Below are 57,671 nucleotides of genomic sequence, written 5' to 3'. Positions count from 1 at the left end.
GAGAAGCTTTTCGTTGCGAAGGGCAAGATCATCACCTCCATGGGCTACGATCAGACCAACTGCTCCATGGGCGTGTTCTTCCAGGTGAAGGATTCCAAGGACTTCTTCAAGAAGCAGGCCGCCATCGGCAACCACATGCCGCTTATCTACGGTGACTTCGAAGAGCAGGTCATCGAGCTCGGCGAGCTGCTCGGTCTGGAAATCGTCCAGGCGTAAATCGAGCCGACGAGAAGGCGTATCACGCGCCGAACGCCAAGCCCGCGGCGCCGCAATCGACGCCGCGGGCTTGTTCTTTCCCGAGTTTGGGGCTCGGGTCGGTGAGGAAGGGGATGGGGAACGTGAAGGCTCCTGACGAGATTCAGCAGGAATTCATCGACGGTTTCGTCGCCGCTGGTGACACGTTCGAGCAGTTCGACTACCTTTTGCAGCTATCGGCGCAGCTCGAGGAACTACCCGAGGAGCGCAAAGTGAAAGAAGTGCTCGTCGAGGGGTGTCAGTCGCAGGTTTGGCTTTATCCCTCGTGGGAGGGCGCGTCGTCGGGCGAGGGCTTCGCTCTTGAAGGTGACAGCGACACGCTCATGGTGCGCGGTGTGATCTACCTGTTCCAGCAAATGTTCTCGGGGCAAGATGCACGGGCGATTATCGAGTGCCCCGTGCGTTTCGTGGAAGAGACCGAGCTCGTCTATATTTTCGACGCGAAGCGGCAGGCGGGCGTTTCCGCAATCGCGTCGACTATCAAGGATTTTGCGCGCAAGGCGCTTTCCAATAAGGAGGAACCTCATCATGGCTAGCACGATGACGCTGAAAGATCGCCTCGATATCGCGGCGAAGGATGCTGAAGCTGCGCAGGAGAAGATCACGTCGGGCACGCTTGGCCGCGAGGCGTTTCGCCAGGAGGTGCGCAACTATACGCTCGCCAAGTTCTTCCTGACCGAAGACGAGGTGCGGGCTTTGGGCACGGAGGACATCTTGAAACTCGCCGACGAGAGCGTCGAGAAACTCCTGCGCCAAAACGACAAGAGCGTGAAGCTTGCGGAAGGCTCGACCACGTGTACCAACCAAAGCTCGACCGACATCAAGAAGGTGCTTTTGTCCTTGACGCTCCAGCGCGCTCTGAACGTTCGCTTCACGCCCGAGCAGTCTGCCAACCTTGAGACAATTACGCAGCTCGCAGACGCGCTTTTCGATGCGAAGGACGACCCGTCCATGCGCAGGGACTCCTGATGAGCTAGAATGCTCGGCATGCGATGATATGCTGGGGCGAAAGGGGTGGCGAACATGGATGCGGAACGCGTACGTGAGGATTTCCCGATTTTGGGACAGCAGGTTCACGGCCATCCTCTCGTGTATTTGGACAACTCGGCGACGACGCAAGTTCCCGAGCAGGTGCTCTCCACTGTTGCCGAGCACTATCGGACGAGCAACGCGAACGTGCATCGTGGGATGCATTATCTGGCGCATGCCTCGACCGACGCGCTTGAGCATGCTCGGGAGACGGTTGCCCGCTTTGTCGGCGCGGCCGATTCGTCGTGCGTGGTGTTTACACGCGGCACGACCGATGGCTTGAACATGGTGGCCCGCGGCTTGGCGCACGTGCTCGGGCCCGACGATGCCGTCGTGGTGAGCCTTATGGAGCACCACTCCAATTATGTTCCCTGGCAGCAGGCGTGTTTTGCCAAAGGCGCCGACTTCCGCGTCGCTGGGCTCACTGCCGAGGGCGATTTCGATGAGGCCCATTACGCGGAGCTGCTCGCCGATGGCAAGGTGAAGATCGTCGCGATGACGGGGTGCTCGAACGTGCTCGGCACCGTGACCCCCGTGAAGAGGCTTGCCAAGATGGCCCATGATGCGGGCGCCTTGTTCGTGCTCGACGGCGCGCAGATCATGCGCCATGGAGTGGTCGATATCGCGGATCTCGGTGTCGACTTCCTGTCCTTTTCGGGCCACAAGATGATGGCTGGCACGGGCATCGGCGCGCTTTGCGGCACGCGCGACGCGCTCGAGATGCTTGCCCCCCGCGATTTCGGCGGCGAGATGGTAGGGAAGGTGACGCAAGCGCTGACCACCTGGGAAGAGCTTCCCCTGCGCCTGGAGGCGGGCACACCGAACTACGTCGGTGCGATCGCGCTCGGCGCGGCATGCGACTACCTGTGCGCTTTGGGTCGCGAGGAGATTGCAGCGTACGAGTCCGAGCTAGTCAACCATGCGGTCGGCGTGCTTGGGAAAATCGAGGGGCTCCACATCGCAGGCTCGCCGAAGGAGCGTGCGGGCCTTGTGTCGTTCACGATCGACGATGTGCATCCGCTCGACTTGTGCACGCTCGTCGATGCGCGCGGAGTCGCCTTGCGCAGCGGCCACAACTGCGCGCAGCCCGTGCTCGATTGGCTCGGGACAAGCAGCGTGGCACGGCTGTCTCCGGCGTTCTACAACACATCCGCCGAGATTGACTACGCTGCGCAGCAGATAGACCGTGCAGCGCAGATGCTCCGGGCGGCACGGCCTCGCAAGTAAGACTATTGCGCTCCATCGCTGAACGAGATCGTACCCGCCTCGCCATCAACGATGCGGCCGATCCTCCACGGCGCGCGCTTCGCCCGCCGCTCGAATTCCCGCTCGAACACCTCTGCCTGGTCTGGGGGGATGGCCGCCAAGATGCCGCCCGAGGTCTGTGGATCGCAGATAACCCCCATGCGGTTGTCGAACTCGTCGTCGTCGAGCGTGCCCTGCCGCACGTATTCCTCCGCGAGGTCCATGATGGAAAACGCCCGGTTGGGGCGACAGTACGCACACGAGAGCTCCCATACGCGCTCGAAGGTGGGGATGGCGCCGAAGTCCAGCTCGGCCGCCACGTTCGACGCTTCGAGCATCTCGTGAAGGTGTCCTGCCAGGCCGAACCCCGTCACGTCTGTTGCTGCATGGACGCTCGCTGCGACCATAGCCTCGCCACCCGCGATGTTGAGTTCCATCATCGACTCGACGGCAGGTCGAAACTCCTGCTGGGTGACGAGCTCGTTTTTCACGGCCGCGCTCATGATCCCTGTGCCGATTCGCTTGGTGAGGTAGAGGATGTCTCCTGCAACCGCGCCGCCGTTGCGCACGATTTTGCCCGGGTCGACGGTGCCGAACACGCACAGGCCGTATTTCGGTTCCTCATCATCGATCGTGTGGCCGCCTGCCACGAACGCCCCCGCCGCATGCGCGGTATCGGCGCCGCCGCGCAGAATCTCGCCTGCGACCTCGGCGCCGAGCTCGCTGTCGAGCGCGAGCAGGTTTAAGGCCACGTGGGGACGGGCCCCCATCGCGAACACGTCCGAAAGCGCGTTCGCCGCCGCAACGCGTCCGAACTCGTAGGGGTCGTCGACGACAGGCGTGAAGAAATCGACCGTGAGCACGGCAGCCGTCGTCTTGTTGATTTCCCATACTGCCGCATCGTCGCTCGTTTCGAACCCGAGGAGGAGCTTGTCCTTGTCGGGCAAATCGATTGCCGGCGAGAGGCAGTGCAGCGCATCTTCGAGGTCGCCCGGACCCCACTTTGCCGCTCAACCGCCCTTGCTGGTGAGCTTCGTCAGCGCAACTTTCTCCTTGTCGCTCATGGCAATCTCCTTTCGAGTCGAATTCAGTATAGCAGCGACATGGGGGACAGCCCTTCCCCTCGATGCCCCGTGCCTCCTCTTTCGGCGTTGTTGCGCAAGACCGCTCGCCTTTCCAGGGGTCATGCCTTTTCGCAGCAGGGGGTTTGTTGCGGGGGATTCGCGCGCATCATTCCTCGAGGTTTATGGAAGAGGGAAAATCAACCCATTTCTGCGCCAGATTCAACCTGTCCATAAAGTGGGCTATTCTTGAATAGGATAATGCAGGTCAATTCAACAATATCTTACAAAACCTTCACATTGCAAAAAAATACTTTCTAAGCTTCCTTTGAAAATGTTGGAGAGAAAGATGCGTTACCCAGTTCAAGTATAAGTTTACAAGTAAAAGGCCGTTCCCCCGACAAATAGCCCTTTTGCGGTCTCATTTGTTGAATTTGTGTCGACAAGTCTCGTACCATGAGCAATCGACGAAAGGGCAGCGTATGCCCTGACGCGGTATAGACGAGGGAAGACGAGAATTTGGAAGGAGAGACGAGATTATGAACCTGACACGCAGGGGCTTCATGAAAGCCACCGGCGCAGCGTTCGCGACGAGCATGGCGTTCCAGTTGACGCAGCAGTCGCCTGCTTTGGCTGTTGAGTCGAACAGCGACTGGAAGCTCGTGAACACTGAAGAGTACACCAACATCTGCTGCTATTGCGCAGGCGGATGCGGTTCGCTTCTTTCGGTGCGCGACGGCGAGCTGATCAATCTCGAGGGTGACCCCGACCATCCCATCAACCAAGGTGGCTTGTGCCCGAAGGGCGCAGCCATGTTCCAGCTCCGCAACATTGTGGATCCGGAAACGCGCGAGGTCATTAAGAACCCCGATCGCGTTACCAAGCCGATGGTGCGCCGCCCCGGTGCTTCCGAGTGGGAAGACATCACCTGGGAGGACGCCGTCAAGGAAATCGCGCGCAAGGTCAAGGACACGCGCGACGCCACGTTTGAGGAAACCGATAAGAACGGCCTCACCGTGAACCGCACCCCGGCAATTGCCAGCCTGGGCGGTAGCCAAGAAAACTCCGAGGAGGAATACCTGATCCTCAAGATGATGCGATCGCTCGGCGTGATCGCCATCGACAATCAGGCGCGTGTTTGACACAGCCCCACCGTTGCCGGTCTGGCAGCATCATTCGGTCGCGGCTCCATGACGAGCCACTGGTGCGACTTCCAAAATACCGACGTCATCCTCCACTGCGGTTCCAACTCCGTTGAGAACCACCCGGTCAGCTCGCTGTGGCTTGGCAAGGCCCACGACCGCGGAGCGAAGTGGATCGTCGTCGATCCCCGCTATACCCGTACTGCCGAGCAGGCGGATATCTACTGCCCCATCCGTTCGGGCACGGACATCGCCTTCTACGGCGGCATGTATCACTGGATCATCGAGAACCTGATCGATCCGAATCTCGAGAAGTACCTCGCCACTGGTGAGATGGGCGACTACAACTACGAGTACCTGCTCAACTACACCAACGCGTCTTACCTGCTCGACCCCGAGTTCGACTTCGATCCCGAAACTGGCCTTTACTCCGGTTGGGACGAGAAGACCAAGACGTACTCCAACCATTCTTGGCATTATCAGACCGAGAAGGAAGAGAACTGGGACACCTCCGCTTCGGGCGACTACGCCTGGGTTAAGAAGGACGGCGTTCCCGAGTTCACCACGCCGACGCTCACCCTCCCCAAGCGCGACATGACGCTTCAGGACCCGATGTGCGTCTATCAGCAGGTGAAGAAGCATTACGAGCGCTACACCCTCGACGCCGTATGCGACATCTGCGGCATGGACAAGGAAACGCTCGAGCTGGTGTACTCCACCTACGGTTCCACCGCAAAGCCCGGCCGTGCTGGCATGGTGCTCTACGCACTGGGCCAGACGCAGCACTCCTATGGCGCCCAGAACACGCGTGCCATGTGCGTTATGCAGCTGCTCCTCGGCAACATCGGCATCCCCGGCGGCGGCGTGAACGCTCTGCGCGGCGAACCCAACGTTCAGGGTGCAACCGACATGGGCATGATGGTGAACGAGCATCCCGCTTACCTGAAGTGGGCAAACACCACCGATCGTTCCAGCTTGCGCAAGTGGCTGGAATCCCAGACGTATTCCGCCGGCTACTACACCAACAAGCCGAAGTTCATCGTGTCCTCCCTCAAGGAGTGGTTCGGCGACGCCGCAACCGTCGAGAACGACTACGGCTACGACTGGTGGCCGAAGGTTCCCTCCGAGAAGGGCGACCAGGACTACACGCATATCTCCACGTTCGAGCTCATGAAGCAGGGCGTCATCAAGGGCTACTTCAACTGGGGTATGAACCCCTGCCACTCGGCCCCGAACGCCGGCAATGTACGCCGCTCGATGGCGAACCTCGATTGGCTCGTCGTGGCCGACCAGGTCGAAACCGAGTCGGCGGCCTTCTGGAAGGCTCCGGACATGAACCCGGCCGAGATCCAGACGACCGTGTACTTCCTCCCCTGCGCGCTCATCTACGAGAAGCCCGGTACCATCCTGAACTCCGGTCGTTGGCTGCAGTGGCGCTACCAGGCAGTCGAGCCGTGGGACCAGGCGAAGCCTGACCTCGAGATGTGCGACCTCCTGTGGACGGAGATCTGCCGTCTGTACAAGGAGGAAGGTGGCGCGAACCCCGCCCCGATCCTCAACACGAAGTGGGATTATTACGTCAACGGCAAGATCGATTTCCGTCCGGTTTCCTGGGCGCTCAACGGCTACCGTACGGCCAACTCCGACTTCAAGGCGGGCAAGGTCGACCTGCTTAAGGGCTACTCCGAGCTCGGCGCCGACGGCTCCACCTCCTGCGCGATGTGGATCTACTCGGGCTTCTACAACAACAACGACGCGCCGCTCGATCCGGCCCAGCAGCCGATCGGCCGCCGCGACAACAACGACAAGTCGGGTCTTGGTCTGAACTCCAACTGGGCGTTCAGCTGGCCTTCCAACCGTCGTATCTTGTACAACCGCAACTCCTGCGACACCAAGGGCAAGCCGTGGAACCCCGACAAGAAGCTCATGGAGTGGGATGGCAGCAAGTGGGATCTGGTCGACCAGGGCGACTTCGTGTCCGCTAAGAACGGCCAGCAGGTTCCGCCGAACAACAACACGTTCTTCATGCTGTGGGAGCAGAACGCGCGTCTGGAATCCTACGGTATGGAAGACGGCCCGATGCCCGAGCACTACGAGCCGTTCGAAAGCCCGTTCGACAACGCGCTCAACGGTTCGCAGAACAACCCGATGATCAAGTTCACGGAATACGAGTCCACCGCACACGGCGGAACCGACGAGTACCCGATCATCGCGACCACGTACTCCGTCACCGAACATTGGCAGACTGGCGGCCAGAGCCGCTCCTGCCCGGCACTGGTGGAGGCTATGCCGTCGCAGTTCTGCGAGATGTCCGAAGAGTTCGCCGCTGAGAAGGGCATCAAGCCTGGCGACAAGGTCCGCGTGTGGAACAAGCGTGGCTCCGTCGTGGTCGACGCCTACGTCACCAAGCGTCTGAAGCCGTTTACGATCCACGGCAAGACGCAGCATCAGGTGGGCCTCACGCACCACTTCGGCTGGACGCACCTGTACGGCACGGGCGACACCGTAAACGACCTGACCCCGAACGTCGGCGACCCGAACACCATGGTGCCCGAGTATAAGGCGTTCCTCGTCAACATCGAGAAAGCATAAGGAGGGGGTAAGACATGACTGAAATGGCTATTCTTTACGACACCTCCCTGTGCACGAACTGCAAGGGCTGTCAGGTTGCCTGCAAGGTGTGGAATAACCTGCCGTCCCCGATCGGCACCAACGAGAACAAGTTCTCCGGTTCGCTTCAGAACCCGGCAGACCTGAACGGAAACACGCGCCTGATCCAGACGTTCCAGGAGCGCGACGCGGTTCGCGGGCAGAAGCCCGTCGACTGGATCTTCAACCGTCGTTCCTGCCAGCATTGCACCGAGGCTCCTTGTGCCACGGTGTGCCCTGCTGGTGCCATCACGAAGGACGAGGACACCGGATTCGTCCACGTCGACGACTCCAAGTGCGTCGGCTGCCATTACTGCGAAGGCGTGTGCCCGTTCGACGTGCCGCGCTACCGCACCGAGGGTATCCGCGACTACGTTAACAAGTGCACCGGCTGCCCGGATCGCGTGGCTCAGGGCATGGATCCGGCTTGCGTTTCCACTTGCCAGCCCAATGCGCTTCGCTTCGGGCCGCGCGACGAGATGCTCGAGCTTGCCCAGGAGCGCCTTGAGATCTTGAAGGGCCGCGGCTATGAGGATGCCGAGATCTACGGTGTCAACGAGATGGGCGGTCTGCATGTGATCTCCGTGCTGAAGTACGGGCGCGAGGCCACGGGTCTTCCGGCCAATCCGTCCGCTCCGGCAACGGTGGGTATGACCCGCGTCATGAAGCCCATCACGGGCGTCGTTACCGGCCTCACGGTTGTGGGCCTCGCGGCAATGTTCGCTCTGGGCGTGGGCTACAAGCGCGACAAGCTCGTGTACAACCCCGAGACCGAGGACACCGTCAGCCTGATCACCGGCGACGTTGTCAAACATGGCGACGCTCAGGACGAGAAGTCCATCAAGGAGCACATTCTCGAGAATCATCCATTCGGCATCGGGAAGGGAGGCAGCGATGAGTAACGAAGCAGTGAACGTTTCTCCTGAGCAGCTTGCCGCTGACAAGCAGTTCCTCAAAGATCGCGAAGCCGCTGGAACCGAGCGCTACATCAAGCGCCACTCGCTGCAGGCTCGTTGGACGCATGGCATCGCAGTTACCGCCTGCCTCCTTTTGTGCTTGAGCGGATGCTTTGTGTTCATTCCGCCTCTGGCTCAGATGGTGGGCTCCGACGTCGTGTTCGTCTTCCGCATGGTGCATCGTGTGTGCGGCGTCATCTTCGTCGTGGTTCCGCTGTTCAGCGCTATTGCATCGCCCAAGGGCGTCGGTCATATCGTGAAGAACCTCTTCGCGAAGTGGACCTCCGACGACAAGAAGTGGATGATGCTGTTCTTCCCCTACCTGTTCATGGCAAAGTGGATCCACATGCCGGACCAGGACGAGGTGAAGTCCGGCCAGCGCTTCGCCGACGGCATGCTGTGGCTGTTCGGCCTGCTCATGGCTGTCACTGGTGTTTTCCTGCTCATCGGCGAGCTGGGTCTGAACCTCGGCACGACGGCTCATGGCGTCCTGCTGTTCCTGCATGACTTCGGCTTCCTGATGATCGCCGTGTTCGGCTTGGCTCACATCTTCCTGGGTGCGGGCATCTTCCAGCCCTATCGCGGCACCTACAAGCTCATGTTCGGCAACGGCATGGTTTCCGAGTCCGACGCGATCTACCACTGGGGCCACTGGGCTCGCAAGGAGATCACTGAGGGCAAGAACGTGGTTGAGAAACCGGTTACCAAGTAATTGATTTTGCCGGCCATTGTGGCTGGTGGAAAGCTTTATTCGGCGGACCCATCCGACAATCTCGGGTGGGTCCCCGTTCTCTGTGGGGATAGATGGCTCGCTATTTGTCCGCCTCGCGTCAAACGCTTGGATTGGGGCGAGGCAGGCAAATACGATCGACGAGAAAGGCGTGGACATGAACAACAAGGCTGCCAAGCTTGCGGCGGAGCATTATGGGAAAACGCTCGATGAGGTCGAAGTTTCGCGCATCGATTTCTTCATGAGCCTGTGGGCGGCGCTCGATGGCGCCGATGCGGCGGGGCAGACTGCTGCGGGCTATGAGGTGCCTCCTGCGGAGCGCGTGGCCGCGCTTTCCGAGGCGGAGATCCCCGTGTTCTCGAACGCCCCTGTGAAAATCGATGCAGAGGCGCTTGCTCGCGGGATGTCTGCGGTGATCGCCCGCGCTGCCGAGCTGGGTGGGTTTGACGCCGAGATGGCCGCTGCGCTTACGGGTGTCAACTGGGATGACGCCATTGCTGCAAGCGATGTCGCACTGGCGGGAAAGAAGCCGATGGAGTATCTGGCCGCGTTCGCCGAGCAGCTGGTGGACGGCGGTATGACCGAGCTTCAGGCGCAGATGGGCCAGCTGTTCGCGTCGCTCGCGCTTCGTTGGCAGCTCGAGGGTCCGGCCGAAGCGGTGGCCCGTGCCCGAAAGAAGGCGAAGGTGTTCTACGACCACCAGATGCACTGCCCTGCATGCGGCGGCGATGCGGCGCTCGCGCGCGTGGGCGAAGGTGGTTCGGGCGACGGCCGCAACAAGACCCTGTGGTGCGCGCAGTGCGGGACGAGCTGGGAATTCGATCGCATCCGCTGCCCTCGCTGCGGCACGCGCAACCAAGGGAACTTGCACTACTTCAACATCGAGGGCGATGAGGGCCATCGCATCGGCACGTGCGACGAGTGCGGCAGCTACATCCGCGCGCGCTTCGCAGGTGAAGGCGACAACGCGCCATATTCTCCTGAGGTCGAAGACGTCGTGATGGCCCGCCTCGACGCCGTGGCGATGGACCCCTCTTTTGCGGGCGGGTCGGCCAAGCGCACAGGAGAATAGGCGAGCAAGCAGGTGAATAGTCGAGCGAACCGCGGGTAATGTGAGCTTTCTTCTCGCTGACGTGGGGTCTCATTCAAGGGCGTCGACGTTGTCGGCGCCCTTGCTTTCCCCAATAACGGTCCGCTAAAGAAGCCGCGGCATCAAAATGAAGACACCAATACCCACCTCGATTCTGCCTTGCTTGTATTGAATCGTCGAAACCACGAAGGCGCGGCCTGGTTCGCCTATACTGATGCTCATCTCACAAACTAACAAGAAGGCGAGTTTTACATGATCGAAGTGCTTTGGCACGGTCGCGGCGGGCAGGGGGCCTTCACAGCGGCACGGCTTTTGGGCGCGGCGTCCTCGTTCGCTGATGGCTCCTATGCGCTGGCGTTCCCCTCGTTCGGCCCTGAACGCCGCGGCGCCCCTATGCGCGCGTTCACTAAGATGTCGCGCGAGCCGATTGGCGACCGCAGTGCAGTGAGCAGGGCGAACTACGTTATCTACCTCGACGATACGCTGCTTGGCGAAGGTTGGGAGGACGAGCTGCTTCCTGATGGGAAAGTCATCGTGAACTCGGTGCGCTCGTTCGGCGATCCACGCATCGTTGCCATCGATGCGAATGGCATCTCTCAAGAGATTCTTGGCCGGCCGATTCCCAACACGGCGCTTCTCGGTGCGCTGTGCTCGGTGTGCGACTACGTGAGCGCCGACAACGTGAAGCGAGCCATCGAGGGCTATATGCCCGCGAAGCTGCACGAGAAGAACAAGCGCGTAGTCGATGCGGCGCTTGAGGCGGTGGGGAAAACTCGCGCAGCGGGAGTGGCCGTAAATACCGACGAGTCCCTCAAATCCCAGGTCATCGGCTCTGTTTCACGTGAAACGACCAAGGATGCGCATTTCGATGCGCCCGCTTCCCGTGGCGAGACGGTCATACCTACGCTGCAAACCGACGCGCTCGATCCCGCCGACTTCGCCCATACTACCTGCTACGACGGTGGTTACCTCGTGGCGAAGAACGCAGGCTGGCGCAATATGCGTCCGGTGCTCGATGCCGGGAAATGCACGGGCTGTCTGCAGTGCTACCTGTACTGTCCCGATGGCTGCCTCTTCCGTCCTGCGCGGCAGACGGCCGATGCGGCGGGCACGGCAGCCGTGGCTATCGATTACGATTTCTGCAAGGGGTGCGGCGTGTGTGTCGAGATGTGCCGCTTCGGTGCGCTTGCCATGGTCCCCGAAAGCGAGGGTGATGAGCGATGAAGCGTTTCCTTTCAGGCGACGAAGCCTTCGCCGAAGGTGTTCGTCTCGCGAAACCGCAGGTGATTTCCGCTTACCCCATCACGCCGCAGACCGTCGTGGTCGAGCGTCTTTCCGAGATGGTGGAAGAGGGCTCGCTCAAGGCGGAATACGTGCATGTGGAATCCGAGCATTCTGCCCTTTCCTGTGCGATGGGCGCATCAGCCACGGGCGCGCGCACGTTTACGGCGACCTCGAGCCAGGGCCTTCTCTACATGGCGGAGGTCCTCACCTACGCTGCGGGTGGGCGTTTTCCCATCGTGATGATGAACGCGAACCGCGCAACGGCGCTCCCGTGGAACATCTACGGCGATCAGCGCGATTCGCTGGCGCTGCTCGACCATGGGTGGATCCAAGCGTATGCGGAAAGCAATCAAGAGGCGCTTGACCTGGCGCTTATGGCATATGCGGTGGCCGAAGACCCTGCGGTGCTCACTCCGTTTATGGTGAACCTCGACGGGTTTGCGCTCACGCATACCTACGAGACGGTCGATGTGCCCGCCGAGGAAGACGCCGATGCGTTCTTGCCGCCATATCAGGCGACGAACTGCTTCGACTTCGAGCATCCGAAGAACATCGGATATTCCGCCGGCCCCGACTACAACCGCTACTTCAAATACTACGAGCACAGAGACATGCTCGGCGCGTTCGAGGCGATCGCTCGCGTGGAAGCGCATTTTGCGGAATGCTTCGGTCGAGCGTATACGGGTCCTGTTGAAGCGGTGAGCTGCGACGATGCTGAAGCTATTCTTGTGACGCTGGGCTCGATTGCGGGGCTTGCGCGCGAGTCGGTCGCAAGGCTGCGCGAGCAGGGCAAGCGCGTAGGCCTTCTGCGCATCCGCTACATGCGTCCCTTCCCGGCGAAGCTTATCGCCGAAGCGCTTGCGGGTGCGGCGGCGGTCGGCGTGCTGGAGAAGGACATCTCCTTCGGGGCTGAGGGCACGGTGTTCACGAACGTGAATTCCGCGCTCCAGCAAGCGGGGTGCACGACGCCGACGTTCAACTTCATCGGCGGCCTCGGCGGTGACGACATCACGAGTGCCCAGATGGACGCCATGTTCGACGCGCTGCTCGATAGCGTGGGCGAGCGAGGGCACGATGTTGCTGCCGCCGGGCGGAGCTGCGACGATGCCTCTACTGGCCAGGGAGCTGGGCTTGGCCGCGTGAGCTTCCTCGGGATAGACTTTTCCGTTGCAAGCCAGCCTGCATGCGGCGACGATTGCAAAGAAGGTGCGCGATAATGGCGATGAATGCGAAGAACATGCCTGCTGACGAGCTGTTTTTCGGGCACAAGGCATGCGCTGGTTGCGGCGGGTCGCTTGCGGTCCGCGCGGCACTGAAGGTGCTCGGACCGAACGCGGTGGCGGCGCTACCCGCAGGCTGCATGAGCGCCGTCGGCTTCAACTTCCCTCAGCTGTGCTTTGCGAACAACGCGATGATCACGCCTTTTGCGGCCACGGCGGCCGTGCTCACGGGCATCGAGGCCGGTTTGCGGGCTCAGGGGAAGAAGCCCGACGATTGTACGGTCGTCGGCTTTGCGGGCGACGGCGGCACGGCAGATATCGGCATCCAGGCGCTTTCGGGCGCGATCGATCGCAACGACGACGTCCTCTATATCTGCTACGACAACGAGGCGTACATGAACACGGGCATCCAGAAAAGCTCGCTCACCCCCTTCGGTGCTAAGACCACAACGACGCCCGTAGGGAAGAACTCCCACGGATGCCTCACGCAGAAGAAGAACGTGTTCGAGATCGTCGCAGCTCACGGGCTTCCCTATGCCGCAACGGCGAGCGTCGGGTATATGAGCGACTTCCTGAAAAAGCTCGAGCGCGCGAAGGGTATCCACGGTACGCGGTTCATTCACGTGATCGCGCCGTGCCCGACGGGGTGGGGTGCTCCCGAGTCGAAGATGGTCGATCTCGCTCGCGATGTGGTCGATTGCGGGCTGTGGTATCTCGCCGAATATGAGGGCGAACAGGTGAGCGGCGTCCCTGGTGGGACGTTCACGCTCAACTGCAAGCCCCGTGAGTTCGCGAGCGTGCGCGATTACCTGAAGGGCCAAGGCCGCTTCCGTGCTCTTAGCGACGAGGAGATTTCCCTGGTCGAGCGCTCGCGCGACGCAAAGTGGGAAATGATCGAGCGCGATTGGGCTTAACGCTAGCCGTCCACCCCGAGTTGGGCTTCGTGGCGCTCGCCCTTGTCGATGATGTCGACCGACTCGATGCTTGAGACGTCGCCGCCTTCGACTCGGTACTCGGTGAGGCGCAGGTCCATGGTCTCGATATCGCTCGCCGGCTTTTTCAGCTGCACAACGAGGGTCGATCCTTCCTGGGTGATTGATTCGATTTCTTTTCCGGGAATCGACCCTCCTGAAAGCTGCACCTGAATCCAGCCGTCTTGCGGTTTCCAGCCGCTGCCCGGCATGGCCACGATGGCGCCGCCGGAAACCTGCATACACAATACGGGCAGGTCGTCGTCTTGCGTCCATGTCCATGTGGCTTTGGCGTCGTCCGAGGCGCTGCAGCCGAGTGCTGTTGCGGCAACGGCTGTGCATGCTGTCGTCACAAATGCCCTTCTTGTCATATGCTTTGCCATTGTCGCCTCCGTTCCGAGCGGCTTTCATTGGTTGCCATTGTCCCATATTTGGCACTGGGCCGTCGAGGTGGCGGGCTCTCGAGGCTCCGAGGAGGGTGGAAAGCGGGGCGCAACGAGGGCTTTGCCGGCACTCATGATGTCCTCGTCGAGGCGAGAAAGCCGTGTGCAGACTATGCGCGCGAAATTGCCGCGTCGTCGTTTAAATGACTCTCTTCTTGCAGTTCCCGTAGAAAGCGAATGGTCCCTGCGCGTTTGGGGCGCAAAAGCGCTACCATGTGGCGTTGATTTCGAGAAAGTCACGAAGGGGACCCATGTTATCCGAACGAGTGCTCACTAACCTGGTCAAAGGCATTGCCAAGCAACACCTTGACCTGCATCCGACCGACGAGAAGTTCTTCCCCGGCCCGAAGCCCGGCGAGAAGTACATGCTGTATATGCACGTGCCGTTTTGCCAGGTGCTTTGCCCATACTGCAGCTTCAATCGCTATCCGTTCCGCGAGTCCGTTGCGCGTCCGTATTTCGAGAACATGCGCAAGGAAATGATGATGCTCAAGGATTTGGGATACGACTTTGAAAGCCTCTACATCGGCGGCGGCACGCCGACCATCATGCTCGACGAGCTGTGCAAGACGATCGACCTTGCGCGCGATAACTTCAACATCAAGGAAGTGTCGTCGGAGACCAACCCCAACCACCTCGTGCAGCCATGGCTCAATGAGCTGAAGGGACGCGTTCAGCGTCTGTCCGTCGGCGTGCAGAGCTTCAACAACGACCTGCTCAAGCAGATGGACCGCTACCACAAGTACGGTTCGGGCGAGGAAATCTTCGAGCGCATCGGCGAGGCGGTTCCGTATTTTGACTCGCTCAACGTGGACATGATCTTCAACTTCCCCTCGCAAACCGAGGACATCCTCTTCGACGACCTTGAGAAGATCGTCGAATGCGGCGCGCGTCAGACCACGTTCTCGCCGCTCTACATCTCGTCTGCAACCACACGCAAGATGGTTGAGACGCTCGGGCGCATGGACTACAACCGCGAGTACCGCTACTACCAGATTCTCGACGGTGTGCTTGCCGGCGGCGATCACCCGTTCTTCGAGCGTGACACCATCTGGACGTTCACGCGCTTGAATGACCAGGGGAAGAAGGATGTTGAGCTGCCGTTCGAGGAGCTGCAGGTGTCATACAACGAGTACCCGGCAATCGGTTCGGGCTCGATCACGCACTTGAACGGCTGCCTGTATGTGAACTCGTTCAGCCTGCAGGAATACAACGATGCCATCCAGGCGGGCCATATGTCCATCATGGGCAAGTCGGTCATGGCGAAGCGCGACCTGGAGCGCTACTACTTCCTTCTGCATCTCTACCAGCTGCACCTCGACAAGCATGCGTTCGAGCGCGAGTTCGGCGAGCCGCTTGAGCTGGCGCTGCCGATCGAGCTCGCATTCATGCGCGCGAACAGGTCGTTCGCGATCGACAACGACGACGAGCTCATGCTGACGACGAAGGGCCGCTACCTGACCCTCGTCATGTACCGTCAGTTCCTTTCGGGCATGAACAACCTGCGCGATCAGGCACGCGCGGCGCTTTCCGGTCCCGAGCGCGAGCTACTCTTCGGGGATGGAGAGCCGGAAATTCAGATGGCGTGCTAGGGGGCTTTCCTTCCTAGCAGAACAACCTTATAGCTGGAAGCGAAGCGGGCGATCGGGATGGTCGCTCGCTTTTGGTTTCGGGCTTGATTCGATCTCTGTCGTCGATGCAGGGGCTTGGCCTTGCGGCGCTTGTGTCGTTTCAAGCCCAGCCCGTAGCAGGTGAGCCCGTTATTGCCTTCTAGCGGTTTTGCAGGTAGCGCATGAGGATGGTTGCCGCCTCCGCGCGCGTCGCGTTGTCGATCGGGTTGAGCCATGCTTTGTTGCTCGCGTCGATCTTGCCGGAGATGATTCCCTTGTCGACAGTCCAGCTCAGAGCCGTTTTCGCCCATGAGTCGACCGCATTGGCGTCGGGGAACTGCCCAAGCTTCACGCCGTCGCTCGTGGGATTCTTCCCGTCCATCCGCTTGGCGAAGTTCGCCAGCATAACGGCGATCTCCTCGCGCGTGATGGACGCGTCGGGGCAGAAGTCGTTGCTGTCGCCGTAACCCTTCACAATCTCGGTCGCGCGCGCCCATCGGATAGCGTCCCCGTAATAGCTGTCGTAGTCGACGTCGGCGAACGCGGTCGTGGACATGTCCGCCTGCGGGGAACCCTGAAGGCGCCACAGCATAGTGATGAGCTGCCCGCGCGAAAGCGTGTCGTTGGGTCCGAACGTGCCGTTATCGTAGCCTTTCATGATGCCGCGGCTCGACACGTACTCGACTGCCTGCAGATACCAGGCGCCGTCTTCCAGATCGCTGAACGCCTTGTTGGGCTCGGGCGTCGGTGTCGGATTGCTGGGATCGGGTTTGCTGTCGAGGTAGGCGAGGCAATCGGCGAGCTCGTTTCGGTAGCGATTTTGATAGCTGGGCACGTACTGGCTGTTCACATAAGGTAGCTCCGCCACGTGGTCGACGATGTAGTTGCACAGCGTGGTGACGAACTCGCGGTCGCTCATCGTGCCGGAGAGACCTGCGCCGTCGTAGTGCTTCCCGTAGAGCGTGCCGCCGACGAAGAACTGCATGCCGCCTGAGCCGAACAGGTTACAAATGCCACTGACCAGGCCTTTTATGCAATCGCTTCGGCTGTCCATATTGAAGTTGTGCGCGCTGTTGTTGCACAGGCGCAGCGCGTACTCGACGTATTCCTGGTAGAACCAGCCGTCCTGCAGGCGCGAGAATTCCTTGGGGTTCGCCTGGTACGCGGCGGACCACGAATCGTTCAGCCTCTTCCCCGTGTCGGTTAAGGCCTTCTTGCTCGAGTCGTAGAGCTTCATGTTCGAGATATCCACGCTTGCGTCCTTCAGCCACGCGAACATGGAATAGCGCGTCGGGCTGTAGTTGTAACAGGCGACGAGGAAATCCTGCAGGCCGTAGCGGTTGTCGAACTGGTAGCAGCCCATGGCGTGGTAGTTGTCGCCCGCGGAGAGGAGCATGTCGTAGCCCTCGCCGCTCGTGAGCCTGTTGCCGCTCTCGTATTTCGTGAAGTAGAGGAATTCGTCGGAGAACGCGTCGTGCGGTGCGACGGTCGCGTTGAGGTTGACGCTTTGCAGGGTGATGCCTTCCTCTTCTGCCTGGGCAAATGCCTGCTTGTCAATGGGGATGCGGGTGGGCGCGGGGGACGGGGCGTCCTCGCTTTCTTCCTGCGCGAAGGCCACAGCGGGCATACACCCGGCAACAAGTGCGAGCGCGCACGCGATGGAGATGATCTTCATCCGTAGGTCGGTCATGGGGTCCTCGTTTCGTTTTGGCTGCGTTTGTGGTTAGCGTGACGTGACCGTGTTTCCCCTGATTGTAACGTAGGCTCTCTCCGCGTGCGCTCTTATCGCCGTCATTTTTCGAAATCATGGGCAAAAATGCAAGCGATGTTGCCATATATTGCGGATCACCATATATGGTGAAGGGGGAATGTGAAGAAAAGACGACAGCTTTCCATGTGGGGGTTTCACCTGGAAAGCTGCTTTTGAGTATTCGATTACGCGGTCGGCAGGGTTGCTGTGAAGGTGGTGCCCTCTTCGTCGCTGCTCTTCGCGGTTATCGTGCCGCCATGCTCTTCTGCGACTTCCTTCGCGATGGAAAGTCCCAGGCCGAAGCCGCCTGCACCGCTTGTGCGTGCCTTGTCGGCACGGTAGAAGCGGTCGAACACGTGCTGTAGGTCCTCCGCTGGGATGAGCGACCCCGTGTTGTGCACGACGAGGCATGCGTTGCCATTCTGCGCATGCAGCTCGACGCGCGCTTTCCCGTTGTCGCCGGCGTACTTGCACGCGTTGTCGAGAAGCGTCGTGACCAGGCGGCGCAGGCGCTCGATCGATCCCTGCACGGCGATGCCCTCGCCTACGTTGCTTTCCAGCTCGATGGCGCGCTCGAATGCCACTGACTCGAACTGCAGAAGCTCGCCTTCCACCAGGTTCGACAGATCGATGCGCTCCTTCGGCTTCGATTTCACGATGTCGGTCTCCTCGGCGTCGAGGCGCGCCAGGAGAAGAAGGTCGGCCACGAGCCCCTGCATGCGCTCGCCTTCCGCCTGCGTGCTTTCGACCCACTGGATTTGGCTTGCGATGGTGCGCTCGGGGTGTGACATGAGAATCGACGTGTTCGCGAGGATGACGGTGAGCGGGGTCTTCAGCTCATGCGAGGCATCAGCTACGAACTGCCGCTGCTGCTCCCACGCGCGCTTCACCGGGCGCAGGGCCCAGCGCGAGAAGAACACGCTGATCACGAAGAAGATGGCGAGTGCGACCACGCCGACGCCCGCGAGGGTGAGCGCGAGGGTCTGCCATCCGTTTGCGGAGCTGACATCGGCAAACGCGACGCGCGCGATGCTGGTGTCGGAAGTGCGCTTCTCGTAGAACAATCCAAGGTCGGCAAGCTCTCCCGAACCATCGGGGGCATCCGCGAGCTGGGATATCGCTTTTTCGAGCACGTCGTCTGCAATCGATGCGGAAGCCGCCGACCCTGCGAGCTCGTAGCTGCCGCTCTTGAGGATGCGATACACGGCCACAGGGACATGCGGGCCGCTTCCCGCAGGTCCGCCGCCGATTTGCGGAGGGGTGCCATGCCGCGTGCCATCGTCTTTCCAGTCCCCGTCCGCCTGCTCGTCGGGGTCGCCCGCGTCTTGCCCCTGGCCTTGTCCGGGGTCGCCCGCGTCTTGTTCCCGTGCGCCTTCCTGCCCCTGGGTGTCGCCGTCGGTCAGTGCGCGACTCTTCGACTCCGTGAACGCGATGGCGTTGCTCATCGCTTCGTGCACGGAAGCCACGCTTTGCTGGTAGTTGATGACGCAGATGGCGGAGAAAATCACGGCGAGTACCACGGCCACGGTGGCCATGTTGAGCGCGATGAACTTGATGCGGAGCTTTTTCAGCATAGGAATCTTTTCGTGGAATGCGGCGCAGTCTTACGCGCTCGCGCGATTGTCGGTTGCGGCGCCTTCCGCGGCGAAGCGATACCCAGCGCCGCGCAGTGTCTCGATGCGCGATGCCGAGCCGAGAAACTTCAGCTTTTTGCGCAGGAACGATACGTAGGCTTCTACGTTATTCTCGTCGGCGGCTGCCTCCAGGCCCCACACTTTCTCGATCAGCGTGGCCTTCGACGCCGCAGCGCCCGCGTTCGCCATAAGGACGCGGGCGAGTGAGAACTCCTTGTAGCTGAGGTGAATCGACTGGTCGCCGCAGGTCAAGTCGTGGCTTTCCAGGTTCAACGAAACGTCCCCCGACGTGATCGTCTCGAAGAGCACCTCGCCTTGGCGGCGCGTGAGTGCGCGCAGGTGCGCCATGAGCTCGGCTGGTGAAAACGGCTTGGTCATGTAATCGTCGGCGCCCGAGTCGAGCCCGCAGATCTTGTCGGGCACGGCGTCGCGCGCGGTCAGGAGCAGCACGGGCGTGTTCACGCCGGCGCGCCGTAGGTTCGACACGACGGTGAACCCGTCCATCTTCGGCAGCATAACGTCGAGGATGACGACGTCGTAGATGCCGCTTTCCGCATAATCGAGTCCCGACTGCCCGTCGTGCACGGCGTCGGTTTTGTAGCCGCTTTCCTCGAGGATGCGGCAAAGTGCCTGGGCAAGGCGTACATCATCTTCGACTATGAGAATCTGCACAGCGCTCCTCTTTCACGTTCGGTGCTTTCTTGATTGGAATACTAGCACGGTTTTGCTAAGGAAACGCCTCGACGCGGGTCCTTGCGGGCGCTTCGCCGAGACGCGAACGGCCGCCACCGCCTCCGCGCTGGGGATCGTGGATGGGGCGGTTGCGGCCGTGAGGCTATTGTCGGGGACGACCCTGAAAACAACCTGAAAGAAACTGCCCGATTTTTAGATTTGAGCGTTTCTTTCAGGGTTCTTTCAGGGGTGCTCCGTAGCATTCGGGGTGTCGGCAGGCGGGGCCATCCTCTTCCCCTCCTCCCTTTCCTGTATCGATGATCGGCCCCGCGCCGCCGACGACACGACCGTCAAAGGGGCGGCCTTCCGTCCCTCTTCAAAAGGAGGTATTTTCTATGACGAGCTATCAAGAGGTTTTCGAGCGCAAGGAAGTCAAGTACCGCCTCGATGCAGCTCGGCGCCATGCGATGCTTACGGCACTCGAAGGGCGCATGGCCGTCGACGACTACGGGACGACGAGCATAGTCAGCCGCTATTTCGACACGCCCGACCGGGCGCTTATCGAGCGATCGCTGGACAAGCCCCTCTATAAGGAGAAGCTCCGTGTGCGCAGCTACGGCATTCCCGGCGAGGACGACCAGGTGTTCGTCGAGCTCAAGAAGAAGTACCAGGGCATCGTGTACAAGCGTCGTGTCGGCTGCTCGTACGCGGCGGCGCGGGTGTATATGGGTGGCATGCCTTATGAGCAGGCGTGTCGCGAGCTCCCGCTGCCCGACTCGATTCTCGCCGAGGCATCGCTTTCGCCGCGGAGTTTGCAGATTGCGCGTGAAATAGACGCCTTCAAGGAGCGCTATACTCCGCTGCGTGCGTCGATGGTGACGATTTGCGACCGCACGGCGTATGCGCCTCTCGCGATTGGCGGGGAAGGCGAGGCGGCGGATGTTCCCTCGACGCTGCGCATCACCTTCGACGAGAACGTGGCATATCGCGACCTGTTCGAGGAAGCGCTCATCGCGCGGGCTTCGCATAGGCGCCCGCCCGTCGGGTTCGGCATGCCGCGCCCGCTTCTGCCTGCTGACGAGGCGATTATGGAAGTGAAGTGCGCCGGTCCCTTCCCGCTGTGGCTCGTCGACGCGCTCGACGGTTGCGAGGCGTACCCCTCGTCGTTTTCCAAATACGGTGCGGCCTATCAGGCGAGCATGCGCAAGGCGTCGTAGGGAGCGAGGCGCCGCAGGGAAAGGCGACGGTTGAGGAAGGCGGTGTCGCCATTTTTCGACCTTCGCCCTGTTCTGCCTCGATAGTTCCTCCTGAAGAAAGGATTTTCCATGTCGGATCTTATGTTCTCGTCGGTGTTCGGAACCGCCGACTCGCTTGTCTCGTCGGTTTCGGCGTCGAGCTTTCTTTTGTGTTCCGTCGTGTCTATCGTCCTCGGCCTTGCGATTGCCGGGGTCTACATGTTCCGTCATCGGTACTCGAAGAACTTCGTGGTTACGCTGGCGCTTCTGCCGCTCATCGTGCAGATGGTGATTACCCTGGTCAACGGCAATCTTGGCGCGGGTATCGCCGTTATGGGCGTGTTCAACCTGGTGCGTTTTCGCTCCATTCCCGGCAGCGCGAAGGACATCGGCAGCGTATTTCTGGCGATGGCGGTGGGCCTTGCTACGGGCATGGGCTTTCTCGGCCTGGCGGTGCTGTTCACCGCAATCATCGCGGTCGTGAACGTGGTGTATGTGCTCTCGCCCCTCGGTCGTCCGCACGAAGCGGAGAAGACGCTCAAGATCGTCGTTCCTGAGGACCTGGAATTCGACGGCATCTTCGACGACGTGCTCAATCGTTTCGCCGCCGAGCACGAGCTCACCGAAGTGACCACGTCGAACATGGGGAGCCTCTACACGCTGGAGTACACGCTGCGCCTTCGCGAGCCCGGCATGGAGAAACGTCTGATCGACGAGGTGCGCTGCCTTAATGGGAACTTGAAGGTGACGCTTGGGAAATGCGAGCTCAAGCCGCAGGGGGTGTTGTAGAGATGGGAAAGCGTACGGTAGAGAAGGCGAGCTGCGAGAAGGGGCTCTTCGCCGACGCCCAGTCGCTCAAACAGTCCTCGCTTCGCTGCGGAACTCGCTTTGTGGGCGCCGCCGAAGAGCCCCGCCAGGTCGCGGGCTCCAGCCCCTCCGGCAACGCCCGGTCGCTCAAACAGTCCTCGCTTCGCTGCGGAACTCGCTTTGTGGGCGTCGCCGAAGGGGCCCGGTCGGGTCGCATGAGGCGTCTTGCCGCACTTTGTATCGCCGCTGTGCTCGTTTTCTCGCTTTCGGGGTTGGGCGGCTGCGCGGGCGAGCAGTCTTCTTCCGCGGCGTCAAGCGATGCTGCTGCAGCGGTTGGCTCGGAGTCTTCCGCCTTTGAAGACGTTGCCGCAGCTTTCGACGTTTCGGCTCTTGATCTGGACTATTCGAAGCGCGACTTGGATGCAAGCTACGATGAGGCGTCCGCCACGCGCATCGCGCTTTCGGGGTCGTCCGCAAGTGTTGACGGCTCGGGTGCCACAGTCGATGGTTCGACGGTGGTCATCTCATCAGAAGGAACCTACATTATTTCAGGTGAGCTTTCATCGGGGCAGATTGTGGTCGACGCGTCCGATGACGCGAAGGTTCAGCTGGTACTTGCGGGGGCGACTATCCACAACGAGAACGGTCCCGCAATCTATGCGAAGAACGTCGATAAATGCTTCGTGACCTTGGCCGATGGCACGCAAAACTCGCTTTCCGACGGCACCGACTACACGCTTGAAGATGACTCTGACGAGCCGTACGCGACGCTCTTTTGCCGCTGCGACCTCACCATCAACGGCACGGGGGTCCTCAACGTGACGGCGAATTATCGTCATGGCATCTGCTCGAAGGACGACTTGGTCGTCACAGGCGGCACCCTGAACGTGACGGCGGTGGAGGACTGCCTGCGCGGCCGCGATTGCGTGAAGATTGCTGACGGCTCGTTCAGCCTGGTGGCGGGAGGTGACGGCATCAAGTCGAACAAGGACACCGAGGCGACGCAGGGCTTCGTGAGCATTACGGGCGGCGCCTTCTCAATCAATGCGGGCGACGACGCGGTGCAGGCGAAAACTTGTATCGGCATCACGGGAGGAACGTTCAGCGTGGCCTCGGCCGACGATGCGTTCCATTCCGACTTGCAGATGGCGATTGCGGGCGGTGACTTCACGGTGAGCGCGGGCGGTATTGCTGTCGATGGAAAAACGCCAGGCGAAGGCGGGCCCGCAGCGGGTGGAAGTCCTGTGGATAGCGGTAGCTTCCCTGGTGGTAGCAAGGGTGGCGGCAATCGGGGTGGAGCCCCCGGTGCAGGTTCTTCCGACTGCCTCATTCAGGTCAACGGCGGAACGCTTGTGCTCGACTCGGCGGGCGATGCCATCGACAGCAACGGCAGCGTGGAGATTACGGGTGGCACGGTGCTCGTGAACGGCCCGTCGAGCGATGGCGATGGCGCGTTTGACTACGATAGCGAGGCGACCATTTCGGGCGGTACGGTGCTCGTGGTCGGCTCGTCGCGCATGGCGCAGAGTTTCTCGAGCGGCACGCAGCCGTTTCTCTACACCGCGAACGTGAGCGGCAGTGCGGGCGATACGGTCGCGATCGTGGACGCAAGCGGCAGCGTGATTGCGTCGATAACAGCCACCAAGCAATTCGGCATGGTGCTGGCAAGCAGCCTGAAGTTTACCGAAGGCGGGGAATATACCCTGGTGATAGGCGGAGTGCTGACGAACGCGGATACGCACGGCTATACCGATTCCGGGACCGTCTCGGGCGGTAGCTCGACTTCTGCAACCGCGAGCACCACGCCTTCATCGAGCGTAGGAGGCATGGGATCGGGGCCTGGCGCAGTCGGCGTCGCGAGGTAACCATTCCATAACACCTCCCTTCCCGAATTTCTGGCAGTTTGGGGCGCTCGCGGGGTCGGCCGATTTTGGCTTCGCAGCGCGCTACCCATGCTTTCCGTGGTATGCCGGACCCGGCATCTCGCCGCGAAGATACGCGGCGAGACGGTTTAGCCCTCTAGTTGTCGTAGTCGTCAGACATGAGCAACTTGAGGGCTTCTTTTATCTCGTCGTACGGCGCCGCCGCGAGAGTCTTATTCAGGGGCGATGCATGCCAAACGGACGGTATTCGCGCCTGTACTATGGTGGGGACATACGGCCGCTTCGGGCTGAGTATAGTGAACCCAGCAAAGGGCGCGGCGAAGAGGTGGCGAGTCATTTAAGCGCTCCCCGCGCGCGGCAATCTCAACGCGCGGGTCTCGGGGCCAACGCCTTCCGCAGGTGCCTCCCCGAGCGTGCGGGACAGCCCCGACTTCGCCGTTTTTCTAGGGAGGGTTTGCGATGCCGGAACCGAAGAAGCGCGCCGCGAAGCGTACTGATGCGCAGCGCGCGGCGGAAAACAAGTACAAGAAGGCGAAGCAGAAGAAAATCCAGTGCAATTTCTTTCCGCCCGATTACGATTTGTACGAATTCGCGAGGAATCGGGAGGAAAGTATGTCGTCATACCTGAAACGCCTCATTCGCGAGGACAGGGAAAGAAGTGAGAACGGTTCGCAATGAAGCTGGTGCTCGATTTCCTGATTTTCGTCTCGGAGCTCGTGATGCGAAAGGGATTCTCGTGAAGATCGTCAACCTTACCTGCCCAGGCTGCGGCGCTCGGCTTGAAGTCGACATGGATAGGAAAATGGCTTTCTGCAGCTATTGCGGTGCCGCTCTGCCAGTAGATGACGAGATTCAGAAAGTCCAGCTCGACGGAGCAGAGAAGGCCGGCTACGAATTCGAGAAGGGGCGCCAGAGGGCTCAAGCGGAAGCGGCGCAGGCATCTTTTCCGCCTCAGCAAGCCTGCTATCAACCAGCCTCCCAGCCAACTTTCCAGCCTCAAGTTTCTCCCCAACCCCAGCAGGCTCCTCAAGAGCCCCCGAAGAGGCGCAAAACGTGGCTGTGGGTTCTGGGGTGGATCTGCATTTTCCCCGTTCCGCTCACGATTATCATGCTGAACAAGGAAGACATGAGCAAAAAGGCTAGGTACGGCATCATTGCCGCAGGTTGGATTCTCTATCTGCTCATCGGGCTTGGTGGCGGTGGGTCGAAGTAAGCGTCGGGTGGTTGCCCTCTGCGCTCGAGCCTCTATTTCGTCGGGGCTCGACTTTCGCTTGGACGGACTGTTCGCGTACTCGAAAGCTGCAGGTTCCCGTGCATTCGATGACTGCTAGCTCCCTAATGATGTATCCCTTGGAGTTGCACTTCGTACTTGACGGCGGAACCTTCTCCGAAAAGCGCTCTCCCGCTCTAGTCTGTTGGAGTAGAATAGCCCGTGGACGAACGGCTATTCAATCGGCGTTTCCATTGGAGAGAGACGGGGTTTGACTCAGCACATCTTCACATACGACTGCACATTGCGCGACGGCGAGCAGTGCGAGGGCATCTCGCTTTCACTCGACGACAAGCTGCGCATCGTGGAGCGGCTCGACGCATTCGGTATCGATTTCATCGAAGGCGGCTTCCCCGCGTCAAACCCGAAGGACATTGAGTTCTTCCGCCGCGTGAAGGAGATGCCGCTTGACCATGCGCGCATCGCCGCGTTCGGGTCCACCTGCAAGAAGGGCACGCCGGCCGACCAAGATCAAGGGCTTGCCGACCTCGTCGAGTGTGGCGCTCCCGTGGTAACTATCGTAGGGAAAACGTGGGATGCCCAGGTCACGCGCGCATTGCAGACCACGCTCAAGGAAAACCTTCGCATGATCGCCGACTCGGTCGCGTATCTGAAGGCCCACGGGCTCACCGTCGTGTTCGACGCCGAGCACTTCTTCGATGGCTACAAGGCCAATCCCGACTACGCGCTCGCGTGCATTCGCGCGGCAAGTGAGGCCGGCGCCGACTCCATCGATCTTTGCGAGACGAACGGCGGCGCGCTTCCCTTCGAGGTGGAAGAGATAGTCGGCGTCGTTGCACGTGCGCTTCCCGACCAGCAGCTGGGCATTCACTGTCACGACGATTCCGGCTGTGCGGTGGCCAATGCGCTTTCCGCTGTCCGTGCGGGTGCGCTGCAGGTGCAGGGCACCGTCGGCGGCATCGGCGAGCGCGTGGGCAACACCGACCTGCTTACCGCCATTGCCGACATGGAGCTCAAGATGGGGCTCCACTGCGTCGGCCCCGACAACCTGCGCGACCTCACGCGGACCGCCCAGTTCGTAGCCGAAACATGCAACCTGTCCGTTCCCGCGCACCATCCCTATACGGGCGCTTCGGCGTTCGCGCACAAGGGCGGCCTGCACGCGAGCGCCATCGCGCGTTTTCCGGAAGCCTACGAGCACACGAATCCTCGAAACGTTGGCAACGCAACGCGAATGCTCGTGAGCGAACTTGCGGGTAAGGCGTCGCTTGCTGCGAAGGCAAAGAGCCTGGGAATCGACCTTTCGGGTGATGCGCGGACGCTCCAGGCAATCTTGGACGATGTGAAGACGCGCGAAGCGCACGGCTACTCCTACGAGGTGGCTGACGGATCGCTCGCGGTGCTGATCAGGCGGCACCTCGGCCTATATGAGCCCCATTTCAGGCTGGAGAGTTTCCGCGTCATCGTGGACGATCGGGAAGACACGGGCGCTCTCGCGAAGGACGCGGCGAGCGAGGCCACGGTCAAAATCCATGTGGGCAATCGCCGAATCGTCGCCACGGGTGAGGGCACGGGCCCCGTCGGCGCGCTCGACGCGGCGCTTCGCATGGCGATCACTGAGTACTTGCCCCAGGTGGCGAACATGGAACTCACCGACTACAAGGTGCGCATCTTGGATGAGGAAGGCGCTGGCACGAGCGCTACGACGCGCGTTATCATCACGACGAGCGATAAGCGCGGCAGCTGGGGTACGGTCGGTGTGAGCGAGAACATCATCGAGGCATCGTGGAACGCGCTTGTCGATTCCATCGAGTACGGCCTCATACGAGCAGAAGGGTAGTGAAATGAGCGAGCTGAGAACCCCCGAAGTCGAGAACCTGCTGTCCGTCTTCGCCAAGCTAAACGACAACGACACAGTATTTGCCCTGCTCGAGGACTTGTTCACGATTCGCGAGATTCGCGAAACCTCGCAGCGTTTGGCTGTGGCCCGTCTGCTCTCTTCGGGTAAGCCCTATTCTGCGATCGAAGAGGCTACGGGCGCCTCGGCGACGACCATCGCCCGCGTGTCGAAGTGCCTCTCCTACGGGTCGGGCGGTTACGCCGCCGCGCTCGAGGCGCTCGGTGACAAGAAAGAATAGCCCGCAAACCTCCTAGCGTTCGCCGCGCGCGGCGAAGACTTCCAGGATGAGCTGGGCACGTGTCCCGATGAGCGTCGTGTTTTCATCGAGGAAACGGCGTACATCGCCGAGGGACAGTTGGAAGGGCCTTATGAGCTCGCTTTCCTCGGGTTGCGCATCGCCCGCCTTTTCCACCTGGGCGAATACGATCTGAATCGCCTCGTCGGTCAGCCCTGTCGACGAGAATCCCGCCTGGGGCAAAAGTCGAACAGGCTCATCGACGTCGGTGCGCAGGCGGTATCCTGTCTCTTCGCGCAGCTCGCGGTCGACGCATTCCCGAATACCCTCGTTAGGTTCCTTCAATCCTGCGGGGAACGCGATGCACCAGGAGTTCAAGGGATAGCGGAACTCGCGAATCATGAGCAGCGTGCCTTCGCGCGTTTCGCCCACGATGCAAACGGCGTCAACGCGCGGCGCCTCGCCGCGGGCGTTCGCCAAAAGGCCCGTACGGTACGCTTCGAGCTTCTTGCGCGATGTGCTCTCGTACACGTAGTCGGTGCCGTCGGGCAGCTCGTAAGTGAGGATATACTTGTTGATCCATCCCTCGCTGACCTGCTCGATGTTCTTCAGTTGCGGAATGCCGCGGGTTGTTGCTGCGTCCATCTGCCCATCCTTTGCCTCGCTGTTGTTCGGCGCCATGATACACCAGGCACAAGGCGAGAAAAAGAAAGCCCGCAAGGGGAGGTTCCTTGCGGGCTTTCGCACTGGGCTTATCGGACGCGCCCGGCGCCGATTGGAGAAAAGAGAGGGAAAGGAAAATCGAGAGGGGAAAGGCTACGCGATGGCGATGGTCTTCTTCTCCTCAAGCTTCGGCTGCGGCTGCGGCTTGGGAACGTCGATTACGAGTGTGCCGTTCTCAAAGCGGGCCTTGATGTCCTCTTCCTTGACATCCTCGCCCACGTAGAACGTACGGCTGCACTTGCCCTCGAAGCGCTCCTTGCGTACCCAGGTGCCCTTCTTCTCGTCGCCTTCGGAAGTCTCGGTCTTGGTCTCGGCGTTTACGGTGAGGTAGCCGTCCTTAAGCTCCGCCTGAACATCTTCCTTCTTGAATCCGGGCAGGTCGATGGTCATTTCGAAGCCGTCATCATGCTCCTTGATGTCGGTGCGCATCAGCGTGGAAGAAGACTTCGGAGCCGGGGTGAACGGGGTGTTGAAGAACGCGTCGAACGGATCGGCCATCAGGTCATTGAAGAAATTCCTACGAGTCGGCATAAGCATGGTCATCATTGTCATCTCCTAATAACGGGGGGCGCTCTGTTTTGGGAATCGGCGGAAGCCTGCTGCCGCGGTTGTTCGCTCGCTTTTGAGGTGGGCGGCAACCTTGTCGTGCCCGCCTGCAGTGGGCTAAAGCCTTACGGCGCCTTGCCTTCGCTTCTTCTCGGCGTCCCTTCTTGGTTCGACTATCGTTATAAACTCCTCATTAGCACTCGTCAATGGAGAGTGCTAGTTCGTCACAAACCTGACACATTTGCTAGAAGGAAACTTTAGTGAAAGACGCTTAGATAATTGAAGTCTGCGAATTTCGATTGGCCCTACGTGGCGACGGGTATTTTCGGACGCTCATCAAACGAGTATGCTTTGGGGAGTAAGGGGCGAAAGGAAGCGTGGTGTGACATGGCCCGAATCGGCGTGATTTCCGATACGCATGGCGTTTTGCCTGTTGAGGCGTTTAATGCGCTCGCCGATTGCGAGCATATCATCCATGCGGGCGACATCTGCAGCCCCGAGATTATTTGCGATCTGCAGACGCTCGCACCTGTGACGGCAGTGCTCGGCAACAACGATTTCAACGAGTACGGCTCTTCGGTGCGCCGTTTCGCCCGGCCCGTCGTCGACGGTGTGCGCTTTCTTGTTGCGCATTATCCGCGGGATGTGCGCATCGTGTTCGCGGGCTCGGGCGCGCTCGCGCCGGGCGACCCGCTGCCGAACGTGTGCATTCACGGGCATACCCATATTCCCGAAATCGTGGTAGGGAAGGAAGCGCGCCCGGCTGACCTGCTGCTTTGCCCCGGTTCGCCCACCAACCCCCGCGGGGGATTCCCACAATGCGTGGCGAAGATCGACGTGTGGGAGGGCCGCATTCTGCGCGCCTGGGTAGAGCGGACCACGCGCGGCCCGCATTGCGGCGAGGTCGTGCTGCGCCACGACTTCGCGTAAGGTCGGCCGAATTCTCGTTCGCGGGGCTTTGCTGCGAACGCGCGTGGGCGCGGTCCACCGGGGTCCACGAACGGGACAGGGGTCGGGTGATTTGTCTCAGTCGTGGAACGGGGGGCGGTAGGGTAAAAATCGACTCGTGGGACTAGGGGCGCGAGTCGCAGAGACTGGGCGATCGACCCTACCTGTGTTATGCAAAGCCCTGGCTGAAAACATTGCGAAATACCGAATGAAAAAGTTGCAAAAGCGCGGTTGAAATCATTGCAAAAAGCCGAATGGAGCTATCGCCGAAAGAGAAACGGGCTGCTCGACCTGAACCGAGCAGCCCGTTTTATTCCGCGGCCTACTGGTGGGCTGGCTTTCCCTGCAGGCGTGTTCGCTTCGCCGGCAAGTTTGTCAGTCACCCCTCACTTCGCGGACGTGGGGCACCTGGCGGCAAGACCATCGCTTCACGCCCGCGGCTTGCCTGGCCCCTCTCTTCGCGGGCGCTAGCTGTCGGCGGCTTTCTCGCCTTTACGCGTTTTTCAAAAACGCCAGGTAACCCTTGTAGGCCTCGTAGATGTCGGCCTTGCTCGTCACTTCCCAGGGCGCGTGCATGGAAAGCACGGCCACGCCCGAGTCGATGACGTCCATGCCGTACTTTGCGGGCAGATACGCAATCGTCCCGCCGCCGCCTGCATCGACTTTGCCCAGCTCAGCGGTTTGGAACGATACGCCCGCGTCATCCATCACGCGACGCACGCGCGCCACGTATTCCGCACTCGCATCGTTGCTGCCGCTCTTCCCGCGTGCGCCCGTGTACTTGTTGAACACGAGCCCGCGCCCGAGAAACGCGGCGTTTTTCGGCTCGAAGACGCTCGCGTAGGCGGGGTCGAAGCCGGCCGACACGTCAGAGGAGAGCATGCTCGACGCGGAAAGCGCCCGTCGCAGCGGGAGCATACCGCCCTCGCCGGCAAGCTCCATGATCTCGGCGATGGTGTTCTCGAAGAAGTTCGATGCCATGCCGGTCGCGCCGACGCTTCCGATTTCCTCCTTGTCGACGAGCACGGTGACGGCCGTCTTCGCCAAATCCGCCGGCACCTCGAGCTGCGCGATGAGCGAGGTGTAGGCGCATACGCGGTCGTCTTGTCCGTAGCCGATGACCATGCTGCGGTCGAAGCCCAGCTCGCGGGCGCGCCCTGCCGGCACCATCTCGATTTCCGCGGAAAGGAAGTCCGCCTCCTCGATGCCGTACTTGTCGGCCAGAAGCTTCAGCGCGAACGCTTTCACCGGTTCCTTCGCGGCGTCCTTGTTCTTCGCGCCCTCGCCGCCGGTGGCTTCGCGCTCAGCATCCTCGCCGTCGATGGACAGCGGGCGGTTGCCGATGAGGATATCTAAGTCCTCGCCCTCGACGATCTTGTTGCCCTTCTTGTCCATCTGCTGGCTTGCGAGGTGAATAAGCAGGTCTGACACGCAGAAAACGGGGTCGCCCTCATCGTCGCCCACGTTTATGTCCACAACCGTGCCGTCCTTCTTGGCGATGACGCCGTGCATGGCGAGCGGGAGCGTAACCCATTGGTAGTTCTTGATACCGCCGTAGTAGTGCGTGTCGAGAAGCGCGAAGCCGTTGCTCTCGTAGAGCGGGTTCTGCTTCAGGTCGAGGCGGGGGCTGTCGATGTGCGCGCCCAGGATGTTCATGCCCTCGCTCAGCGGGTTGCTCCCCAGCTGCACCAGGATGAGCGCCTTGCCGTGGGAATGCGCCCACACCTTGTCGCCTGCGGAAAGCGCGCGCCCCTCGCGGACGGCGTCGGCGAGCGAGACGTAGCCCGCTTTCTCGGCCATGCGGATGGCGGTTGCGGCGCAGCGGCGCTCGGTCTTGTTCTCCGAAATGAAGTCGATGTAGTTGCTGGCCAGGCCTTCGAGGGCCTCGAGGTCAACCTCGTCGTACTTCTTCCAAGCTACTTCGTGTTCCATGTCCTTCGACCTTTCGTGTTGCCCAAGGCGTATCGTGATGCGGCCAATTATAGTGCACGACGCCTACGCCTCGGCGGATGTGAACGTTCTGCGAATTGCGGCGGGGAATGCGAGGGGGCGACTTGCATAAGGTTCGGCAACTCGCTATAGTTTCTTATTGAGATAAATTCTCAATAAGATGAGGTTAACAAAACAGTTAACAAGAACCATTGAGAGGGGCACGTTATGAACCTTCGTACCGAACTTCCCACCGCTGAGAACTCCAGCAACTTCAATGCTGTCGCCGATGCCGTCACCAAGGCAGGCACCACGCTCGAGAACCTGAAGGCCGCCGTTGCAGGCGAGACTGGCGCTTCCGCCAAGTACGCCGCCTTCGCCAAGGCCGCCAAGGAGCAGGGCTTCGACCAGCTCGCACGTCTGTGGGAGGCCACTTCTGCCGCCGAGCAGATCCACATCAACCTCGAAGCTTCCCTCGTGGAGGCCGAAGATCCTTCCTACACCCGCCCGACCGCCGAGGCTCCGGCCCCCGAAGCCATCGACCTCAACCTGATCGCCTCCGCAAACGGCGAGATCTTCGAGACCTCTGACATGTATCCCACCTTCATCAAGAAGGCGCAGGAAGAGGGCCACGCCAAGGCTGTTAAGGTGTTCACCAGGGCAAAGCTTGCCGAGGCTGTTCATGCCGAGAAGTATCTCGAGGCGTACAACAACATCGATGCCGCCGATGACGACGCATACTACCTCTGCCCGGGCTGCGGCTACATCCACAAGGGCGAGGACTTCGAGAAGTGCCCGATCTGCGGCGTTCCGAAGGCGAAATTCCAGCGCTTCTAGCTCTTTGCGGTGATGCGTGCGGCTTGCGGCGAGCAATCCCCGCGCATTGCGAAGGCGGGCGTCTTCCGCGCGGTTGCGGAATGCGAGCTAACCGCCGCAGCGTCATGCGAGTGCGCTTCGTCGCGCTCCGCGTGAAACATGCGAAGCCGAGTCCTCCGGGGCTCGGCTTCTTCACTTTCTGTGCAAATTGGCAACCCGTCGGAAGAGCGACTCTATAATCCTTGGATGAGACACGACACGAAGGGACAGCACGCGCGATTCCATGGCATTCGACCCGAATAAATTCTTCCTTACACGCGCCGTCAACGGGTGGTGCAATCGCCTCCTGGGCGCGGTGACGGAAGGCGAGCTCGCCGACCAGCCGGCCGAGTACGCTTCGCACCGCACGACGCGCGACTATATTTGCAACACGCTTGGCACGAGCGCGTGGGGCATGGTGTTCCCCGTCCTCACCATCGTGGTGACGCAGCTCGCGGGCGTGGAGCTCGCTGGCATGTTCTCGCTCGCCTTCGTCACGGGGTCGCTGCTCATGATCCTCGCGAATTACGGTGTGCGCACCTACCAAATTTCCGACCTCGACGAGGCGCACTCGTTCTCGGATTACCAGCTCAATCGCTGGCTCACGTGTGCGGCGATGCTCATCGTCGGGTGGATATACTGCTCCATCAGGGGTTACGCGGGCGAGATGTTCACAATCAGCATGGGCGTGTACGTCTACAAGATGGTCGATGGCTTAGCCGACGTCTACGAGGGCCGCCTTCAGCAGAAGGACAAGCTCTATCTCGCGGGCATCTCCCAGGCGTTCCGCTCGGTGCTCGTGCTCGTGGTGTTCTCCGTCGCGCTGTTTATCACGCGCAGCGTCAGCGTCTCTTGTATCGCGATGGCCATTGCTGCGGGCGTTTCGTTCATCGTGCTCACCTTGCCGCTCGCGATTTGGGAAACGCCCACGTCGACGCGCGCGAGCTCCGACAGCGTCGTTGCGCTCTTCAAGCAGTGCGCCCCGCTGTTCGTCGCGCTGTTCCTCTACTCGCTCATCGACAACATGCCCAAGTTCGTCATGGAGGGTGTGCTTTCCTACGACAACCAGCTCTACTACAACGTGCTTTACTTCCCGGCCATGGGCATCCTGCTCACCGCGCAGCTCATCTACAAGCCGATGCTCGTGAAGATGGCCGCCGTGTGGGCCGACCCTGAGAAGCGCAAGCGCTTCGACATGATCATCGTGGTGATTGTGGCGGTGATCGTGGGCATCACCGTCGTGATGGCGCTCATCATGGGCTGGATTGGCATTACGGTCATGAGCTTCCTCTACGGCGTAGATTTCGAGCAGTTCCGCGGACTTGTATTCATCATGCTCGCCGCCGGCGGCGTCACTGCTTGCATCGATTTCCTCTATCAGGTGGTCACGGTGTTGCGCCAGCAGCGTACGGTGACGAAGCTTTACCTGATCACGTTCGGGTTCTCGCTGTTCGTCCCGATTCTGTTGGTGAACTTCACGGGACTGCCGGGCGCCGTCATCGGGTATCTCATTGTGATGTGCATCCTGCTCGTGCTTCTGGTTTGGGAATATGGGAAGGTTCGCATGGCTTTGGCCGAGCGTGACAAGCAGGCGGCCGCCGCGCACGCAACGCGCGTGGTCGGGCGCGTCGTGCCGACGGAGGATGCTTCCGCCGAGCGCGAGGGTCGCTCCCGCGACGCCTCCGCCGAGTTGCGCACATCTCGCACGCTGCGCACGCCGCGCCGGTAAGTTTGAGCCGCGGGCGCCCTCCTTTCGCCGGCAGGCCGGCCGCACGCCCCCAACTCCCGCCTCAAAGTTCTCCTCGCACTCCGCGTCGCCTTCTCCTGCTGACGCGTTAAGGGCTGGGGAATTTCTCCGAAAACGCAGGTATTTCGCCGCTGCGACCCGTGCAACCCGCGACGGGGTGTCTATAATGTCGAACAACACTATAGTCGTCCCCGTTCGCGAAGGAGCATATTCCCCATGGCTTACTACTATGACGAGCCGTCACGCACGTTCAACGAGTATCTTTTGGTGCCTGGCCACACGCCTGCTACGTGCATTCCGGCGTCGGTCAGCCTGAAAACGCCGCTCGTCAAGTATCGCAAGGGCGAAGAGGAGTGCCCGCTTTCGCTGAACATTCCGATGGTGTCCGCTATCATGGCCGCCGTTTCCGACGACAACATGGCCGTGGCCCTTGCCACCGAGGGCGGCCTTTCCTTCATCTACGGCAACCAGACCATCGAGCAGGAAGCCGCCATGGTCAAGCGCGTGAAGGATTACAAGGCTGGGTTCGTCGAGTCCGACGCCAACCTTTCCCCCGACATGACGCTCAACGAGGTCGTCGCCCTGAAGGAGGCCACCGACCACTCCACGATGCCTGTTACCGACGACGGCACGGCGCACGGCAAGCTGCTCGGCGTGGTCACCGAGCGCGATTATCGTCTTTCCCGCATGAGCGGCGACGAGAAGGTTTCCGAGTTCATGACCCCGCGCGAGAAGCTGATTGTGGCGCCGGCGGACACCTCCCTCAAGGTTGCCAACGATATCATCTGGGATCACAAGCTGAACTCGCTGCCGCTCGTGAACGACGACGATACGCTCGCCTATATGGTGTTCCGCAAGGACTACGATTCCCACAAATCGAACCCCAACGAGATGCTCGATGCCCACAAGCGCTACATGGTGGGCGCAGGCATCAACTCCCGCGACTACGCCGAGCGCGTTCCTGCGCTGGTCGAGGCGGGCGCCGACGTGCTGTGCATCGACTCGTCCGAGGGCTATTCCGATTGGCAGAAGATGACGATTGAGTGGGTGCGCGAGCACTACGGCGACTCCGTGAAGATCGGTGCCGGCAACGTCGTCGACGGCGAGGGCTTCCGCTTCTTGGCCGAGGCGGGCGCGGACTTCGTGAAGATCGGCATCGGCGGCGGCTCCATCTGCATCACGCGCGAGACCAAGGGCATCGGCCGCGGCCAGGCTACGGCTACCATCGAGGTTGCAAAGGCTCGCGACGAGTACTTCAAGGAGACTGGCATCTACGTGCCCATCTGCTCCGACGGCGGCATCGTCTACGACCACCACATCTCGCTGGCCCTGGCGATGGGCGCAGACTTCGTTATGCTCGGCCGCTACTTCGCGCGCTTCGACGAGTCCCCGTCGGCCAAGGTCATGGTGAATGGCACCTACATGAAGGAGTACTGGGGCGAGGGTTCCGCTCGCGCCCGCAACTGGGGCCGATACGACTTGGGCGGCAAGAAGAGCCTGTCGTTCGAAGAGGGCGTCGATTCGTATGTGCCCTACGCTGGCCCGCTTAAGGACAACATCGCGGTCACGTTGCTCAAGATCAAGTCGACCATGTGCAACTGCGGTGCGCTCACCATCCCCGAGTTCCAGGATAAGGCCAAGCTTACGGTGATCAGCTCCACGTCCATCGTCGAGGGCGGCGCGCACGACGTCCTTCTGAAGGACAAGGCTCCCTACGCTTCCAACATGAGGTAAGCGAGCTTCGCCGTATCTCAACCTGCTGATCAGGTTGCTGACGCGACCGCGTCGGACGTCCTCCTGCAAGCTTTCGCTGCGTGTTTACGATGCGCTGCGAGGGTTCCGCGGGAGATTGGACGCCCGGCGCGGTCTCGTTGTTTTTAGGAAGCTTCGCTATGCTGGCCGTAAACTAGCAAATGGGATATCTCGGTTTTTGTGCCAGAATCTTGTCGATTGCTTTCACTTTGGGCCTTTCCTGCGCTCGCGGTTCACCTGCTTGGACTCCCCTGGGCTGCTTCTGCTCGCAGGTCGTGCTGCCTGGCATTTTGAGAAAACGTTATGCAATCAGCTTCTCGGCAAGTCCCGCCCAGGTCACGCGCTCGATGCCGGCGAAATTGGCGGCACTCGGTGCGGGCGCCGCCGCGGCGGTGTCGAGCGCTTTCGCCAAACGTTGCTCGAAAGCGGGCAGGTCGTCCGCTACGGGTTCGTCGACGCTCTCCATGCGCGGGGGCTCGATGAACCACACGGGCGCCGCGGGGATGTTCGTGGAAATCCACGGACGGATGCCGGGCAGGTCGGTCACCACGGCTTTGCATCCGCAGGCGAGCGCTTCGATTACCACGAGCGGCAGGCCCTCGAAAAACGACGGCAGCACGAACGCATCGGAGTCGCGATATATTCTGGCAAGCTGGTTTTGGTCGACCTTTCCCGGGAAGTCGAACCGATAGGGAGAAGCGTCGGCAAGGGTGCGCAATTCGGCAAACTCGCGTTCATCGTTATAGCCTCCGACTAGGTTGAACGTAATGTCGGACGGCGCGGTTTCCAACAGTTGCGCGCATCGAATCAGGCTTTCCACGCCTTTCTTCCGCCAAATCTTGCCGACGTAGAGGAAGTGGGCGGGCGCGCCTTCAACGTGGGGCGTGCGACCTGTCGGGTTGAAGAGCTCGTCGTTGTATCCCGAACCCACAACGCACACGCGCTTCTCGGGTACGCCGTACAGTTCCACAATCTCGCGCTTCTGCGGTTCGTGTAGCGCGAAGATGCAGTCGAGCGCGCGCACGCCTTCGACGATGAACTCGCGTTCGAGTGAGTGCTTTCCCATCTGGCGCAAATCGGTGCTGTGGCAGATGCCGCGCACGCTCGGGCGCGCGAATCCCCTCGCCTCGGCAACCTCGCGCACGCAGCGCACGGTGACGCTGCACGCCAGATACAGGTGGTGGCAGAGCACCACGTCGGGGAACCTTTCCTCGCATGCTTCGCGAATTGCCTGGTCGAAAGCGTGTTTGAACCGCTCGCACATCTCGGGCGTCATGTCGCGATAACGTGTTGCCTCGTACGGCATCTGGTCGCTCATGCCGCACACGGGAAAGGGCAGCTCGGGCGTGCGGAAGCGCACGGGGTGGAAGGCGACGCCCTCGGGGAGGGTCGCCTCGTCGGCGACGTCGATGCCGGCAACGAGCGTCACATCGTGTCCTGCCGACGAAAATGCGCGCACCGTTTCGGCGGCGTAGACGCCGCTTCCGGTGCTGTCGGGCTTTTGCGCAGTGATGACCAGGATGTTCATGCGGCGTTTCCTCCCAAAAGCGCGGCAACCCTCCGCGGTCGTCCGCTCACGTAGTCTTTGTTGCGTCCTCGGTGACTAGGCTTCGGCGACGTAGGAATCGATCAGGCGGCGCAGCTCATTGACGCCCGTGCCATTCGAAGAGGACGTTACCACGAAGGGGATGTCTTTCGGCAAATCGAGTTTCTTGCGAATGGCAGACGCCTGTTTTCCTGCCGCTTGCTTCGAGAGCTTGTCGGCTTTCGTGAGGGCGATCGCGAAGGGGAAGTCGTTTTCCCAGAGGAACTTCGCCATGTGCATGTCGAGCGCCGAGGGGTCGTGGCGGATGTCGACAAGTGACACCACCAAGGCGAAGCGTCGGTCTTGGTTGAAGTAGCCCTCGATCAGCTCCGACCAGCGGCCTTTCTCCGACTTCGCTACCTTTGCGTAGCCGTAACCGGGCAGGTCGACGAAATCGGTGCCGTCGACATCGTAGAAGTTGATCGTGGCGGTCTTGCCCGGCGTTTGGGACACCTTGGCCAGGCCCTTTCGGTACATGAGTTTGTTCAAAAGGGATGATTTCCCCACGTTCGAGCGCCCGGCGAACGATACTTCGGGGCGGGTCGACTCGGGAAGCTGCGACGAGGTGCCGTAAGCTGCCTTGAACGATGCGATGTGGTAATTCATGGGGATGCCTCTCTTTACGCGTGTGCGCTCATGGTATCAGAAAGCGGCCGCGCCCTGCTCGTTCAATCAGGTGGCGGCTCGCCTTCGGGGGCTTCGGCTGCCCAGCTCGCTTTGCATCCGCCAAGGCGCTTCGACGATGCCTGCAAGGCGGGTTTCGCAGCGTGGAGTGCTCGCTGAAGGTTCCCGCCGAAGTGTCGATTTCCAACTCCGAGCTATGCGCCCTCGTGTCGAACATGCTCGACAATGCGCTCAACGCCTGCGAAGACGTCGACCCTGGCAAACGGTTCGTGGTTTTCAAGGCTTCCGTAAAAGGTTCGTATCTCGTGCTCGATATGTGCAACAGCAAGTCAACGTCGGAAGGGGACGAGGGCCGCGAAACGACGCGCCGCGGAATTCTCGACAGAATCCGGTTCGCCGAGGAGCAGACGAGCGGTGGTTCCCTCGCTGAGCACGGTTGGGGGCTGTCTGTCGTCGACACGATCGCGCAGCGCTACGACGGGGCGGTTGCCCTTGAGCGTTCCAAGGCCGGGTTCCGCATGTCGGTAATGGTCGACCTAGCGGCGCAAACGTAGCCGTTGAGCGTCCTAGATGCGCTACAATATATAGTCGCGTTTTTACCCAGCGAGAATGAAAACGAGAAGGCAGCAACCATGAAAGCTTATAACCCGCATGAGATCGAACCGCGTTGGCAGAAGGCGTGGGACGAATCAGGTCTGAATACCGTTCGAGAAGACGAATCGAAGCCCAAGAAGTACGTGCTCGAGATGTTCCCCTATCCTTCGGGCGACATCCACATGGGGCACGTGCGCAACTACACGATCGGCGACGTGATCGCCCGTTACTCGAAGATGCGCGGCTTCGATGTGCTTCACCCCATGGGGTGGGATGCTTTCGGTCTGCCGGCCGAGAACGCCGCCATCAAGCACCACAGCCACCCTGCGAAGTGGACGTACGCGAACATCGAGACGCAGAAGGCGTCCTTCAAGCGCATGGGCCTGTCCTACGATTGGGACCGCACGGTCGTTGCATGCGACCCCGAGTACTATCGTTGGGGCCAGTGGATCTTCTTGCAGTTCTGGAAGCGCGGGCTTGTCGAGCGCCGCGAGTCTCCGGTTAACTGGTGCCCCAACTGCAAGACCGTTCTCGCAAACGAGCAGGTCACGGAAGGCGAATGCTGGCGCTGCCACGGCGCTGTCGAGAAGCGCGACCTCACGCAGTGGTACTTCAAGATCACCGACTACGCGCAGGAGCTGCTCGATGACCTCGACCAGCTCGACGGCTGGCCCGAGCGCGTGAAGCAGATGCAGGCGAACTGGATCGGCCGTTCGGAAGGCGCCGAAGTCGACTTCGAGCTCCTTCCCGCCGAGGGCAAAGACGACGGCCAGACGATCACCGTGTTCACGACGCGCCCCGACACGCTCTTCGGATGCAGCTTCTTCCTGCTCGCTCCCGAAAGCAAGCTCGTGCCCGAGCTCGTCGCCGGCACCGAATACGAGGCCGAAGTCATGGCTCTCGTGGAGGCCGCTTCCAAGGTGAGCGCCGTCGAGCGCGCCCAGGGCGACCGCGAGAAGCACGGTGCGTTTACCGGCCGCTACGTCGTAAACCCCGTGAACGGCGAGAAGGTCCCCGTGTGGGTTGCCGACTACATCGTGGCCGACTACGGCACCGGCGCGGTTATGGCCGTCCCGTGCGGCGACCAGCGCGACTTCGAGTTCGCCCGCAAGTACGACCTGCCCATCATCCCCATCATCTTGGGTGAGGACGATGCGCTCTATCCGCAGCTCAAAGACGAGCAGAATCGCGTCGTCACCACGGTCGACTGGGAGAAATCCTACGAGGCCGAGGGCAAGCTCGTGCAGTCCGGCAAGTACACCGGCATGGTCGGTGGCAAGCATTCGCCCGCCGTTGACGCGATCATCGGCGACTTGGAGGCCGCGGGCAAGGGTAAGAAGTCGGTGCAGTTCCGTCTGCGCGACTGGCTCATCTCCCGCCAGCGCTACTGGGGAAACCCCATTCCCGCCATCTACTGCGACAAGTGCGGACTCGTGCCGGTTCCCGAAGAGGACCTGCCCGTCACGCTTCCGAAGGATATCGATCTTTCCGCAGGCGAAACGCTCGCCACACATGAGGAGTTCGCGAAGTGCACGTGCCCGAAATGCGGTGGCCCCGCACGTCGCGAGACGGACACGATGGACACGTTCACGTGCTCGAGCTGGTATTACCTGCGCTACACCGACCCTCACAACACCGAGCTGCCTTTCGCTCCCGAGAAGGCGAATCGCTGGATGCCCGTCGACCAGTACATCGGCGGCATCGAGCACGCGATCCTGCATCTCCTCTACAGCCGCTTCTTCACGAAGGTGCTGCGTGATATGGGTATGGTCGACTTCGACGAGCCTTTCAAGAACCTGTTGTGCCAGGGCATGGTGCTTGACGAGCATGGCGACGTCATGAGCAAGTCGAAGGGCAACGTGATCTCGCCCGAGGACATGATCGCAGGTTACGGCGCCGATGCCGTGCGTGCGTACATCCTGTTCATGGCCCCGCCCGACAAGGAGCTGCAGTGGAACGAGGACGGCCTTGCGGGCATGTACAAGTTCCTGAACCGCGTGTGGCGCATGGTTGGCGACTTGGCCGGCGTCGCGGGGGAGGACACGCTTTGCCAGGAAGGCGGCAAGCTTTCTGCCGCTGAGGCCGCGAAGGTGCTCGTGCGCGAACGCCATCGCGTGTGCGGCAAGGTAGTCGAGGACTTCGACCGCAACAACTTCAACACCGCCATCGCCGCCATCATGGAGCTCGCGAACGCGACGGGCGATTTCCTGCATGCGGCATCCGCCGAGGAGCGCGCGGCAAACGCCGATCTCAAGGCACTTTCGGCCGATATCGCCGAGGTGCTCGTGAAGCTGCTTTCGCCGATCTGCCCGCATTGGTCCGAGGAGCTGTGGCACACGGTGCTCGGCCACGAGGGCAGCGTGCACGTCGAGCCGTGGCCGGAGTTCGACCCCGAGAAGGCGAAGGCTGACGAGGTGGAGCTCGCGGTGCAGGTGAACGGCAAGGTGAAGGCGAAGATCACGGTTGCCGCCGACGCCGCGGAGGAAGACGTGAAGGCCCAGGCGCTTGAAGCCGTCTCCCAGGCCATCGAGGGCAAGGACGTGAAGAAGGTCGTCGTCGTCAAGGGACGTTTGGTGAACATCGTCGCGAAATAAACCTCAAAAGAGGATTGTCGCGTTACAATCGTTTCGTTGACAAGATTCGCCGATCACTTGCTAGGCGGCGGATTGAATGGAAAATCGGGGGTCGGCAGTTTCCGCTGCCGACCCTTCTTTGTCCTCTCGCAGTTTGGAAGGCATCGAAGTGATAGCTGCATGATTAAGGCGTTGTTGAAAATACTGTGCACCTGCATTGCCGTCGTGGCGATTGTCGTCGGCGCGACGAACGCGCTGGTGGTTCTCACGACGGAGGACGATATCGTGAGCGTTGACGAGGCCTCGGGCTATCAAGCCGACGCAATCGTCGTGCTCGGCGCGTCGGTGTTCGCCGATGGCACGCCGTCGACGATTCTGCAGGATCGCCTTGATTGCGGCATCGCGCTCTACAAGGCGGGGGCCGCGCCCAAGATCATCATGTCGGGCGACAATAGCACCGAGCACTACAACGAGTGCGCGGCGATGAAGCGCTACGCGATTGCGCAGGGCGTGCCTTCCGAGGATATCTTCTGCGACCATGCGGGCTTTTCCACCTACGAGAGCATGTATCGCGCGAAAAACGTGTTCGGCTGCTCGCGCGTCGTGATCGCCACGCAGACCTACCATCTCTACCGCGCGCTTTACTCGGCGCACGCCTTGGGGGTCGATGCAATCGGCGTAGCGAGCGACTATCGCAGCTACGGCAAGCAGACCTGGTACGATGTGCGCGAGATTCCCGCCCGCACGAAGGACTTTTTCAAGGCGCTCTTCGATGTGCCCTCGACGTATGTGGGCGATCCGATCTCGCTCGACCAATCGGGCGATGTGACAGGCTAGCTGTGGGAAAACGTTCGCCCCGCGGAATGCGCGAGCCTACAGCTCGACGGCCTTGAGCATGTCGATGAGCTCTTGCTTTTTGTGCACGTCGAGTTTCGCGTAGATGCGCTTGCTGTGCGTGCGGATGGTGCTCTCCGACACGATGAGCTCCTCGGCGGTGCGCGCGACGGTGTACCCGCGCGCGATATATTCCATGACCTCCGTCTCGCGGGCGCTCAGGCGGTATTGCTCGCGAAGGACTTGTGCCTGCTTGGAGAGGCGGTCGGTCAGCTCGAAGCCGCTTTCGAAATTGCGCCTGCCGCGCCCGCGTGGGACGTCTGCCTGCGAAGCGGGGTTGCCGCCACGACTTCCCGCGCTGCGTCCGCTCCCATCAGGCTGGCCGCTGTCGCGCCTGTCAACTTCCCCTTCGCTGCGCGTGGACTCGGCCGCAATCGCGGGTTTCTTCGGGAAGGCGGTCGGGGGCTCGGCGGGAAAGTCGCCCTCAGGTGCGCTCGCAGCGCGGTCCTTGCGCTCGTCGTCTGCGGTTAGGTGGCTGGCGGTGCTCTTCGCTATGCGCGCGGGAGGATGGCCATCGAGCATGATAAGCTCGATGTTCTCAGCGGACGGGTCGTGTCGAAGGACTCGCTTGAAGCCGCCTTGGCCGATGAAGATATACCGATCGCGAGTGCGTCGTGTTCGGAGAGACGACGCTTGCGCTGCGCGCGTGGATGCGCGAGCACGGCGTCGCGCGGACAACTGACGATAAGACCCCCGAGGACCACATCGGTCTCATGCTGGCTCTCATGTCCCATCTTTGTCGCACGCAGCCCGAGTCCCTCGACGACTACCTGTGCGGCCATCTGCTCACTTGGGCGCCGCATTACCTGGAGGAGCTCGCCGTGGCAGCTCGTCATCCCTTCTACCGCGGTCTTGCCGAACTCACGCGTTCGACGCTGCTTGGAATCCAAGACTTTCGCGGGCTTTCCGTGAAGCTTCCGCGCTTCTATAAGTAAGGAATCGCCATGTCGACGGGATTCGCCACCGCGTTCAACGAGATCACGCTTGTGCTATTCACGACGCTTGCACCCTCGGGTGCGGTGGCGTATGCGCTTATGTCTTTCCCTATCATTCGTGGGATGCTCTCCGACGATGCCCATCACCGCATTGACAAGGCGCTTTGCATCCCGCTGATCGTGTCGCTGGTGGGGCTTGTCGCGTCGGCTACGCATCTGGGGAACCCGGCGAACGCGCTATACGTGTTCATGGGGGTGGGGAGAAGCCCGCTTTCCAACGAGGTGTTCAGCGCCGTCATATTTCTCGCGTTTTCGGGCGTGTACTGGCTCTACTCGTTCGCCGTGAAGCCCCGCCGGCTGCTCCAGCGCCTGCTCGCCGTCGGGGCGTGCGTGAGCGCCATCGCGTGCATCACCGCTATCGCCTTCGCGTACTCCGCGGACACCATCGTCACATGGAACACCCCCTTTTCCCCGTTAAGCCTTTGGGCAAATGCGCTGCTCGGTGGGCCGGTCCTCGCTATCGTGGGTTTAAGGGCTGCGCGGTGGAAATCGCGGGGGAACCGCTTTGGGCGGTTCATGCTCGTGTTTGCGATCGTCGTGCTGGCGGCATGCCTTGTCGTGTATGCCCTTCAGGGGGCGATTGTGTTGCCGGTTGAGAACGCCGTCGCGTCCGCTGGCGATTTGGTGCCACATTACGCGCTGCTCGTCTGTTTCTTCGCCGTTTTCGCTGCGGCGGGAATCGCTGTTGACGCGTTGTTGCTGTTCAGGACCTCAGTGTCGCAGGAAGGGAAGGCGTCTCCCGATGAGATGACCATCTCGGTCGTGCGCGCCTCGGTTGCGGCGCTACTCGTGCTCGCGGGCATCTTTGTGATGCGTTTTTCCTCCTACATGATGCATATGACGGTCGGCATCAGCTTCTAGCGCGCTCGCAGCTGCGGGCCTACAGGCGCCAGAACCCTCGCCCATGCGATCCCAAGCTGCTAGCGGCTGCTGGAGCTTTCGCCCGCTACTGCCGCCAACTGCTCATTTCCCGCTTTCGTTGGCCAGCGCGTCTTTTCGAGCACCACTTTAGCCGCCTGCAGTATTTCCCCCTCGCATTGTGCCGCCGCCGCGTTATCCTGTGCGGTAAACCTACCAATAGAAAGGGGATTCCATGTACAAAGTGCACTGCTTGAACAACATCTCGCAAAAAGGGCTGGCGCTCCTGTCGTCTGACTATGAGCTGACCGACGACGTGTCGGAGGCCGACGTCATCCTCGTGCGCAGTGCGAACATGCACGAGATGGAATTCTCCGACAACTTGAAGGCGGTCGCGCGCGCGGGCGCGGGCGTGAACAACATCCCGCTCGACGCGCTTGCCGAGCGCGAGATTCCCGTGTTCAACACGCCGGGCGCGAACGCAAACGCCGTGAAGGAACTCGTGCTGTGCGCTCTGCTTCTGGCCGCGCGTGATATCGTGGGAGGCGCTGCATGGTGCCGTCACAACGCGGACGATGAGAACATCGCGAAGAGCGCCGAGAAGGCGAAGAAACAGTTCGCTGGCACCGAAATCATGGGGAAGACGCTCGGGGTAATCGGCCTTGGAGCCATCGGGCGCCTCGTCATCCCCGCTGCTGAGGCGCTGGGGATGAAGACGGTCGGCTACGACCCGTTCCTCGATGCCGAGCGCGCAGCTACCATCTCCCCGAACCTCCGCTTCACTGACGACCTGCTCGACCTGTGCGCAAGCTGCGACTACATCACGATCCATGTCCCGGCGACGCCGAAGACGAAGGGCATGATCGGTGCGGACGAAATTGCGGCCATGAAGGAGGGCGCGGCGTTTCTGAACTTCTCGCGCGACACTCTGGTCGACAATGATGCCATGCGCGCGGGGCTTACGTCGGGCAAGGTTCGCCGTTACGTGACGGACTTCGCAACGCCCGAGGTCATGACGATGGAGGGCGCGCTTGTCCTTCCTCACCTGGGTGCATCGACCGCAGAGGCTGAGGAAAACTGTGCGGAAATGGCCGTGCGCGAAGTCATGGATTACCTGGAAACGGGCAAGAAGGTCCACTGCGTCAACTAGTTTTGCGCATCAACGGCCTGTGAAAACGAGCCGGCGCCAAGACCGCGCCCAGCGCCCGCCTTCTCGTCTTACGCCCCCGCGTACCTCGCGTGCGCTTTCGCGGGCCGTTCGTGGAAGGCTGGGGTTTGCTGGGCGCGGTTCTTTTTTGGGCCCTATCTTTCCCTCTTCGCCCGCTGGGCGGCCTCCACGGCGAGACGGATGCGATTCTCCCTGTTCAGCGCCGATGATTCGGGGTCATAGTCGATAACGGTGATCGGCATATCGGGGTAGCGCCGCGCGTATTCGTGGGCGAAGCCGCGGGCGTGCACATGCGCTTTCATGCAGCCGAAGCTCTGCAGGTAGATCACGCAATCGACCCCTTTGCGTGAGAACTCGTCCAGCTGGTCGAGATAGCGGACGTCCTCGCAGAAGAGCTTGTCGGGGTCGGGCATCGCAACGTCGCACCCCAGGCGTTCCAGCAGCTTCAAGATGGAATCGTTCATGAAGGCATCGAAGCAGAGAAGCGGATTGCCGACAATGCCGACGAGAACTCGCTCGGCGTCTTTTTCCTTGGGCGTGGCGGGTTTTTCGATGGGTTGCGGCCAGCGTTCTTCCCATATGATCTCCGGGCAGCTGCCGTTGAGCCGCCAAACGGTATGGGCGAGCCCGTCGAGCAGACAGCGATTACAGACCAGCGGAATTCGCAATGCTTTGAACTGGGGGTTCTCCTCAACTATTCGCAGAGTGCGTGCGATGAGAGCTGCTGCGGTAAAGCAGACGTCGCCTGGTACTTGGCGTTGCGCCACCTGCGCATCGACGGCGGATATACCCTCGCTCATGACGTTCGGCACATGTTCGGGCGAGCAACCCGCAGGTTCAGGAGTCCCCACACTGCCAGTGACGCTTCCGGCTGCGGTAGACACCTTCTCGATATGCGCTGCTGCGGTCGCCTTGCTGGTGACCGGACGATCGATCGTGCATTCGCCCGCCTCGCTCGAGCTGGTTGCCGACGATTCTTGCGCGTTTCCTCCGCGGCGGCTCATCGACTCGATTCCCTCGGCCAGTGTGCGAAGTCGGATATTGAGGTGCGCCTTGTCCGAAAGGTCGTCGATTTTCAGCGCGGTGAAGGGTTTGCCTGCCGCTTCGAGGATGTCGCGCGCGTCTTCGAGGCTCAGCGCGTCGTAGCCGCAGCCGAACGATTGCAGGCACACAAGATCGACCTGCGGATTCTCGGCAGCGAAGCGAGCGAGGCGTGCAAGGTGCTTGCCCGGTTTCCATGGTGGGCAATTCGGGTCGTGCGGTCGGCGCGTCGCCCACGTGTCTGAGCTTGTGGGGCACAAGATGGCGAACCCCAACTTCGTAAGCATCGTGTCGATTCCCCTCATAAGGCGAGGGTCGGTGTGATAGGGGCGCCCGGCAACCACGATAGCGTGCCGCTGTGCGTCCTCGGCAAGCCAGTCGATTACTTTCCCGTTCGCCCGGGCGATCGCATCGAAGAATTCCCTTTGCGACGCGAGCGCCTTTTCGAGGGCGCGGTCGAACTCTTCGCGGGAAAGCGGCGCGCCGTCAGGACAGAAGCTGGCTACCTCGGAAAAGAGCGTCGAGAGGTCGTCCTCGTCCTTTGCAATGCGCGCCACCTTGAATGATGAGAGGTGGGGTCGCGAAAGCCGCACTTTCCCTTGCTCAAACGCGGGTACGGCATCTGCGAGCGCATCGGCGTATTCGCACGACACCGCGCAGCGTCCGATGCGGTTGAAGCGGGGCATGAAAATGACGTCCGCACCTGCGTCCATCAGGTCAAATGCCCTCATATGCGCAATCTTTGCGGGAAAGCACGCACCTTCGGCGGGGACGGTTGCGAGCGCCGCCTGTTCGAGCGAGGCTCCACGAGCATCGTCGGGCATGACGACGCTGAAACCAAGATCTGCAAACAACGTCCGCCAAAACGGCGTATATTCGTAGGTTTCGAAGCAGTTCATGATGCCGATCGCGCGTGCCCCTCGAAGCCCGGCTTGCACTACGCTCTCAACCGACTGCAGCAGATGCTGCTCGACGGCGATTGCGTTCGGGGCCTGGTGGGGGCGGGGGGCCGGCTCGCGACCTTCAATCGCGGCCGCCTCCGCGGCGCGGGCTTTGGGCTCCTCGTTGCGCGAAAACTCGAAATCATTCGCGTTGCTGCACTTGTTTCCGCTGATGAAACGCCTGTCATTCCCGAAATCGGCAATAGCGAGAAGGCACGCGTTCGAGCACCCTGGGCATCGGGACGAGAAACGCTCGACGGACAGCGACTCAAGCTCGCGCGCGGAAATCATCGTGCTTCGCGACGCTGCGTCCAAATCGCCGTCGGTGTTCCTCGCTGCATCATGGGCTCGCTCGCGCGCGATCAGCGCCGCACCGATCGCTCCCATGAGATGGGCGCTTTCGGGGCGAATGGCCTCCACGCCACAAACCTTCTCGAATGCGCGCAGCGCGGCGTCGGACTTGAAGGTTCCGCCCTGCACGACAATCTTGGAACCCAGCGTGTTGACCCTCTCGGCGCCGATGATGCGGAACAGGGCGTTCTTCACTACCGAATACGCGATGCCCGCTGCCAAATCGTTGACGCTCGCCCCGATCTTCTGGGCGTGTTTGACGCGGGATGACATGAACACCGTGCACTTCGTCCCCAGGTCAACAGGGTGCTCCGAGGTAAGTGCGGCATCGTTGAACGCATGGGGGCTCAAGCGCAGCGAATGCGCGGTTCCCTCGATGAACGATCCGCATCCGCTCGAGCATGCTTCGTTGAGAATAGCGTTCGACACCATGCCGTTCTTGATCCAGAGCGCCTTCATGTCCTGCCCGCCGATGTCGAGCACGAACGTCGCGTCGGGCACGAGCTCCATTGCCGCGCGAGCGTGCGCCGTCGTCTCCACGATGCCTGAATCAATACCGAGCGCCGCACGCAGCAGGTCCTCACCATATCCCGTCGCCGTGGCGTGTGCGACCCAGGCGGTCGTTTCGTCCGTGCCGTAGACGTGGGGGAGCGATCTGTCGAAATCGAGCAGCTCTTCGGTCGCGGTGGCGAGTGCGTCGCCCTGCACCGGCGTATAACAGGAATAAACAAGGTTGCCCGCATCATCGATAACGGCCATCTTCACCGTGGTCGAACCCGCGTCTATCCCTAAGTAAAGCGGACCCTTGCAATCGAAGAGCCTCTTTCGAGGGAAATCAACCCGTGCATGGCGCTTCTTGAACGCCTTGCGCTCCTCGTCGGTTGCGAACAGAGGGTCAAGCCGAGCCAAGTCATCCTCCGGCGCATCCGCTTGTCGTATGCGCTCCTCGAGTTGCCCAAGCGATGTGGGCTTGCTTTCTGGCAGCTCCCCTGCATACAGTGCGGCTCCATGGGCGGTGAAGATGTGGGCCCAGCGCGGCCTAATGCCCTCTCCGCGTTTCAGTCCAAGGCCAATTTGAAAGCGTCTGACCAGGTCAGGAATGAATTGCAGTGGCCCTCCGAGGAAAATGACCTTCCCTTTGATGGGCCGTCCGCACGCGAGCCCGGTAATCGTTTGGCGTACGACGGCCTCAAGGGCGCTTGCCGCGATGTCGCTCTTCTTGGCGCCGGCATTCAAAAGGGGTCGCACGTCGGTTTGCGCGAACACGGCGCATCGCGATGCGATCGGGTAGATACGCGACGCCCCGCCCGCAAGTCGGCTCATGTCGCTTGTGCGCACGCCGAGCATGAAGGCAATCGAGTCGATGAATCCGCCCGTTCCGCCAGCGCAGGTCGCGTTCATCCGCTGTTCGGGAGAGCCCGAGAGATACATCACCTTCGCATCCTCACCGCCAAGCTCGATGACGGCATCGGCGTCGGGGTAGAGTTCCCGCACGGCACGCTCGGTTGCCAGAACTTCCTGCACAAACGGGAGCTTGAGCATCTCGGCGAGTGCGATGCCCGCCGAGCCGGTGACGGTTGCCTTGCCGGGAAGGTCGCCGTAACGCCAGACCAAGTTGTGCAGAATATCGACAAGCGTCTCGCGGATGTTCGAAAGATGGCGGCGGTAAATCGAGTTCACCACGGTGCCATCTTCGTCGACGATCACCACTTTCACGGTCTTCGACCCTGCGTCGATTCCGAAGCGATACGTTTTAGCGGGTTTCTCTGCCGTCATCTTTCGAGCGCCAACTTACGCGCTAGCGGCGTGGAGGATTATTCTCCGAGTCGTATGCCTCGCGTTTGGCGGCCTCGACCATGCTGAGAAGCTCCTGCTGCGTGTGGATATCGAGCTTGCGATAGATGTGGTTGATGTGCGTCTTCGCCGTGCTCTTAGAGATGCAGAGCTGGTCTTGAATGAACGCCGCGTTATGACCCTTCGCAAGAAGGAACATAACCTCGGTCTCGCGCCGCGAGAGAAGATAACGATCGGCAATTGCCTCGCATTGGGCATGGAAGCGGCCCTTCGCGCGGCGACCCTCCTCGGCATCCTGCGGTGTCTCCTGAGGTTCTTCGGATTCGGGAGCGGGCACCTTCTCTGCAGTGGCATCTTTCTCGTCCAGCGCGGCGATGTGCTTTTTCAGGGCTTCCGTTCCCTGATCCACGTTTACTCCTTCAGTTGGGGCGGCGACAATCGCCTTCACTTCGCGCTGGCGAGGGGACAGCACGTATCCGAGGATGAGCGCAAACAGAACGAGTAGAGCCCCAGAGCCGTAATCGGCTCCCGTGATCATGGAGCTGGCGTCGCTGATCGGTGTCATGGCGAAGAGTGTCCCGAAAAGAGAGGCAAGCGCAAGCGTGCCTCGTCCCGTGCCGAATACGAAAATGGGCGAAAGGCGGAACTCCTGCGCCAGATCGGCGAAGAATATCCACATGAGCGCTTCAAAACACATGTATCCCACGATGAGCGCGAGGCACGCGAGAAGCGAGCTCGGGGAGTTGAGGAACGGCAGGGAAATCGCTGCGAGGGCGATGAACGGCAAAAGCGTTCGGAAGATGAGGTCCCAATGCCCCTCGTTCTTCGAAATGAAAATCGTTGCGATGGTGATGAACATGCCCAAACAGGCTGCGGCGCCCATGACGAGAAGCATCGTTAAGTCGGCGGCAGGGAGCACGATGTTGCTCGCAACGGTGCGCAGGACGCCGAGCGCGAAACCGAAGATCGCTGTCGGGATAAGCATGCGGACAAGGAACTGCGCGGGCTTGACCGTCAACGGATGGAAAATCGGAATCTCGCGACGACGATAGTAGGGAATCGGCGTCAGACGCCAGAGGATGAAGACTTCGGCAATGGGGAAGATGCCGGTGATGACGCCCGAGCAGAAGGGCGGCACCAAGTGAGTGAGAACCATGTAGAGGCCGATGCCGATGGCGACTGAAACCGCCGTGTTCAGGATGATAGTGCTGAACTCATAGCGTGCGAACGCCGTGCCCCACAGCACGACCATAAGACTCGATCCGATGCCCGTTGCCAAGCCGGCGAAGAGCAGGGCGAGGGTGCCGAGGGGTCCGCCGACAGGAACGAGGAACGAGGCGTAGGTGCCCAAACAGATGAGCGATGCGGAAAGCCCGAGCGCTCGCTTCGACACGTAGAAGCGCAAGAACATCTGATTGGTAACGCCAAGGGCAAGAAGTGCGATGCCGAAGAAAATCATCGAGATTACGAGCACAATGAGTGAGCAGGAATATGCCCCGTCGAAGAGCATGGTGAAGGGCGTGTCGGTCCCGAAAAACACGCCAGCACTGAACATGGCAGAGTAAATCCATGCTTGATGGAAGCCGTACCCGAGTGAAAGCGTATTAAGTTCACCCGAGGCGTCAGAGCCGTTTTCCTTGCCTGCGACCGTGATAGTGACATGCGGAAAAGTCGAAGCCATAAGTTGTTCCCCTAAATAATGCGTTTGCGAGCTTCGTGATTATCTTCTTTTGCGCGGTAAATCTCAACCTAAGCGTTCGATACTGCGTACGCAGCTATATTACCCTACTGAAGCTAGGTAATGCTATCGAATGCGCGCAATCTTTGCTCAATTTCGTGCGCAGAATGCAGCAAAAACAACACAGTGCCTATTTTGGGGAAGGGACAGGCAATTGCGATTTGATGAGGGCAAAAGTGGGCAGATTTACGCGTGGATGTCGAAATATCAACCCGTGAGGTTGATGCGATATCCACAAAAATAACCTCATGGTTTGACGCTCATACCGTTTGCCTTACGTAAAGTACCGCTTGTCTGTTCGCCGGCGTTTTTATACCGCTGGCCGCAGGGGATAGATTGGCAATTTGAAAGAGAAGTCAGAAAGGGGGATGCGCACACGCGGTTTCTCGCAGTGGATGCGAGGGGGCACCGAAGCTTCTGCAATGGCCGGTATTGAAGAGTCACTACCCGTAGTTGCGGAATCTGAATTCTGGGGTACGTCCTTCGCACCATGTTCTTACCGTTAGTGCAAATGGGGAGTAATTGCATGGCGGTTCGCCTAAGGGATATAGGCAAAGCCGCTCCGCTTGAGTCGGGATACTCAAGCTTCTCACTTAAAGGAGGGACTAATGAACGGTAAGGAATTCACCGTTTCAGAGGTTGTAGACCATTTGGGAGTTAACGGCCACACGTGGCTTATGTTCTTCCTCATGATCTTCGCTATGATTTTCGATGGTTACGACTTCATGGTCGTTAACACCACCAACCTGTTCGTTGCACATACGTTCTGGCCCGACAATCCGAACCCGGGTGCTCTCATGGGCTCGCTCACCACGTGGGGCCTGCTCGGCATGGTTCTCGGCGGCGCAGTCGGCGGCATCCTGTCCGACAAGATCGGCCGTAAGAAGATGCTGACCATCGCAGTTATCTTCTATGGTCTGTTCACCCTGCCCCAGGCTTTCGCGAACGACCTCGTGTTCTTCGCAGCATTCCGCCTGATCGCCGGCTTCGGCGTCGGCTCCTGCATCCCCATCGTCACCACCGTGTTCTCTGAGACGATTCCGTCCAAGCAGCGCGGCGTCTTCGTGACGATCGGCATGGCGGGCATGGTTGCTGGCTGGGTTCTCGCTGGCGTTATCGGCAACCCGATCTGCAACACCGCAACCCCGATTTTCGGCGGCTTCACCAACGAGGTCACCTACCTCAACGCTGATGGTTCCTCTGCCACCATGTACGCCAACTGGCGCCTCTGCTACCTGATCGGCGCTCTGCCCATCATCTACGGAATCGTGCTTCACTTCTTCATGCATGAGACCCCGCACTGGTTCGCCAATGCCGGCCGCATGGAAGAGGCTTGCAAGGCTCTCAACCATCTGCAGCGCTCCGCTGGCCAGGAAGAGACCCACTTCGACCCGAAGCTCCTCGTCGTTCCGCCGAAGCCTGCCAAGACCTCCCCGAACATCCTGTTCTCCAAGAAGTTCATCGTCCCGACCGCTGCTATCTGGACCGCTTACTTCGTTGGCCAGTTCTGCGTGTACGGCATGAACGCATGGCTGCCCACCTGGTTCAAGGGCATTGGCTACACCCCGACTGAGGCTGTTGCTCTCCAGACCTGGAACAACGTTGCTGCTATCGCCTCCAACTGCTGCGTCGGCTTCGTCGCTGACCGCATCGGCCGTAAGCGCAACCTGGCGTTCTCCTGGATCTTCTGCATCGTCGCAATCGTCATCTGCTCCGTGTTCGTTGTCCCGAACAACTTCGGTCTGTCGATTGCCCTCATGCTTCTCTTCGGCTTCGCTCTGAACTACGCCATCACCGCTGTTCAGCCGCTGATGCCTGAGTCTTACCCGACCGCAATCCGCAACACCGGCGTTTCGTGGTGCCAGGCGTTCGCCCGCTTCGGCGGCTCCGCCTCCTCGATCGTCCTCGGCGGCATCGCTGGTATGGCTATGTTCCAGACCGCTGAAGGCGCCACGAACTGGTCGTCGGTCGTTCTCGTCCTCATCGTTCCGTTCGTTCTCGGCTTCATCTGCTGCCTCCTGTTCGTTAAGGAAACCGGCGGCAAGTCCATGGACGAGCTCGCTGGCGACGGCAGGACCGACGCTTCCGACACCGGCATGACGAACTTCATCATCATGCTCGTCGTGATCGCGTTCCTGTTCATCACCTGCATCGTGTGCCCGCTGGCCATCACCGATTGGTCGAAGCTCCCGATTGCTCTGCCCCTCATGGCAGTCGGCGTTCTGCTTCCGTTCGTCTACTTCTTCATCTTCGCTACCCCGCATCGCAAGGCTTACTTCGCGGAATAGCGCAAGCTGGAAAAGTAACCCATTCGGTTGCATCGAGAACCCCCGCTTCGGCGGGGGTTCTTTTGTTGTGCGGGCAGGGCAGGGGCGACATTAACCGCCTCCGGGCGCTAGAGTGTTGCTGTCAGGTGCCACCTGCTCCTGAAGAAGCGCTTGGAGGATATAAGGAAGGCCTCGGGTCGCGATGCCCGAGGCCTTCCTTATATCTCTAGTTTTGGGTTGTTGGTTGGCGTTTGCCCAGCTAAAGCAGCAGTTACTAGCCGAGAGGATTACCCTCCTCATCGTAGAGCTTCTCGTAGGGAACGCCCTTGGGCTGGATGAAGTCGAAGAACTTGCCGAAGGTACCGCGTTTCTTTCCGCCGCGCTCGTCTTCATCGGGGTCGCTCAAGCCCTTATACTCCTCTTTGATGCACATGGCCACCGTGGCCTCAACGGCAATACGCAGCGTCGCCGTGTCGCGAGCAGTTACCTCGAAGCACTCGCCGTGGTCCTTGAACAGCGTCTTGCGAACGTGGACTTCGTTTTTCTTCTTTTTGATCTGGAAGAAGTCGACCGGTGGTTTGCTCACGCTGCCGTGGATGTCCCACAGCATGCCCTCGATATAATAGTGCTCCTTGATGACGCGGGTTTGGAACTCGTATTCGAAGCGATCGTGGCGCAGATAATAGTTGAGTGCCTTGTTGTCGGGTCTGATTTGGCCGATTTGGCCGCCCATGCGCCCGATCATCGCGATGCGGTCGGACTCTTTCTCCCAAGGGCCCTCGAAGCGCAAAGCTCGTTCTCCGTCGCTATACCAAACATCGAAATCCTCGTGTTTCGCGATAGCGTCGACGGGGAAGTACATCTTGTTGAACTTGGGCATAGAGCTCCTTCGGTAGTGCCGAAAACGTTACTAAAAGTATAGTGCAAGACGTGATTTCGCCGCTTTAGGGGTCGGCAATCTCATAGATTTAGCTTTAAAAGCTACCGTTATTCTTGCTTCTCGATTTTATCATAGGAACGCCCCATATAGTGGATTATGTCTTATACGTTTTCCCTGATAAGACGAGGAAATTCAACCCCAAAGAATGATGGTGAAAATATAAAGACATCCCATTGTGATGATGCATTTCCCTGCTCGAGCTATAAACTAAAGAAGCTTTGATAACAGAGCTTAGATATCGATTGCTCAATTAACGGATTGGGAAGGTCCAGAGCAGCCGATGGCTACGTTCGGACAAAGCGGAAGGTAAATCGAAGCGTCAATCCGGCGGGGATGGCGTTTTGAAAAAAGGATGCCCGAAGTTTTTGGTATGAAGCCGAATCTTCGGGAAGCTACAAAGGAGGATTGTTATGTGTTTTCGTCCTGCAGACGCATCGGCTGGCCCGAACAAGTGCCCGCACTGCGGCAAGACCATCCAGGCTATGGGCGGCATGGTTCTCAAGAACTGCCCCTTCTGCAAAGGTGATCTGACGGCTGCTGCTCCTGGCGCTCCGGCTGCCCCCGGTGCCCCCGGTGCTCCGGCTGCTCCTGGTGCCCCTGCGGCTCCCGGTGCCCCCAAGGCTCCTGGCATGTAAGAAGCCACTCGTTCCGCAACGTAATAGTTGTAGTACGATTTTTCAAAGACTGGTCCAGAAAGCTTCTGGACCAGTCTTTTTTATTCCCTGAAATGCCCTCTAAGGTACAATGAACTGCATGAACAGCGTAAATTCAGCAACGCAGAAATCATTGCCGGCATAAAGGAGGAGCTGTGCAGGTTAAAGACAGAGTTCGCGAGGACGATGGGGACAAGCAGGAGTTGGTTCTGACCCTGGTCGCGTCCGCCGACGAAGTGAAGGAAGCGGCAGACAAGTTCTTCGCCGAAATCGCTCAGCGCGATATTCCTGGGTTCCGCAAGGGCAAGGCGCCTCGCGCGGTTCTCGAACAGAACGTTGGCGGCCACAAGAACGCCATGGGCGGCGTCGCCGAGATGCTCATCAACGAAAAGGCCTTCAAGGCGCTTGACGATGCGGACGTGATCTTCGTAGGGGAACCGGATTTCAACGTTGATAACGATGTCGTCGAGGGCCAGCCGTTCACGTTCACTGTCTCCGGCGCCGTGGTGCCGCAGATGAAGCTTTCGAGCTACGACGGTGTTTCCATCGAAATGCCGCCTGACGAGGCTACCGATGCGGAGGTCGAGCGCCAGCTCAAACATCTCCAGGATGTCTACCATTCCTTTGAAAAGATCGACGACCCCGAACATGTTGCAGAAATGGGCGATGTTGTCTCGGCGGCCGTGACGGTTACGCAAGACGGCAACGCCGTGAACGGCCTTCGCTATGCGACGCGCATGATCGAGTTGGGTTCTGGTTCCATGCCCGCGTCCTTTGACGAGCATCTTGTCGGCAGCAAGCTCGGCGATACTCTCGAATTCGATTTCGAGGCGAAAGACGAGGAGGGCAACACGCAGTTTGGTGATGGCCAGCTGCACGCCAACGTCGAGATTCAGGAATTCCGCCGCAAGATTGTTCCCGAGATTGGCGACGAGCTCGCGGCCAAGGTGGGCTGCATGGACGCCGAGGATATGCGCAAGCAGATGCGCCACCAGATCAATCAACACAAAGAAGCTGAGCTCCCGGGCCTTATGGTGCAGCGTGCGGTTGACGCGCTCGCTGATCGCCTTGTGGGCGACGTTCCGCAATACTACGTGGACTTCATTCGTCAGGACGTCGGCCGCGAGATGATGCAGAGCTTCGAGAAGCAAGGCACCTCTCTACAGGAGTGGCTCCTCAACAACAACGGCAAGGCCGATGAGATCAAGGAGAACGTGACGCAGGAGGCGATCCGCCGCGCCCGTATCGATTGCGCCCTCGAGGCCCTCGTTGCCGAGAAGGGCTTCGATGTAACCGAGGAGGACATCGAGAAGGAGCTTGCCCAGGAAGACGATGCCATCGCAACGCGCGAGAAGTGGGAGAAGGCGAACCGCATGGCAGAGCTTCGCAAGGTCTGCCGCCACTCGAAGGCTTCTCGTTGGCTTGTACAGACCGCAGAAGTGACCGTAGTCGACGAAGAGGCTTAAACCAGCATAGAAACGCTCAGGCGCGCTGCGGCACCTTGGCCGGGCGCCGGAAAAGGGAGATGAACATGGATCTTGGATCTACCGTAACGCTCGTGTACACGGGTAAATTGGAAGATGGTACCGTTTTCGGCTATGCAACCGAGGAAAACCCCATGGTTTTCCAAACGGGCATGGACATGGCGATCGACGGCTTTGAAAAGGAAATCCTCGCCATGGAAGGTATCGAGGGCGAGAAGAAGACCTTTACCGTCGGTCAGTACGATGCGTACGGCGAGTACCTCGATGATTACGTCGCCGTCATCCCAACGCACCAGATTCCCAAGCGCGATATCAAGGTTGGTTCTCGTCTGTGGATGGCCAACGACGAGGGCGAACCGACGCTTGGTACCGTCATCGAGATTGAGGGCGGCAACGCCAAGTTCGACTTGAACCACCCGCTCGCAGGCAAGGACCTCACCTTCGAGGTAGAGATCAAGAGCGTCGAGGCGGCTCCTGAGAACTTCGTCTCGGAGCACGAGAAGCGCCAGCACATGAAGGAGCAGTCGAAGCTCCTCGGCGGCGACCAGGGCGAATCCTACCGATAGCGCATCGCCGAAGCCGCGCATTCATACCCAAGTGAAGCCAGAGGTCCTTGCAGTTCAATGCGGGGGCCTCCTCACGTCTTAGAAGAGCTGAGGCGAGCCTCGCTCAGGCGAAAGAAAAGCCGCTGCAGTTAATGCAGCGGCTTTCGCATGCTGGGGGAGTGCAGAGGCGCTTACAGCGTGACGAAGTTCTCGGGGAACTGCTTGTTCGCGTTCAGCACGTCCTTGCTCGTGTCGCCGTAGCGCAGCCATTCGGTGTCGGTTGCCTTGCGCTTGATCATGGCGTTTTCCATAATCTCTTTCAGCGCCTTGGTCTTGCGGGCGTATTCTTCCATTTGGGGAAGTCGCCCATCGAGCTCGATCTGACGGCGCTTGTAAGCCTTGTCCTGAATGGAGTCGCCCGGAATGATGGCGTAGAAGTCCTCGGCCTCGAGCGTGTAATTGGCATGGTCGGCGTATGCAGCCAGAGCGGAATCCTCCTTCAGGCTTTGGATGGTGCGCTCGCGAACGTCGGCGTCGAGTTGCTCGGGCGTGATGCCGCGCTGCTCACAGAACTCTTCCTTCGTCATGCCCTGGCGACTGATCATCTCTTCCATGCGCATCGTCGATGCATAGAGGGAGTTCTCTACGAGATCGGCGGGGAGTTCCTCGACAAGGCGCTTGGACAGTTCCTTGCAAATGGCGTCCTGGTCGGCAAGCTCCTGGACCTCGCGATTGTCGCGATACATGTTGTAGCGGATGAAAATCAAAAGCTCGTCGACCGACTTGAAATCCTTGCAGTGGGCGTTGACCCAGCCGTCGGTCAGCTTCGCCTTCTCGCCTTCCTTGCAGATGTTGATCTCAAGCCAGCGGACAGCGGTCTCGCGGATCGTGTCTTCGGGAATGCGGACTTCCTCGGCGATCGCGTAGACGGGATCATAAGAAGTAAGGGTGAATTGCTGAGTGGTCATAGTGCGTTCCTCCCCAAAAAACCGGGCCGTGAATCAGGCCCGGGACGTGACGTGGATATCTTCATACGTAATTGGTATCAGACAGCATGAATACCGCTTCTTATTGTACCAATGGATGGTGTCATG

General features: G+C 60.4%; 47 protein-coding genes and 1 pseudogene (1 of these 48 only partly in view). 33 read left to right on the top strand and 15 right to left on the bottom strand.

Annotated features, from left to right (window positions below):
• The 4 genes from F8C90_RS02630 to F8C90_RS02615 form a co-directional block, all read left to right on the top strand.
• On the top strand, positions 1-216 hold the 3' portion of the coding sequence (locus tag F8C90_RS02630; RefSeq protein WP_158048896.1) for a hypothetical protein. It extends 1,332 nt beyond the left edge of the window; 216 of the gene's 1,548 nt are visible here — the last part of the coding sequence; the start codon falls outside the window, past its left edge; its stop codon occupies positions 214-216.
• Between the two features lie 113 nt (positions 217-329).
• Entirely contained in the window at positions 330-791 is a 462-nt protein-coding gene (locus tag F8C90_RS02625) for a SufE family protein (protein WP_158048895.1), read from the top strand.
• Complete coding sequence (locus F8C90_RS02620; RefSeq protein ID WP_158048894.1) at positions 784-1,224, top strand: hypothetical protein; 441 nt, start codon at positions 784-786, stop codon at positions 1,222-1,224. Before F8C90_RS02625 ends, F8C90_RS02620 begins: the two co-directional genes overlap by 8 nt.
• Positions 1,225-1,278: 54 nt before the next feature.
• Positions 1,279-2,511: an aminotransferase class V-fold PLP-dependent enzyme gene (locus F8C90_RS02615; protein WP_158048893.1), complete on the top strand. Its 1,233-nt coding sequence runs from the start codon at positions 1,279-1,281 to the stop codon at positions 2,509-2,511.
• Positions 2,512-2,513: 2 nt separating this feature from the next.
• On the opposite strand, the gene selD is transcribed toward F8C90_RS02615, so the two are convergent.
• On the bottom strand, positions 2,514-3,593 hold the full coding sequence (selD, locus tag F8C90_RS02610; protein ID WP_158048892.1) for a selenide, water dikinase SelD: 1,080 nt from the start codon (positions 3,591-3,593) through the stop codon (positions 2,514-2,516).
• Positions 3,594-4,129: 536 nt separating this feature from the next.
• Between selD and F8C90_RS02605 the strand changes: the two genes are divergently transcribed.
• The 7 genes from F8C90_RS02605 to F8C90_RS02575 all read left to right on the top strand — a co-directional run bounded on the left by F8C90_RS02605 (position 4,130) and on the right by F8C90_RS02575 (position 13,575).
• Positions 4,130-7,324 carry a molybdopterin-dependent oxidoreductase gene (locus F8C90_RS02605; RefSeq protein ID WP_158048891.1) on the top strand — a complete coding sequence of 1,065 codons (3,195 nt, stop codon included), beginning with the start codon at positions 4,130-4,132 and terminating at the stop codon, positions 7,322-7,324.
• A gap of 14 nt (positions 7,325-7,338) precedes the next feature.
• Positions 7,339-8,283 (top strand): 4Fe-4S dicluster domain-containing protein, encoded by a 945-nt coding sequence (locus F8C90_RS02600; protein ID WP_158048890.1) that lies wholly within the window; start codon positions 7,339-7,341, stop codon positions 8,281-8,283.
• Entirely contained in the window at positions 8,276-9,049 is a 774-nt protein-coding gene (locus F8C90_RS02595; protein WP_158048889.1) for a cytochrome b/b6 domain-containing protein, read from the top strand. Before F8C90_RS02600 ends, F8C90_RS02595 begins: the two co-directional genes overlap by 8 nt.
• 175 nt (positions 9,050-9,224) lie before the next feature.
• Entirely contained in the window at positions 9,225-10,139 is a 915-nt protein-coding gene (locus tag F8C90_RS02590; protein WP_158048888.1) for a formate dehydrogenase accessory protein FdhE, read from the top strand.
• 270 nt (positions 10,140-10,409) lie between these two features.
• On the top strand, positions 10,410-11,381 hold the full coding sequence (locus F8C90_RS02585) for a 2-oxoacid:acceptor oxidoreductase family protein (RefSeq protein WP_158048887.1): 972 nt from the start codon (positions 10,410-10,412) through the stop codon (positions 11,379-11,381).
• Positions 11,378-12,658: a pyruvate ferredoxin oxidoreductase gene (gene porA, locus F8C90_RS02580; protein ID WP_158048886.1), complete on the top strand. Its 1,281-nt coding sequence runs from the start codon at positions 11,378-11,380 to the stop codon at positions 12,656-12,658. Before F8C90_RS02585 ends, porA begins: the two co-directional genes overlap by 4 nt.
• Positions 12,658-13,575, top strand: coding sequence for a thiamine pyrophosphate-dependent enzyme (locus F8C90_RS02575; protein ID WP_158048885.1), 918 nt, complete (start codon positions 12,658-12,660; stop codon positions 13,573-13,575). Before porA ends, F8C90_RS02575 begins: the two co-directional genes overlap by 1 nt.
• A 2-nt stretch (positions 13,576-13,577) precedes the next feature.
• Here the strand turns inward: F8C90_RS02575 and F8C90_RS02570 are convergent, their stop codons facing one another.
• Entirely contained in the window at positions 13,578-13,985 is a 408-nt protein-coding gene (locus F8C90_RS02570) for a hypothetical protein (RefSeq protein WP_158048884.1), read from the bottom strand.
• A 341-nt stretch (positions 13,986-14,326) separates the two neighbouring features.
• On the opposite strand from F8C90_RS02570, the gene F8C90_RS02565 reads away from it, so the two are divergent.
• Positions 14,327-15,667, top strand: a complete 1,341-nt coding sequence (locus F8C90_RS02565) for a coproporphyrinogen III oxidase family protein (protein WP_158048883.1) — start codon at positions 14,327-14,329, stop codon at positions 15,665-15,667.
• Positions 15,668-15,845: 178 nt separating this feature from the next.
• Here the strand turns inward: F8C90_RS02565 and F8C90_RS02560 are convergent, their stop codons facing one another.
• The 3 genes from F8C90_RS02560 to F8C90_RS02550 form a co-directional block, all read right to left on the bottom strand.
• Positions 15,846-17,375, bottom strand: coding sequence for an S-layer homology domain-containing protein (locus F8C90_RS02560; RefSeq protein WP_158048882.1), 1,530 nt, complete (start codon positions 17,373-17,375; stop codon positions 15,846-15,848).
• 245 nt (positions 17,376-17,620) lie between these two features.
• The gene (locus tag F8C90_RS02555; protein WP_158048881.1) at positions 17,621-19,009 is read right to left on the bottom strand and encodes a sensor histidine kinase; all 1,389 of its coding nucleotides are present in this window, start codon (positions 19,007-19,009) and stop codon (positions 17,621-17,623) included.
• Between the two features lie 30 nt (positions 19,010-19,039).
• Entirely contained in the window at positions 19,040-19,741 is a 702-nt protein-coding gene (locus tag F8C90_RS02550; protein WP_158048880.1) for a response regulator transcription factor, read from the bottom strand.
• Positions 19,742-20,136: 395 nt separating this feature from the next.
• Here F8C90_RS02550 and F8C90_RS02545 point away from each other — a divergent pair, with 395 nt between their 5' ends.
• From F8C90_RS02545 to F8C90_RS02515, 7 genes are all read left to right on the top strand, one after another.
• Complete coding sequence (locus F8C90_RS02545) at positions 20,137-20,958, top strand: polyphosphate polymerase domain-containing protein (RefSeq protein WP_158048879.1); 822 nt, start codon at positions 20,137-20,139, stop codon at positions 20,956-20,958.
• 108 nt (positions 20,959-21,066) lie between these two features.
• Positions 21,067-21,765 carry a DUF4956 domain-containing protein gene (locus F8C90_RS02540; protein ID WP_158048878.1) on the top strand — a complete coding sequence of 233 codons (699 nt, stop codon included), beginning with the start codon at positions 21,067-21,069 and terminating at the stop codon, positions 21,763-21,765.
• Positions 21,766-21,767: 2 nt separating this feature from the next.
• A complete protein-coding gene (locus F8C90_RS02535; RefSeq protein ID WP_246155748.1) occupies positions 21,768-23,648 on the top strand; it encodes a carbohydrate-binding domain-containing protein in 1,881 nt (626 codons plus the stop codon).
• A gap of 477 nt (positions 23,649-24,125) precedes the next feature.
• The gene (locus F8C90_RS02530; RefSeq protein ID WP_158048877.1) at positions 24,126-24,344 is read left to right on the top strand and encodes a hypothetical protein; all 219 of its coding nucleotides are present in this window, start codon (positions 24,126-24,128) and stop codon (positions 24,342-24,344) included.
• A 58-nt stretch (positions 24,345-24,402) separates the two neighbouring features.
• Entirely contained in the window at positions 24,403-24,879 is a 477-nt protein-coding gene (locus F8C90_RS02525) for a TFIIB-type zinc ribbon-containing protein (RefSeq protein WP_158048876.1), read from the top strand.
• 268 nt (positions 24,880-25,147) lie between these two features.
• Positions 25,148-26,737, top strand: a complete 1,590-nt coding sequence (gene cimA / locus F8C90_RS02520) for a citramalate synthase (protein WP_158048875.1) — start codon at positions 25,148-25,150, stop codon at positions 26,735-26,737.
• A gap of 4 nt (positions 26,738-26,741) precedes the next feature.
• Positions 26,742-27,035 (top strand): YerC/YecD family TrpR-related protein, encoded by a 294-nt coding sequence (locus F8C90_RS02515; protein WP_158048874.1) that lies wholly within the window; start codon positions 26,742-26,744, stop codon positions 27,033-27,035.
• A 12-nt stretch (positions 27,036-27,047) separates the two neighbouring features.
• On the opposite strand, the gene F8C90_RS02510 is transcribed toward F8C90_RS02515, so the two are convergent.
• Together F8C90_RS02510 and F8C90_RS02505 are read right to left on the bottom strand one after the other, a co-directional pair.
• The gene (locus tag F8C90_RS02510) at positions 27,048-27,677 is read right to left on the bottom strand and encodes an NUDIX hydrolase (protein ID WP_158048873.1); all 630 of its coding nucleotides are present in this window, start codon (positions 27,675-27,677) and stop codon (positions 27,048-27,050) included.
• 171 nt (positions 27,678-27,848) lie between these two features.
• Positions 27,849-28,298 (bottom strand): Hsp20/alpha crystallin family protein, encoded by a 450-nt coding sequence (locus F8C90_RS02505; protein WP_158048917.1) that lies wholly within the window; start codon positions 28,296-28,298, stop codon positions 27,849-27,851.
• 390 nt (positions 28,299-28,688) lie between these two features.
• Here F8C90_RS02505 and F8C90_RS02500 point away from each other — a divergent pair, with 390 nt between their 5' ends.
• Positions 28,689-29,231 carry a metallophosphoesterase family protein gene (locus tag F8C90_RS02500; protein ID WP_158048872.1) on the top strand — a complete coding sequence of 181 codons (543 nt, stop codon included), beginning with the start codon at positions 28,689-28,691 and terminating at the stop codon, positions 29,229-29,231.
• Between the two features lie 510 nt (positions 29,232-29,741).
• Here F8C90_RS02500 and F8C90_RS02495 read toward each other — a convergent pair.
• Positions 29,742-31,181 carry an aminopeptidase gene (locus F8C90_RS02495; protein WP_158048871.1) on the bottom strand — a complete coding sequence of 480 codons (1,440 nt, stop codon included), beginning with the start codon at positions 31,179-31,181 and terminating at the stop codon, positions 29,742-29,744.
• 225 nt (positions 31,182-31,406) lie between these two features.
• On the opposite strand from F8C90_RS02495, the gene ngr reads away from it, so the two are divergent.
• From ngr to F8C90_RS02480, 3 genes are all read left to right on the top strand, one after another.
• Positions 31,407-32,015 (top strand): nigerythrin, encoded by a 609-nt coding sequence (gene ngr / locus F8C90_RS02490; RefSeq protein WP_158048870.1) that lies wholly within the window; start codon positions 31,407-31,409, stop codon positions 32,013-32,015.
• Between the two features lie 262 nt (positions 32,016-32,277).
• Complete coding sequence (locus tag F8C90_RS02485; RefSeq protein WP_246155747.1) at positions 32,278-33,762, top strand: lipopolysaccharide biosynthesis protein; 1,485 nt, start codon at positions 32,278-32,280, stop codon at positions 33,760-33,762.
• Between the two features lie 234 nt (positions 33,763-33,996).
• Positions 33,997-35,514, top strand: a complete 1,518-nt coding sequence (locus F8C90_RS02480) for an IMP dehydrogenase (protein ID WP_158048869.1) — start codon at positions 33,997-33,999, stop codon at positions 35,512-35,514.
• A 319-nt stretch (positions 35,515-35,833) separates the two neighbouring features.
• On the opposite strand, the gene F8C90_RS02475 is transcribed toward F8C90_RS02480, so the two are convergent.
• Positions 35,834-37,060, bottom strand: a complete 1,227-nt coding sequence (locus F8C90_RS02475; protein ID WP_158048868.1) for a glycosyltransferase family 4 protein — start codon at positions 37,058-37,060, stop codon at positions 35,834-35,836.
• Between the two features lie 75 nt (positions 37,061-37,135).
• Positions 37,136-37,723: a ribosome biogenesis GTP-binding protein YihA/YsxC gene (yihA, locus tag F8C90_RS02470; RefSeq protein WP_158048867.1), complete on the bottom strand. Its 588-nt coding sequence runs from the start codon at positions 37,721-37,723 to the stop codon at positions 37,136-37,138.
• 161 nt (positions 37,724-37,884) lie between these two features.
• Between yihA and F8C90_RS02465 the strand changes: the two genes are divergently transcribed.
• The 3 genes from F8C90_RS02465 to F8C90_RS02455 all read left to right on the top strand — a co-directional run bounded on the left by F8C90_RS02465 (position 37,885) and on the right by F8C90_RS02455 (position 41,745).
• Positions 37,885-38,295: a GHKL domain-containing protein gene (locus F8C90_RS02465; RefSeq protein WP_170264502.1), complete on the top strand. Its 411-nt coding sequence runs from the start codon at positions 37,885-37,887 to the stop codon at positions 38,293-38,295.
• Between the two features lie 78 nt (positions 38,296-38,373).
• Positions 38,374-40,929, top strand: coding sequence for a leucine--tRNA ligase (gene leuS / locus F8C90_RS02460; RefSeq protein WP_158048865.1), 2,556 nt, complete (start codon positions 38,374-38,376; stop codon positions 40,927-40,929).
• Between the two features lie 159 nt (positions 40,930-41,088).
• Positions 41,089-41,745, top strand: coding sequence for a SanA/YdcF family protein (locus F8C90_RS02455; protein ID WP_158048864.1), 657 nt, complete (start codon positions 41,089-41,091; stop codon positions 41,743-41,745).
• Between the two features lie 36 nt (positions 41,746-41,781).
• Here F8C90_RS02455 and F8C90_RS02450 read toward each other — a convergent pair whose 3' ends face one another.
• On the bottom strand, positions 41,782-42,324 hold the full coding sequence (locus F8C90_RS02450; RefSeq protein WP_158048863.1) for a response regulator transcription factor: 543 nt from the start codon (positions 42,322-42,324) through the stop codon (positions 41,782-41,784).
• A gap of 83 nt (positions 42,325-42,407) precedes the next feature.
• Here F8C90_RS02450 and F8C90_RS02445 point away from each other — a divergent pair.
• The 3 genes and pseudogenes from F8C90_RS02445 to F8C90_RS02435 all read left to right on the top strand — a co-directional run.
• A pseudogene (locus tag F8C90_RS02445) lies at positions 42,408-42,737 on the top strand (molecular chaperone TorD family protein); the annotation flags it as partial.
• Positions 42,738-42,746: 9 nt separating this feature from the next.
• Positions 42,747-43,658, top strand: coding sequence for a dimethyl sulfoxide reductase anchor subunit family protein (locus F8C90_RS02440; protein ID WP_158048861.1), 912 nt, complete (start codon positions 42,747-42,749; stop codon positions 43,656-43,658).
• 232 nt (positions 43,659-43,890) lie between these two features.
• A complete protein-coding gene (locus tag F8C90_RS02435; RefSeq protein ID WP_158048860.1) occupies positions 43,891-44,805 on the top strand; it encodes a 3-phosphoglycerate dehydrogenase in 915 nt (304 codons plus the stop codon).
• Between the two features lie 152 nt (positions 44,806-44,957).
• On the opposite strand, the gene F8C90_RS02430 is transcribed toward F8C90_RS02435, so the two are convergent.
• Together F8C90_RS02430 and F8C90_RS02425 are read right to left on the bottom strand one after the other, a co-directional pair.
• A complete protein-coding gene (locus F8C90_RS02430; protein ID WP_158048859.1) occupies positions 44,958-48,932 on the bottom strand; it encodes an acyl-CoA dehydratase activase in 3,975 nt (1,324 codons plus the stop codon).
• A 22-nt stretch (positions 48,933-48,954) separates the two neighbouring features.
• A complete protein-coding gene (locus F8C90_RS02425; protein ID WP_158048858.1) occupies positions 48,955-50,631 on the bottom strand; it encodes a LuxR C-terminal-related transcriptional regulator in 1,677 nt (558 codons plus the stop codon).
• A 665-nt stretch (positions 50,632-51,296) separates the two neighbouring features.
• On the opposite strand from F8C90_RS02425, the gene F8C90_RS02420 reads away from it, so the two are divergent.
• The gene (locus F8C90_RS02420; RefSeq protein WP_158048857.1) at positions 51,297-52,976 is read left to right on the top strand and encodes an MFS transporter; all 1,680 of its coding nucleotides are present in this window, start codon (positions 51,297-51,299) and stop codon (positions 52,974-52,976) included.
• Between the two features lie 253 nt (positions 52,977-53,229).
• Here F8C90_RS02420 and F8C90_RS02415 read toward each other — a convergent pair whose 3' ends face one another.
• The gene (locus tag F8C90_RS02415; RefSeq protein WP_158048856.1) at positions 53,230-53,835 is read right to left on the bottom strand and encodes a hypothetical protein; all 606 of its coding nucleotides are present in this window, start codon (positions 53,833-53,835) and stop codon (positions 53,230-53,232) included.
• A 470-nt stretch (positions 53,836-54,305) separates the two neighbouring features.
• On the opposite strand from F8C90_RS02415, the gene F8C90_RS10875 reads away from it, so the two are divergent.
• The 3 genes from F8C90_RS10875 to F8C90_RS02400 all read left to right on the top strand — a co-directional run bounded on the left by F8C90_RS10875 (position 54,306) and on the right by F8C90_RS02400 (position 56,598).
• Positions 54,306-54,530 (top strand): hypothetical protein, encoded by a 225-nt coding sequence (locus tag F8C90_RS10875; RefSeq protein WP_170264496.1) that lies wholly within the window; start codon positions 54,306-54,308, stop codon positions 54,528-54,530.
• A gap of 173 nt (positions 54,531-54,703) precedes the next feature.
• Positions 54,704-56,014, top strand: a complete 1,311-nt coding sequence (tig, locus tag F8C90_RS02405) for a trigger factor (RefSeq protein ID WP_170264501.1) — start codon at positions 54,704-54,706, stop codon at positions 56,012-56,014.
• 65 nt (positions 56,015-56,079) lie between these two features.
• On the top strand, positions 56,080-56,598 hold the full coding sequence (locus F8C90_RS02400) for an FKBP-type peptidyl-prolyl cis-trans isomerase (protein WP_170264500.1): 519 nt from the start codon (positions 56,080-56,082) through the stop codon (positions 56,596-56,598).
• Positions 56,599-56,768: 170 nt separating this feature from the next.
• Here F8C90_RS02400 and F8C90_RS02395 read toward each other — a convergent pair whose 3' ends face one another.
• Positions 56,769-57,545, bottom strand: coding sequence for a trigger factor (locus F8C90_RS02395; protein ID WP_158048853.1), 777 nt, complete (start codon positions 57,543-57,545; stop codon positions 56,769-56,771).
• Between the last annotated feature and the right edge of the window lie 126 nt (positions 57,546-57,671).

Origin of the sequence: Ellagibacter isourolithinifaciens, assembly GCF_008831035.1 — a bacterium.
Taxonomy (GTDB): Bacteria; Actinomycetota; Coriobacteriia; order Coriobacteriales; family Eggerthellaceae; genus Ellagibacter; species Ellagibacter isourolithinifaciens.
Note: the sequence above shows the minus strand (reverse complement) of the source record. Positions and strands in the feature narration are given on the sequence as shown.

What these genes read in the sequence shown, in the direction of transcription:
- F8C90_RS02590 (WP_158048888.1), top strand. Translation starts at nt 9,225, where the DNA reads ATGAACAACAAGGCTGCCAAGCTTGCGGCGGAGCATTATGGGAAAACG.
- yihA (WP_158048867.1), bottom strand. Translation starts at nt 37,723, where the DNA reads ATGAATTACCACATCGCATCGTTCAAGGCAGCTTACGGCACCTCGTCG.
- F8C90_RS02560 (WP_158048882.1), bottom strand. Translation starts at nt 17,375, where the DNA reads ATGACCGACCTACGGATGAAGATCATCTCCATCGCGTGCGCGCTCGCA.
- F8C90_RS02540 (WP_158048878.1), top strand. Translation starts at nt 21,067, where the DNA reads ATGTCGGATCTTATGTTCTCGTCGGTGTTCGGAACCGCCGACTCGCTT.
- F8C90_RS02430 (WP_158048859.1), bottom strand. Translation starts at nt 48,932, where the DNA reads ATGACGGCAGAGAAACCCGCTAAAACGTATCGCTTCGGAATCGACGCA.
- F8C90_RS02555 (WP_158048881.1), bottom strand. Translation starts at nt 19,009, where the DNA reads ATGCTGAAAAAGCTCCGCATCAAGTTCATCGCGCTCAACATGGCCACC.
- F8C90_RS02440 (WP_158048861.1), top strand. Translation starts at nt 42,747, where the DNA reads ATGTCGACGGGATTCGCCACCGCGTTCAACGAGATCACGCTTGTGCTA.
- F8C90_RS02585 (WP_158048887.1), top strand. Translation starts at nt 10,410, where the DNA reads ATGATCGAAGTGCTTTGGCACGGTCGCGGCGGGCAGGGGGCCTTCACA.
- F8C90_RS02435 (WP_158048860.1), top strand. Translation starts at nt 43,891, where the DNA reads ATGTACAAAGTGCACTGCTTGAACAACATCTCGCAAAAAGGGCTGGCG.
- ngr (WP_158048870.1), top strand. Translation starts at nt 31,407, where the DNA reads ATGAACCTTCGTACCGAACTTCCCACCGCTGAGAACTCCAGCAACTTC.
- F8C90_RS02485 (WP_246155747.1), top strand. Translation starts at nt 32,278, where the DNA reads ATGGCATTCGACCCGAATAAATTCTTCCTTACACGCGCCGTCAACGGG.
- F8C90_RS02510 (WP_158048873.1), bottom strand. Translation starts at nt 27,677, where the DNA reads ATGGACGCAGCAACAACCCGCGGCATTCCGCAACTGAAGAACATCGAG.
- F8C90_RS02400 (WP_170264500.1), top strand. Translation starts at nt 56,080, where the DNA reads ATGGATCTTGGATCTACCGTAACGCTCGTGTACACGGGTAAATTGGAA.
- F8C90_RS02455 (WP_158048864.1), top strand. Translation starts at nt 41,089, where the DNA reads ATGATTAAGGCGTTGTTGAAAATACTGTGCACCTGCATTGCCGTCGTG.
- F8C90_RS02530 (WP_158048877.1), top strand. Translation starts at nt 24,126, where the DNA reads ATGCCGGAACCGAAGAAGCGCGCCGCGAAGCGTACTGATGCGCAGCGC.
- F8C90_RS02575 (WP_158048885.1), top strand. Translation starts at nt 12,658, where the DNA reads ATGGCGATGAATGCGAAGAACATGCCTGCTGACGAGCTGTTTTTCGGG.
- F8C90_RS02535 (WP_246155748.1), top strand. Translation starts at nt 21,768, where the DNA reads ATGGGAAAGCGTACGGTAGAGAAGGCGAGCTGCGAGAAGGGGCTCTTC.
- leuS (WP_158048865.1), top strand. Translation starts at nt 38,374, where the DNA reads ATGAAAGCTTATAACCCGCATGAGATCGAACCGCGTTGGCAGAAGGCG.
- F8C90_RS02625 (WP_158048895.1), top strand. Translation starts at nt 330, where the DNA reads ATGGGGAACGTGAAGGCTCCTGACGAGATTCAGCAGGAATTCATCGAC.
- F8C90_RS02395 (WP_158048853.1), bottom strand. Translation starts at nt 57,545, where the DNA reads ATGACCACTCAGCAATTCACCCTTACTTCTTATGATCCCGTCTACGCG.
- F8C90_RS02615 (WP_158048893.1), top strand. Translation starts at nt 1,279, where the DNA reads ATGGATGCGGAACGCGTACGTGAGGATTTCCCGATTTTGGGACAGCAG.
- F8C90_RS02515 (WP_158048874.1), top strand. Translation starts at nt 26,742, where the DNA reads ATGAGCGAGCTGAGAACCCCCGAAGTCGAGAACCTGCTGTCCGTCTTC.
- F8C90_RS10875 (WP_170264496.1), top strand. Translation starts at nt 54,306, where the DNA reads ATGTGTTTTCGTCCTGCAGACGCATCGGCTGGCCCGAACAAGTGCCCG.
- F8C90_RS02420 (WP_158048857.1), top strand. Translation starts at nt 51,297, where the DNA reads ATGAACGGTAAGGAATTCACCGTTTCAGAGGTTGTAGACCATTTGGGA.
- porA (WP_158048886.1), top strand. Translation starts at nt 11,378, where the DNA reads ATGAAGCGTTTCCTTTCAGGCGACGAAGCCTTCGCCGAAGGTGTTCGT.
- F8C90_RS02495 (WP_158048871.1), bottom strand. Translation starts at nt 31,181, where the DNA reads ATGGAACACGAAGTAGCTTGGAAGAAGTACGACGAGGTTGACCTCGAG.
- F8C90_RS02450 (WP_158048863.1), bottom strand. Translation starts at nt 42,324, where the DNA reads ATGCTCGATGGCCATCCTCCCGCGCGCATAGCGAAGAGCACCGCCAGC.
- F8C90_RS02505 (WP_158048917.1), bottom strand. Translation starts at nt 28,298, where the DNA reads ATGACCATGCTTATGCCGACTCGTAGGAATTTCTTCAATGACCTGATG.
- F8C90_RS02480 (WP_158048869.1), top strand. Translation starts at nt 33,997, where the DNA reads ATGGCTTACTACTATGACGAGCCGTCACGCACGTTCAACGAGTATCTT.
- F8C90_RS02600 (WP_158048890.1), top strand. Translation starts at nt 7,339, where the DNA reads ATGACTGAAATGGCTATTCTTTACGACACCTCCCTGTGCACGAACTGC.
- F8C90_RS02545 (WP_158048879.1), top strand. Translation starts at nt 20,137, where the DNA reads ATGACGAGCTATCAAGAGGTTTTCGAGCGCAAGGAAGTCAAGTACCGC.
- F8C90_RS02595 (WP_158048889.1), top strand. Translation starts at nt 8,276, where the DNA reads ATGAGTAACGAAGCAGTGAACGTTTCTCCTGAGCAGCTTGCCGCTGAC.
- F8C90_RS02415 (WP_158048856.1), bottom strand. Translation starts at nt 53,835, where the DNA reads ATGCCCAAGTTCAACAAGATGTACTTCCCCGTCGACGCTATCGCGAAA.
- F8C90_RS02620 (WP_158048894.1), top strand. Translation starts at nt 784, where the DNA reads ATGGCTAGCACGATGACGCTGAAAGATCGCCTCGATATCGCGGCGAAG.
- F8C90_RS02425 (WP_158048858.1), bottom strand. Translation starts at nt 50,631, where the DNA reads ATGGCTTCGACTTTTCCGCATGTCACTATCACGGTCGCAGGCAAGGAA.
- F8C90_RS02565 (WP_158048883.1), top strand. Translation starts at nt 14,327, where the DNA reads ATGTTATCCGAACGAGTGCTCACTAACCTGGTCAAAGGCATTGCCAAG.
- F8C90_RS02475 (WP_158048868.1), bottom strand. Translation starts at nt 37,060, where the DNA reads ATGAACATCCTGGTCATCACTGCGCAAAAGCCCGACAGCACCGGAAGC.
- F8C90_RS02500 (WP_158048872.1), top strand. Translation starts at nt 28,689, where the DNA reads ATGGCCCGAATCGGCGTGATTTCCGATACGCATGGCGTTTTGCCTGTT.